Consider the following 56,580-nt stretch of genomic DNA (forward strand, 5'->3'; position numbering starts at 1 on the left):
CGGATTGCCAGATCAATAAAGGCGGGCACGGTGTGGATCAATTCTCACAATCGTCTCTTCGCTGAAGCAGAAACCGGTGGGTATAAGCAAAGTGGCATCGGCCGACTTCATGGGATGATGGGCCTCGATGTCTTCATGGAGACCAAGCATGTCTTTACAGAAGTGGGCTTCATTCCCGCAACGGCGTGCTGACGATGGCATCCAAGCCCAATATACTGTTCATCATGGCAGACCAGCTCCGCGCTGATTATCTTTCATGTTACGGCCATCCGACATTGAAGACGCCGAACCTTGACTGGCTGGCGTCGCGCGGAGTTCTCTTCAATCGTGCCTATGCGCAATCGGCGGTATGCGGGCCGGCGCGGATGAGCGTTTACACCGGCCGCTATGTTCTTTCTCATGGTGCGACCCTCAATGACACGCCTCTCCGACAGGATGAATGGACAATCGGGGATTATCTGCGTCCCATAGGCTATCGCACAGTGCTGGTCGGTAAGACGCACATGCGCGCCGATTTGGAAGGCATGGAGAAGCGCAAAATTGAACCCACATCCGGGTCTGGCTTGCTCGTTGCCGAAGCGGGATTCGAGACATATTCGCGTGAAGAAGGAATTTACCTCGACCATTGGCCGGCCGCAAAAAGGTTCGGTGCTGACTATAATCGTTATCTAAGAGACCGCGGCTATGGGGGTGACAACCCGTGGCATGATTGGGTAAATTCGGTGGAGATTGATGGCGAGGTCGTTTCTGGCTGGCTTCTTGAGACAGCACCTTATCCAGCTCGGGTACGTGAGGAAGACAGCGAGACGCCTTACCTGACCCGCCGTGCGATCGAATGCATCGATGCGATGGCTGATCATCCATGGTGCCTGCACTTAAGCTATATCAAGCCCCACTGGCCCTATATTGCTCCTGCACCCTACCACGCAATGTATTCGGCAGCCGACGTTATACCCGCGGTTCGGGCCGCCGAAGAACTCTCGACGCAAAATCCGGTGTTTGCTGGCTTCCAGCGGCGACGGGTGAGCCAGAGTTTTTCTGACGAAGGGGTCCGGGTTCCTGTGGTTGCTGCCTATATGGGCTTGGTTAAACAGCTTGATGATCAGCTTGGTGTTCTATTTTCTGCATTGAAGGACCGCGGTCTATTCGAAAGCACACTGATCATATTCACGTCGGATCATGGCGACTATCTTGGCGACCACTGGCTTGGCGAAAAAGAGTTTCTGCACGAAGCCTCCATTCGCGTACCCCTCATTGTTGTCGATCCCGGTAAACATGCGGACCAGACACGCGGGACCGTAAACGAGGATCTTGTTGAATCCATCGATCTATTGCCGACCTTTGTCGATTTGGCGGGTGGCGATGCCTGCCACCCCCGCCTCGAAGGCCGCTCGCTTCTGCCCCTTTTGGCTGGCGGGACGGGAGAGCGGAGCTACAGCTTTTGCGAATATGACTATGCAACCATGCGGTTTCGCAGGGAGCTGGCGCAGCCCATCAACAAGACAGGTATCGTTGCCGTTGTAGGCGCGCGTTGGAAATTGATCGCATGTCCGGGTTTTGAACCATTGTTGTTTGACCTCGAAAATGATCCTGGCGAACTGGAAGATCGCGCCTTGGATCCACATTGCGCATCTATCCGTGCCGAACTCGAAGCTGCCTTGTGCGAATGGGCCTTGCGCCCCCGTCGGGTGACCGAGAGTGAGGCCACTATCGAACGCCGAACCGACACTCAGGTGACGCGCGGTATCAAGCTGGGAATCCGGAATGCCGAAGAGCTTGCGGTTGCCCTTGCCGAAGAATCCGGAAAATGAAGAATATTTCTGCGTTTATTGGGGGTCAATTTGTTACCGGGCCGCGCACCTTTGTGAAGCGCTCTCCTGTGGATGGAAACCTTGTTGCGCTGGTGCATGAAGCGGATGAGTCCATAGTTGACTTGGCGGTTTGCGCTGCTCGGGAAGCAAAATGCGACTGGGAGAAATGGGACCGCAATGACCGCGCGGAGCTGTTAGAACGCCTAGCCGACGCAATCGCGGCGCGTGCTGACGACCTTGCAGACGCAGAAGTGGCGGATATAGGCCGCCCTAGGGAGCAGGTTCTCGCTGCTCATGTGGCACGAACTATTGAAACCTTCCGCTTATATGCGACCTTGTTGCGAACGGCAAAAGATGACGCTTGGCATGGCCGGGCCGTATCGCCGAACATTTCCCGCGAAAATGCGCCACAAACACTGGCCTATACAAGCCGTCATCCACTTGGCGTTGTAGCTATCATTGCTCCTTGGAATGTTCCTTTGCTCTTGCTGGCACTTAACCTTGCTCCCGCACTGGCAGCGGGGAACTGCGTGGTGGCTAAGCCATCGGAACACTCCCCATCGTCGGCTACATTGCTTGCAGAGATTTTTCATGACGCAGGGCTGCCTGCTGGTGTCTTCAATGTTGTTCATGGAATGGGGGCAAATTCCACCGGATCAATACTGGCGGCGCACCCTGGAATTGATGGCTTCGGCTTCACCGGTGAAGGGCGAAGCGCTACATCCATCATGAAGTCTGCTGCCGATGGATTGCGTCCGGTTCTTTTCGAGTTGGGCGGCAAGAATGCCGGGTTGGTGTTCGCTGACGCTGATCTCGATAAAGCTGCTCAGGCTTGCGCCATGGCGGCTTTTGCGAACAGTGGTCAAGTCTGTCTCTCAATAGAACGACTTTATGTGGAAAGAAGGGTTTTCGAGGCCTTTCTATCAAAGCTGACAGCGATTGCGGCAGGTCAGGTGCTTGGCCCTCTTATTTCCCAGGAACATAGGTCGCATGTACACGAGGCGGTCAAGCGCGCCATTGAGGTGGGAGCACGTTGCATCATTGGCGGAGCTTTACCCGAAGGTGAGGGTGCATTTTATCCCGCTACGATCCTGACTGGTTTGTCCGACGATGCCGAATTGTCGCGCAAGGAAACATTTGGTCCGGTTGTTCATATTGCCCCGTTCGACACGGAGGTCGAAGCCATCGCGCGCGCCAATGATACTGAGTTCGGGCTTGCAACTATGGTGTGGACCCGCGACCTGGCGCGCGCGCATCGGACAGCGGCGGGCCTGAAGGCTGGCATCAAATGGGTGAACTGCTGGCAAGTCCGCGATTTTTCCACTCCTCTCCAGGGACATGGGCGCTCTGGAATTGGCGCTCAAGGAGGTCGCGAGTCCCTTGAATTCTATTCTCAGATAACAACAACGGTGGTGAGCTTGTGAGAAACGACTATCAGAATCCCAGTCAGGAAACGCTGCTGTCCATGTATGAGCGGATGCTCGTCATTCGAGAGACCGAAGAATATCTTGGCGCTCAGTTTAGGGCTGGCGAACTGCCGGCAGGTGTTCACCTTTATATCGGGCAGGAAGCTTCGGGGGTCGGCATTTGCGCTCATCTCAGCGACGAAGACTGGATAACCAGCACCCACAGAGGACATGGACATTTCCTCGCCAAAGGAGGCGACCCTTATGCCATGATTGCAGAAATTCACGCCAAGGCAGACGGTGTCTGCGGCGGATTTGGAGGCACCATGCATGTTGCGGATTTATCGCGCGGCATATTGGGCGCAAATGGCATTGTTGGCGGCGGCCTAGGGATTGCGACTGGCGCTGCATTTGCTGCGAAGCTGGATGGAAAGGGAAAAGTAGCCGCATGCTTTTTTGGCGACGGCGCGGCCAACCAGGGCACATTGATGGAAGCGATGAACGTGGCTTCGCTCTGGAAGCTTCCCTTGTTGCTGGTCTGCGAGCATAATGGATGGTCCGAATTTACCCGATCGGAAGTAGTGACCAGCGGAAATATTCTCGATCGTGCCCAGCCTTTCGGAATTCCGGCGCAAGAAGTCGATGGTAATGATGTGGGCGCCGTCTGGCGAGCTGCCGGCGAAATGATCGAAGCTATGCGGAACGATGGCGGACCTGGCCTTCTGCTAACGCATACCTACCGAACACGTGGTCATGTCGAGGCCGAGATCAATTTCTTGTCGCAATCCTATCGAAGCGAGGAAGAGGTCGCGAGCTGGGTGGCACGTGACCCGCTGGACCGCGCTGCTGCACTTTTGGCTGAAACGGGGATGGCGACAGAAGAGATCGTGTTAGTTCGCGAGCGAGTCAGAAAGATAATAGACGCAGCGGCCGCACGCGCGCAAGCCGCACCGGATCCGGACCCTGCGTTAGTCAAGTCAATGATGTTTTCAGAAGTGGATGCATGGTAATGGCAAAGCGCAGGTTCATCCAAGCTATCAATGATGCCATGTTCGAGGAAATGGAGCGTGACCCCCGCATAATTCTTTTCGGCGAGGATGTCGAAATCTCGATGTTTGGCGACACCAAAGGGCTTAGAGATCATTTCGGACCTGATCGGGTGCGCGACACCCCAATTTGCGAAGCATTGCTAACCGGTATGGCGGTGGGAATGGCCGCAGCAGGATGGCGCCCTGTCCTTCACATGATGTTTTCTAACTTCATGTACACCGGCTTTGATGCAATCGCGAACCAAATGTCGAAATTGCATCTGATGACTGGTGGTCAAATGAAACTGCCAATTACGGTCATGGCAGGTTTCGGGGGAGGTAGGTCTACGGCAGCTCAGCATTCCGACTGCCCCTATCCGTTATTCATGAACCTGGGCGGTATCAACGTGGCTGTCCCTTCCAATGCAGGTGATGCAAAGGGCCTGTTTAAAACGGCCGTGCGTAGCAATGATCCAGCAATCTTTCTGGAGCCCGGTGGTCGGGGTGGAGAGCTAGGCGAAGTTCCCGATGGCGAACACCTTGTTTCTTTTGGCAAAGCCGCAATTCGTCGTGAAGGGCGCGATGTCACTATTGTAGCGATTGGGGCAATGGTTAAGCTTGCAGATCAAGCGGCTAAGACGTTGGCGGCTAACGGGGTTGAGGCGGAAATTATTGATCCTCGAACGCTTGTTCCGCTGGATGAGGAAACCATTCTCGCGTCCATTGCAAAAACACGACGGCTGGTCATTGTCGATGAAGCGCGCGACCGTTGCAGTGCGGCGAGCCAGATAGCTGCCGTTGCGGCCGATCGTGGCTTTGATTTTCTGAAAGCGCCCGTCAAACGGGTTACGGTTCCAAACGTTTGTATGCCTTACGCCCCTGCGCTGGAGCGCAGTGTTTACCCCAACTCGGAAAGGATTGTTTCTACAGTGCTGGCCTTAGTTTCAAATCAGGAGGCAATATGAAAATTCAGCTCAAACTGCCGCGTGTCGGCATGAATATGGAAGAAGCGACCATTGTTGCTTGGCACAAATCGGCTGGCGAAGTATTTGCAAGCGGCGATGCGCTTTACGACTTTGAAACTGAAAAGGTGACGCAATCGTTCGAGGCTAGCGCGGACGGCAAGCTGCTGGAAATTCATGTTGCAGAGGGTGAGGACGCGCAAGTTGGCGATGTCGTTTGCATCGTCGAGGTTGACCTATGACCATGAGCGGACGCCTTCAACATGTCGGCGTCAGCGTTGCCGACATGGATCGAGCGCTGGCATTTCTGTCGAAGCTTGGCTTTGAGACCCGCGCGCGATTTGCACCATTCGATTCCGCTGCCGTCGCCGGCATCACTGGCCTGACGGGCGCCAGAGTTCGAGAGATCGCCTATGTGGCGCGTGACGACTATACTTTCGAACTGCTCGAATATGCAGCACCTAAGCGCGACGAAGCAGTCCGCCGCGTCTGTGACGTCGGCTACTTCCATATGGCCCTTGAGGTGGACTGCCTCACTGAGGTTATGGCGGACCTCGGATCAGATGCACAGCCATACACCGTAGCCCAAGGTCCTGCCATGGGGCAACGCGCAGCATATATCTATGGGCCAGATGGATTGACTGTTGAACTAATCGAGCAGCCACGCCTGTGAATTTACTTTCGCAGACACGGTTCGATGATCCGAATGAGATACTGCAGTGGTAGCTCTATGGTGGGTTTCATGCGCCGTCGATCTGCTGGGAAGAACCAAGTTTTCGTTGAGGACATGATTATGTGTGAGCGAGATATAATATTGATAATTGGTTCCGGTCTCGGTCTCGGTCTCGGCAGGCCTAACCTTATGGGGATGCCGCTGCTTACCAGATGTGGTGCCCAGATCTTTATGCAAGTGTCCGAACTTGGCCAATACAAAACTGGAGGTGTAGCATGATCCGCGTATTTCTAATTGCTCTGGCATTTTTCGCGCAGCCGGTTCTGGCCCAGCCCGTCTTCGAACAAGCGCCTGAGCTCAAGGCCAACCCCAACCCGCGTGCGCCTTTGGCTGCAGTGCTGACTTTCAAGGCATCCGGACCCGTCACGACGGCAGTCAGCATAGACGATGGTTTGGCACAAAGAACCCTCAACTTCGGTCCACATCTTGATCCTACAAAGGGTCTGCCGATCGTTGACCTAGCTGCCGGTCGTCAGTTTAATGTGACTGTGCAGATTTCAGATAAATCTGGTACCACAACGTCATCCAAAGTCCTGTCGTTCAGGACGCCAGCATTACCTACGCCTGGGCTTGAATGGCCGACCCTGACGACGACCCTTGCCGATGGCGGGGTGCTCGAACCAGGCTTGCGTTTCATAAGTGTAAGGCGGCGGGCGCCTGGGCGGCAAAGCTTCCAGACAAAATCTCAGCAGGAATTTGCGCGGGGTTGGGGTTTGATATTGGCACTCGATGCCAAGGGGGACGTACGCTGGTATTATATCAGTCAGCGCCGTGTGGCAGGGATCAAGCCCTCACCGGATGGTACGCTGCTTTTTACAACTGAGGATCAGCGCGTCGTCAAAATTGATATGCTTGGTAACATTATTCGCCAATGGTATCCCGAAAAACGGCGGCTTGGACCGGTTGCTGGTGCAACGGAGATCACCGGGCTACAAACCCTGCACCACGAACCGTCAATCACACCGTGGGGTACATACATCTCTATGTCGGCGCACGGACGCGAGATTCTTGACTATCCATCGAGCGTTACCGATCCGCAGGCTCCACGCAAGCCGACTATGGTGATGGGCGACAAGATCGTCGAGTTTAACGCGGACGGAAAAGTGGTATGGGAGTGGGATGCGTTCGAACATCTTGATCCCTATCTGCTTCATTATCATACCTTCCAGCCATATTGGGCTGTCAGAGGCTATCCCGGCTATGCGGATTGGACGCACGGTAACGGGATAACGTTCGACGCAGAGCGCGATCTCGTCATCGCGTCGTTCAAGCATCTGGATGCGCTGGTAGCGATAGACCGTAAGACGAAAGACATCCGCTGGATATTCGGCGACCCTAAGGGTTGGCCGGAAAAATATCAGTCCCGGATCCTGAAGCCCATCGGCTTAACCCGCTATCCTTGGTCCCAACATCACCCCCATGTCACGCCGCAGGGAACCATCGTCTATTATGACAATGGCATGTTCCAAGCTCGGCCATTTGACGGCCAGGAGATCGTTCCCTTTCATCGTAGCTACAGTCGCGCTGTTGAGATCAAGGTCGATCCTAAAGCAATGACCGTCACCGAGTTATGGACGTCGGAGAAGGAACAGAAGCCAGACAGTTGCGTCCATTGGGCGATGGGTGATGCTCAGCGCATGCCATCCACCAGTAACATGATGGTCATTCGTAGCTTCTGTCCGCCGATCACCGACAAGCTCAATGATCAGGATGAATATGATCTGACCCGGCGCTTTGTCGATGATGTTCCATATGCGGGAAGAGTTGAAGAATTCTCGCGAACCGCGCCCGCGAAGTTGCTTTCGCAGACACGTTTCGATGACCCAAATGAGATACTGCAATGGCAGCTTTATGGTGGGTTTCATGCGCCGTCGATCTACTGGGCAAACGGGGCAGAAAAGCCGCGATGAGCGGTGTTCCACATTCTGACCGGTCGCGGGGTTCACCCGCATTAAGCGTAATATCCATTTATAGGTTTTTGATATGAGCGAGCGACGAAAAATTTTGATAGCCGGCGGCGGGATCGGCGGAATGACCGCTGCCGGCCTGCTCCTGCAAGCCGGGCATGACGTCGAGGTTTTCGAGCAGGCTCCCGCGCTTGGCGAGGTTGGCGCGGGCGTCCAAGTCAGCGCCAATGCCACACATGTTTTGCGCCATCTTGGCGTGCTTGACCAGCTTGCCACTATTTCGGTCCGGCCATTGCGCACCGAGTTCCGGCTCCACGACACAGCGGAGGTGGTGAGCCAGATTCTGCTGGGCGATACACATGAAGACCGATTTGGCGCGCCCTATCTCCACGTTTATCGTCCCGACATGCTGCGCATCTTGGAGGACCGTGTTCGACAACTGTCTGCGTCGGCGGTTCATCTTGGGAAGGCGTTGGAGCGCTACGAGGAAGATAAGCAAGGCGTAGCCCTGTACTTCACAGATGGCACCGAAGCGCGCGGTGACGTGCTCATTGGTGCCGACGGGATCAAATCGGTCGTGCGCGCGCAGATGCACGGTAAAGAGCCGGCCAATTATACTGGCAATGTCGCTTGGCGCGTCATGGTGCCAGCCGAAAAACTACCCTCCGATTTTCAACCCCCAATCTTCGTCAACTGGATGGGGCCAGACAAACATATGGTTGTCTATTGGGTTAATGGCGGCAGGTTTTTGAACTTCGTCGGTTGCGTCGAGAAGCCGGAATGGACACAAGAAGGGTGGGCTATCAAAGCCCCTTGGGCAGACATGAAGGCCGATTTCGTAGGGTTCCACCCCGATGTGCAGACTATGATTGACGCGGCTGATAAGGATAGCTGTTTCTGCTGGGCGCTTAACAACCGGCCGCGCCTTAACTTCTGGAGCACGGATCGCGTGACCCTGCTGGGAGACAGCGCGCATCCCACTTTACCTTATATGGCGCAAGGGGCTGTCATGGCCATTGAGGACGCGGCGGTGCTAATGCGCGTGTTTGATGAATTTGACGACACGGCAACGGCTCTTAAGGCCTATGAACAGGCGCGCATCGACCGCACGGCTCGGATCGTAAATGAAAGCTCTGAGCACGCCCGACTGTTCCATTTCCAGACGCATGAAGAGTTCCGCGAAGCTTTCGGGCGCAAGGATCCCTCTAAGGACCGAGGCTTATGGCTCTACAATTACAACCCGCTGTCGGTATCCCTGACCGCCCAGCCGTAACGACCTTCAGCGCAATCGGTTGAAATGCAGATTTAACAATTTTCGAGGAAATGATGACAGAATACACCTTCCAGCCGCACCCGCACATTACCGTTCCCGTAGCCGGATCGGCACAACAGTTCCCGGTTCGCCGGATCTTTTGCGTGGGCCGCAATTATGCCGAGCATGCGCGCGAGATGGGTTTTGATCCCAACCGCGAACCGCCCTTCTTCTTCACCAAGCCGGCCGATGCAGTTGTTCACGACGGCGCGACCATTCCCTATCCAACGCTCACCGAGAACTTCCACTACGAAGCGGAACTGGTCGTCGCGATTGGGAAAGAAGGTCGGAACCTGTCGGTTGAAGAGAGCCTATCCTACATTTGGGGCTATGCTGTGGGGAACGATCTGACGCGGCGGGATATTCAAATCCAGGCAAGAGAAAAAGGCCGCCCCTGGGATTGGGGCAAGGCATTTGACCGTTCGGCCGTTATCGGCCCCATTCACCCAGTCGCCGAAGTAGGGCATCCTGCAAAGGGATCAATCCGTCTCGCTGTCAATGATACCGTAAAGCAGGACGCGGATCTGTCTGAGCTGATCTGGTCCGTCCCTGAGATCATCTCGATACTATCGCATTCGATGACCATCAAACCAGGCGACCTGATCATGACTGGCACACCGGCTGGGGTCGGTCCGCTTGTGCCGGGCGACGTGTGCGTGGTCTCAATCGACGGGCTTGGCAATCTGACCACGAAGATCGGTCCACGCGAATGACGCTGCGCCTACACAACTTCTTCAGGTCATCCACTTCGACCCGGTTGCGCGCGGCACTCAATCTGAAGGGCCTGGATTACGAATATGTGGCTTATGCTCTGCGTAACGGCGAGAACCGCACAGCGGCCTATCTCGGGCTGAACCCAGCCGGACTTGTTCCCGCGCTTGAACTCGACGACGGCACGGTGCTGACCCAGTCGCTGGCGATCATCGAATGGCTTGACGAGACATATCCGAACCCGCCCTTGTTGCCGGCAGACACGGGCGGGCGGGCGCGCGTGCGGTCTTTGGCCTACATGATTGCGTGCGAGATTCATCCGCTCAATAACCTGCGTGTTCTGAACCGGCTGGGCGTGCAGTTTGGAGCGGGGGAAGATGCGGTCGCTGAGTGGTTTTCCCATTGGGTGACCGAAACTTTCGACGCGATAGAAGCCACGCTTGCGGGAAGTCTGCAAACCGGTCGCTTCTGCCACGGCGATGTCCCCTCCCTCGCTGATATCTGCCTTTACGCTCAAGTCTGGAACAATCGGCGCTTCTCGATCCCGCTAGAAAATTGGCCAACCATCGCGAAGATATTCGGCGAGCTGGACGGCATTGAAGCCTTCAAAAACGCCGCTCCCCCCAACCAGCCCGATGCGGAATAATTCGGTTTAAAGGAGACCTAATATGAGCGAAGAGCTCGATCGCACCTCAGTCGCCCATGCGATGCAGCCCGATGATACGCCCGAACTGCGCGAGCTCTACCGCGGGTTTGCAGAACAAAGCCTGCTGCCCCTGTGGACCCAGTTGGGCGACCTGATGCCGATCCACCCCAAGTCTAAGGCGCTGCCGTACGTCTGGAAGTGGGCCAAGCTGCTGCCTCTCGCCAAACGCTCCGGCGATCTCGTGCCCGTTGGACGCGGCGGCGAACGCCGCGCGATCGGGCTTGGCAATCCGGGACTCGCCCCACATGCCTATATCAGCCCGACGCTCTGGGCCGCGATCCAATATCTTGGTCCGCGCGAAGTGGCCCCCGAACATCGCCACAGCCAAAACGCCTTTCGGTTTGTAGTGGAAGGTGAAGGCGTTTGGACGGTGGTCAACGGCGATCCGGTAAGAATGAGCCGCGGCGATCTTCTGTTAACACCGGGGGGGAATTTCCACGGCCACCAGAATGTCACTGATCAGCCGATGACCTGGATCGACGGCCTCGATATTCCGTTCAGCCAGCAGATGGACGTCGGCTTTTTCGAATTCGGTTCCGACCAGCTCACCTGCCTTGAAACACCTGATTACAGCCGCGGCGAGCGGCTTTGGTGTCATCCTGGGCTGCGTCCCCTGGCGGGGTTGAAGGATACCGTGAGTTCCCCGATTGGCGCCTATCGCTGGAAGTATACCGACGCTGCGCTCAGCGAGCAGCTTACCCTCGAATCAGAAGGCTACCCGGCTACCGTTGCCCCCGGACATGCGGCGATCCGCTACGTCAATCCCACGACCGGCGGGGATGTCATGCCGACGATCCGTTTGGAGTTCCACCGTCTTCGCGCCGGCACCGAAACCGCTACGCGGCGGGATGTCGGCTCAACCGTGTTCCAAGTTTTCGAAGGCACGGGAGCGGTGGTCATGAACGGTGAAACCCATGTCCTGGAAAAGGGTGATATGTTTGTCGTCCCGTCCTGGATTCCTTGGTCCCTACAGGCAGAGACGCCGTTCGACCTGTTCCGCTTCTCTGATGCTCCAATTATGGAGAAGCTGAATTTTATGAGATCGGACGTAGAGCAATCTTGAAAATCAGGATTAACCATCATGACCCACTTGAGTCTTTTGGCGGTACGCAGCGGCATACAAAGTGTTCCAAACTATACCTGCCGCGACTCAGCAAACTGCGCGCGTCTGAGGCTGTATCGTGCGACGACGCTCCGATTGAAGCTAGGTTGCGGCGATGACTGCTGCCGCGTTCAGCTCTAACTTGTCCTTTTGCATCGGCCCAATGCTGTCTCCGTCGACGCCATTGAATCCGTTTACACCAATTTGGACAACTCCGTTTTTGAGTTTGACATCTAGTATACCAGAATAGATTTATTCGGTTGACTATGAAGATTTGTAACCATAAGAATAGATTTTGGTATACCATAAGGAGGGGTTTATGAAGGGCGTCCCAAAAAAAATCAGTTCATTAACTCGGCTAATGGCCGCGAGTGTGCTCGTGCTACCGCTCGCGTCACCGTCTTTCGCTCAGTCTGCGGAAGGCGAAGATGACGCACCGGCACTTGGCGAGATTGTTGTAACGGCGACAAAGCGTCCGGAGCGCTTGCAGGACGTGCCAATCTCGGTGCAGGCGGTTACGGGCGACCTCCTAAGGAGCGGCGCCGTTCAGAATTTCGAAGATGTGCAAGTGCCAGGGCTCCGTGTTTCTCGTGGAGGCATGGCCGACACAATCACCGTGCGCGGGATTGGGTCAGGGCAGAATCTTGGATTTGAACAATCCGCGCCAATGTATATCGATGGCATCTATTATGGTCGGGCACGCACCCAGCGCCTCGGATTTCTGGACATTGACCGTATCGAGTTTCTGAAGGGTCCGCAGCCGACATTTTTGGGCAAGAATGCGATCGCCGGTGCCATCAACGTTGCCACGCGACGCCCCGGAGATGAATTCGGAGGAGAAATTGAGTTCAGCTATGAGCCGGTCACCAATGAGAAAACGGCTTTTGGCGCTACCGACATCCCGATCGGGGACAATTGGGCAACCCGTTTCGCCCTTCGTTACCGGAAGTCGGAAGGGTATATCACCAATACGATAACTGGACGCAAAGAGCCTGAAATCGAGGATTTGCTCGGACGAGTTGTTGTGACTGGAGATCTGTCCGATCAGTTGAAGTTGACCGCCATCGGCTATTTCGGAAACAATAACGATCATGGACGGAATAACCAGCCAATCATTTGTCTGCCCAATTTCCGCCGGGATCTCTCAGATGCAACTCGCGAACCCTGCACTTTCGATAGCGCTAAGTCATCGCGCGGTCTGATCCCTGCGGCTGCTGAAACTGCGCGGCCCGATCTTTATACAGATGATGATGGCGGTTCATTCTACAACCGTTTGCGGTCGACTGGTGGAACCCTGCTTCTCGACTATGAGTTTGGAAACGGCATTACCCTGAGTTCGGTTTCTGGATTTTATCAGTATAAAAATTACCAGTTTATCGATACCGACCAAGCTATCGCTAATTATTCAACCGCGACCTTTACTGAACAGTATGATCAGTTCAGCCAGGAGATTCGTCTAATCTCCTCGAAAGATAGCGCATTCACTTGGTTCCTCGGGGCCTATGTCGACAAGAACAACAATGATGTTGTGAGCACTACAGACCAAGACGCTCGCAATCTTCTTCCACTTGTGGTTCCTGCACCCGCCGGTTCTACCCCGCGCACTGCCGCGTTCGTCAATACGCGCATTCTCGGGTCGATTACAGATTTCCGTGAGAATGCAGATTCGTGGGCGTTTTTCGGGGAAGCTAGCCAAAAACTGGGGCCAGTCACTTTGCGTGGTGGCTTACGCTATGAGGAAATCAACAAGGATGTTGATTTTCTGCGTTGCGACTCCACGCCTTATTCTGGTTGTTCGCCGCTTCCTCTCCGCACCGGCAGCCGCAAGGATAAAAAATTCCAGCCTGCGATTACGCTGGAAGCTCGTCCCGCTGAAGATGTGATGATTTACACGAGCTTCAAAAAGGGTTTCAAGTCAGGAGGGTTTTCGGGGACGGATGGCCTGCCTTTCAATCCTGAGAGCGCAAATGCATATGAGATTGGTCTAAAGAGCCGGTTCTTCGACAAGCGGGTCCTGCTCAATCTAACGGCATTCCGCAGCAATTATAAGGATCTCCAAGTCTCGTCTTTCGATCCAGCAACCGCACTCTTTCTTACCACGAATGCCGCATCCGCCCGCACGCAAGGATTGGAAGCTGAGCTCCAACTCGCGGTAACGCAAGACTTCAAGCTCTCGGGCAATGTCACATATCTCGATGCTACATATGAAGACTTCACCAAGTCGCAATGCTGGGCAGGGCAAACAGCGGCGCTTGGGTGCGTTACGGTCGGGTCAAGCAGCACCCAAGATTTGTCAGGTGTGACGACGCCTTATGCGCCGGAATGGTCGGGAAGCATTGCTGCTGACTGGTCGAAAGACATCGGCAGTGGCTTAACGCTAAAGGCGGGGAGCGATCTTTATTTTACCAGTCGTTTTGCTACCTTGACCGACATCCATCCGGACTCGTTCCAGGAAAAGTTTGCAAAACTTAACGCAAGAATCGGTCTATCAACTGAGAGCGGCTGGGATTTGTCGCTGGCGGTTCGTAATCTGACAGATAAAAGAACTGCAGCGTTTAAGAATACGATTCCAGGAGGATTCAATTCAATTGCAGCGTTCACTGAGCCTCCGCGTACATTCACGATCCAGGCGCGCTACAAGTTCTGATACGTCGGACGAGCAGAGTCGCGTTGGCCAAGTCAACGCGGCTCTGCCATTTCCTGAATTGGAAAGGCTGGAATGACCTACGCAGGACGGACGTCGTCCAAGCACCTTAAGGCCGCGGTTTGCATGGTGCTGTCCGGGATGGCTGCCCTTGTTTATCAGATCGTGTGGACCCATCAGATGGCGGTCGCAATCGGGACAGCTCAAAGCGCCGTTGCTATAATGCTGGCGGTCTTTCTAGGTGGACTTGCCCTTGGCGGCTGGGTTGCATCGCGTTGGCTCCGTTCCCATCTGGATGCTGGCAAACGCTATGCTTTTCTTGAGTTGTTTATTGTAGTTTGGGCTGTTTCATTACCCTTTCTTTTTCCCTCCCTACAGAAGCTACTGATAGGATTACTCGCCAGCGGTAATGCGTTGCCACCGGATGCAGGCTGGTCTCAATTTGGTGTGTATCTTTTTCTCGTGGTGACTGCCTTTGCCCCGCCCACCATCGCGATGGGAGCCACCTTGCCCATTTTGGTGCGTGCGGTTCGGGGGGCCGCATCCGATGTAGCCAGCTTGTACGCCCTGAATACAATGGGTGCAGCGGCGGGGGCGATGTTGGCTGGATTTGTTCTGGTTCCCGCAATCGGTTTAAGTGGAGCCAGTCAGCTTGCGGCTGTTGCTAATTTGGCAGCAGCGTTTTTGGCATGGAGATATCTTCGCGACAATGGCGGGCCTTTAGAGCAGACTCCAGAGACCGGTAATGTCTTCAAAACAAGAGTACTGATCGCAGCCGGTCTGACTGGCATTGCAACATTTGCACTTGAAGTATTCTGGACGCGGCTGTTGGCGATTCCCTTTGGTGGAACCACGCAGGGTTTTGCGTTCATGCTCGGCTTGTGGCTGGCCGGGTTGGCGTTTGGAGGCTGGGTAGCTGCCAAGAAAAGCGGGAGCGCGGCGACTGCGCTTTTCGCAGGCGCCATTCTCTCGGTTGCGGGTTACTTTGCCATACTGATCACGGGAGCGGCAACGAAGTTTGCAGTGCTCGCGCTCTTTCCGGGAGCGATTGCATTTGGAATGGCTTATCCACGTTTCGTTGATGCCGCCGGGGGAGATGTCGCAAAAAGCGCTGCTTTAGTTTATGCTGCGAATATCGTAGGTGCGATGTGCGGTGCCATCATTGCTGGCCACTATTTGCTGGAGTCATTTGGTTTCGGGGGGACCTTACTCTTCGCGGTCACGCTTTTAATGATCGCAGGCGCTGCGATCTGCGAACAAACGAAATTAAGAATCGGCCTAGCTGGAGGCGCTGCGGTGTTTTCCAGTCTCTTGGCTGTTGGCGTACCGGAACCATATTCGCTCCTAAAGGCAGGCGTGGTAGACCAAGACACGAGCGGGGACCTTGTCTCATTATCAGTCGGGCGTGTTGCCACCGTTGAAGTGCGGCAACGCGATGACGGGATTGCAATCCGCAGCGATGGATTGCCTGAAGCACTGGTGCAACGCACTGGTACACCGCCTCTTCTGAATGATCAGCATTGGCTAACAGCCTTGCCTGCGCTGGCCAGACCCGAAGCACGCTCCATGATGGTTATTGGTTTAGGTGGCGGGGTTAGCCTTGAGCCTGTTCCTACCTGGATACGAAGCATCGATGTTGTCGAAATCGAAGAGCGGATCATTGAGGCAAATCTAATGATCGCTGATCAACGAGAGGTGAATCCGCTTGCCGATCCTCGTGTCACGCTTGTTCATAACGATGCACGCAACGCTATGCTTCGCACGAGCAAACGTTACGACATTATCGTTTCCCAGCCGTCGCATCCATGGACTGCAGGTTCCGCGAATCTTTATACGGAAGAGTTTGTTGCACTCGCAAAGGATCGGCTCACCGAGGGGGGTATATTTGTCCAGTGGATGAATGCGTCCTTCGTAGAGCCGCGCTTACTGCGTTCTTTCTTGGCAACCCTGGCATCGGAATTCAGAAACGTCAGGGTGTATGAACCGGTTCCTTTTAATTTCATCGCAATAGCTTCGGATGGAACTATCTCGCCCGAGAGCGGGTATTTAAAGGCGAACGCGAACAACCGAATTCAGTTAGGGCGAGCGGGCATCCTTAATGAACTCGATTTCGCTTGGTCGCTCCTATTAGATGAAAAAGCGGTTCGTCGGGTTGCTGCGGGCATAGAACCGATAAGCGATAACCGGAATTCAATGGCATTCGAGACCGGCCCGGGGAAAGGAATACTGACCCGAAATGCTTTGGATGCAATTACGGGGCGTCCAGCAACATCTCGAATTCAGAATGCCTATTCGCGCCTACGTCTGGCGCAGGCAGGTTTACTTCCCTTTGAGCCCATTGCCGAGAGTACTCTTATTGCTTCGGGTCGTCAGAAAGGTATCGTTGGCGATTATACTGCGTTAGCAGCGATGGATCCGCAGTTGGCGTTATTGCCTTTTACAGATAGGGGCTACGCAGCGGCCAATCAATTGCGCGTAGCCTGGAGGTTAGAACGCATCGCTTCCTTAGGCCCTGATGGGCGAGCAGATTTGACGAGAGAAGCGCTTGCAATTGTTGATGCCGCGCTGCGCGTTGAAACCACAACCGATCTGCTGATGCAGCGCGCAACACTCGCGCAACTCGTCAGAAATGATGAAATGCTGATCGAGACAGCATTGGCCTTTGCCCAGATAGTAAGACAAAACCCCCAGAGTGATCTCGAAGCAAGGCGGGCCCAGGTGCTGATAGCGGCATTACGGGACCTTCCCTTGTCAACTATTCAGGAAAGGGCAATCGTCGCCCTCAATAGCACTTTCTGATCGGGGCAGTCAGTGAAAATACTCGTTTGGCCAATTGTCGCGGAACCTGCATCTTCTGACTTTGGCAATCATTTCTGTGCCGAGGTTTTTCCTATGACTTTTCTTTCTAGGTCCTGACCCTAGACCAATCGACAGGTGCGCGCCTATTGTATACCAAAAATAAATCTAAGGCTTAAAATTAGCCGTATTCCTGCTTTTTTTGAAAAAATCTGTTGCAATTGAACACCATTGGTATACCTAAATATTGAAAAAATTATGCGACGGAGGCGGGTAAATGGCAACTGGTGTGCAAACGAGTGGGACCGTTGTTGTTTCTGATGTGCTTGACAGCGCCCCCTTTTCTAGATTCCACTTCAGTCTCATTTTGCTGTGCACGCTTGTCGCCATAGTCGATGGCTTTGATACCACCTCATTGGCAGTGATTGCGCCAACTATAGCGCATGATTGGGGACTGAGTTTGCCGTCCTTTGCCCCTGCCTTGTCGGCATCTCTTGTGGGCATGGCCTTAGGAGGTGCGATTGGTGGCATGCTTGGTGATCGATTCGGACGCCGACCGATCATGATCCTAATGTTTTCTATAGTGACCCTTGGCACCCTCGCATCAGGCTTCGTGGAGAATATAATCCAACTCGAAGTGCTGCGGCTGCTTACTGGCTTTGGCATTGGAGGTACGATCCCGCTTGGCGCTGCGCTTGTTGCTGAATACATGCCAAAGAAGCTGCGTAGCTTTCTGCTGGTTGTCATGTTCAGCGGACATGCACTGGGCGGCACCCTGGCAGGCTTGGCGGCACCGGCTCTAATCAACAATTTTGGATGGCACAGTGTCTTCATCGTGGGTGGGATCGTGCCTGCGGCGCTGGTTGTCGCTCTTCTTTTTCTCCTTCCAGAATCTGCGCGCTACCTCACTACGCGAGGGGACCCCGCTGCTCGCGTACGCGCGATCGGCTTGCTCAAAAGGGCCAATCCAGCTGCAAGCATTGCCGGCAATGCCGAGATTGTGACAGGCGAGCAGGTAATCACGCGCGGTACCGTGCGCGATCTTTTTGCGGCCAATCGGGCATCGCAAACAATCTTTCTGTGGATCACATTCTTTGCAACACAGTTCGTCTTGTTTGGACTTGCCAGCTGGCTCACCAGCCTTCTGACGCAAGCCGGTCACAGTCAGGATGTTGGCGCCTATGCCCAGATGTTGCATAATCTAGGCGGCGTTTTCGGCAGCCTTGCATTTGGCCTGCTCAGCGACCGCCTTAGTGCGCGACCGGTTCTCATTGGTGTCAATGTGGGTGCCATTCTCTTCATTGCTGGTCTGGGAGCATTCGCAGCGTCGGAGTTTTCTCTTTGGATGGCCCTGTTCTCCGGTGTCTTTGTGCTGGCGGCGCAATTGTGCCTCAATGCCTATACGACAGGGCTTTATCCAACTGCCCTGCGCGCGACCGGGGTTGGCTGGGCGCTCAGCTTTGGCAGGCTTGGATCGATAACTAGCCCCTTAGTCGCCGGGGCGTTGATGGCGCGAGGCTGGACACCTAGCAGCTTATTCTATGCCATCGCGGCCGTGCCGCTCATCAGCATCGTTGCGCTAACGTTTATCAGAGGCGAACGCTACGAAACTGACGGTGTCAATTCGGCACATTGAACACCGCCACTGTTTCGTGCCTCAGGTGTCAATCGATCCGGCCGCGAGCTTAGCCCATCGCCTTGTCTATTTTTGCCAAGATATCAGTTCGGTTTAGGTAGCCTTGCGAAAACTTTGTCAAACCGCGCTAAAGCTTCTGTAATATCTTCGCCTGACATTGTTCCGGAAATATAGATACGGCTCCCCGCGCCGATCGAAAGCCCCTCATCCATGCAGATCAATCTGAAGGCACCCCGGCGTGCGGCATCGGCGGCATTAAGTTCCGCTGGAGAATAGGCGACGTCTGCCTTCAGAAAATCCACATATATTTGTCCTCGAGGCCCTTGCAGGAAAAGGTCGTCATGACCATGCGAGATAGCCATGTCGCGCAAGGCCTGTCTGAAATGCGCTTGGATGCGGTCGACTTCGCGAAACCATGCTCCATTGTCTTCAGCCAGGAGGTCAAACGTAGCAACTGCTGCAGCCATACCCAATGGGAAGCAATTGAATGTCCCTGCTCCAACTACGCGTCGATCGCTAAGCAGTTCCATTATATCAGCGCGGCCTGCCACCGCTGCAAAGGGGAGACCTGCTGCGATAGCCTTGCCGTATGTGGCCAAGTCTGGAGTAACTCCGAAAACCTCTTGTGCGCCGCCAAGCGCGACGCGAAATCCTGTTATTACCTCATCAAAACATAGCACGATGCCATAGCGATCGCACAATTCGCGGACTGTCTCGAGATATCCAGGCCTTGGAGGGCAGCCACCGAAGTTGCACATGATCGGCTCCATGTGGATCAGCGCAATTTTGTCGCCATATTTTTCCAGCACGTCTTGTAGTGCTTCTGCATCATTCCATTCGATCTTATACTGGTCCAGTAACGCGACGGGTGAGCGACCGGCTGTCGATGTGTTGAAGCCGCCAGCTGCGCCAGGACTGTCAATTGGATGTGGTGGCAGGTGCCGGTCTTGGTTAATCGATCCACCAAGCACATTATCCATCCATCCGTGATAATGGCCATCAAATCGCAGAATATATGGCCGGTTGGTGAAAGCGCGCGCAAGGCGGAAAACTAACTGCACGACCTCCGAACCCGAAAGGCCATATTTGACGCGCTCCGCACATGGTATTGCACTAACCATCCGTTCGCCGAGTTCAACCTCCAGTGGCGAGTAGAATTGGCCGGGAAGCGGTGATGGCAGCCGATCCAGTTGCGCTTCGACGGCCGAAATCCAACGCGGATGCCCATGCCCGAAGATCAAAGGGCCCATAGTGAGCGCGAGATCGATATAGTCGCGCCCTTCGACATCGAAGATGCGATGGCCGGATGCCCGCTCAGCAAAAATCGGGGGAAAGGGTAGAGGTGGCGCTAAATTACTCTGAGGTCCGGTCAAAACCTTTGCGGCTCGTGAAGCCAAATTTGCGTTTGTATAGCCCACGCCACATTCTCCTTTAGTATACCAAATATTTCATACATCGCGCAAAAAATCAAATTGATTCCATAATTAGGCGATAATTCTAATATAGGTATACTTAAAGATATGTTTGGCTTTTTGGCCACAGGACAGCGTCATGCTTTGCGCATGGGTGAAAAACATTTTTTACGCGATTAGGGAAGAGTTATAAACTCTCTCAAGCCCGGTCTTAAGAGCATGTTTTTTCAGACTCTTGTTCCTGAGCTGTTTTTGCCGGCCCCCGGATCACTCACTCAACCACGCGCCGTCGCTGCGCGGATCAGCCGCGCCCACCCAGCCCACGGCCGTCCGCCCCGCCGCATTGGCTTTGGAAGGGGTAATCTGAGTGACCCGCACCCCATGGCCGAACTGTGCTAAGGCGTCTGCCTGCAGCTCCAGGGGCGTCCCTTGTTCTAATAGTAAAGCGTTGCCGTCAAAATAGATGTTGGGGGCAGCAAGTGCCGCCTGTGCATTCATTCCCCAATCGAGATGGGCAATAAGCGACTTGGCCACTTGCATGATTATGCGCTTGCCACCTGCGGCACCAACCGCAAAAATGGGCTTGCCGTCCGGGCCATAGACAATCGTCGGTGACATAGATGACAAAGGCCGTTTACCGGACTGCGGTCGATTTGCGACGGGAGCACCATCTTTCATCGGAGCAAGGCTGAAGTCTGATAGTTCATTGTTCAAAATCATCCCGGCGGCCACCAACTGACTGCCAAACGGCCCTTGAACCGTTGAGGTCATGTTCGCGATATTGCCAAAGCGGTCCACCGCCACAAAATGAGTGGTGCCCGTCACCTCGCCAGACAAAGCCGTAGAGCGCGGCTCTGCACCGGGCGGTATCCCTGCCGGATAAGAGGATCGGGCGCTTGTTTCTGAAATCATGGCCGATCGACTGGCTATATAAGCTTTGTCGAGAAGCCCTGAGACGGGCACGGGCACATAGTCTGGGTCAGCCAGATATGTTTCACGATCAGCATAGGCCAACTGCATTGCCTCCGCGATTAGGTGCCACGCTTTCGAACTTTCTGGTCCAAGTGCCTTCATGTCAAACCGCTCCACCATGCCCAGAATCTGAAACACGGTGGTTGCGCCAGATGAGGGTGGCCCCATGCCGCACAGACGATATGCCCGATAAAAGACGCACACTGGCGACCGTTCTTTCGCTTCATAGGCAGCAAGATCATCTGGCGTCATTGGCGCGGCATTGAGCGGAGCATTGGAAACAGCAGACGCAATTTCCTTTGCAATCGGGCCGGTGTAGAATGCGCGCGGACCTTTTTGGGCTATCTTACGAAGCGTTTTCGCAAGAGCGGGGTTACGGACAACCTCCCCCGCCGCCTTAGGTCGGCCATCTTGGAAATAAATGGTCTTTGTCGCATCAAAGCCGTCCCAGCGCGGTGCCATTCGGGCGATGGTCCCTGCCAGTCTTGGGGTTACAACATAGCCCTCTTCGGCTAGAATAATTGCAGGCTGAAAGAGTTTTGCCCAGGGCAGCTTGCCCCATCTAGCATGCGCCTTAGCCATAAGCGCGATGTTGCCGGGTACGCCGACCGAATACCCGCCTATGACCCCCTCGGGGAAAGCTTTGACCTGGCCATCTGGTGCAAGAAAGCGATCTTCACTTAGCGCAGCCGGCGCCGTTTCACGGCCATCAATTGTGGCCACATCCCCGACTTTGCTGTCGTGATACATAAAAAATCCGCCGCCGCCGATTCCGGAGGAAGCCGGCTCCACTACAGTCAGCGCCAGCATCATGGCCAGCGCTGCATCTGCCGCGCTACCCCCCTGACGCAGTATTTCTTGTCCCGCTGCGGCTGCACGCGGATCGGCAGCGGAGACCACCCCTTTTTCTGCAAAGCCAGCCGTCGGCAGGCTGAACAAAAGAAAGACATAAAAGAAGAGCTTTTTCATGACCACAATTTAACATTATCCCGCCGGCTAGCAACCCCTCAGAAAGGTCTACCGCAGCAGCACTCCCTCTACTCATGTTCACAACGGAGAGCGCATTGCCAAAAAGCTCGCAGGAGAGATTGTGGTTCCTGATCGCCTAACTCCAAGCCGTTAGCCGTAGGGAAATATGGAAGCACAGAAATGTTTTTTGTTTCAGGGCGCGACCTTTGGTAGCGATAGTGCCAAATGTTCTGACGACGGACAGTGGGGCGGATATATCGCCAGATAAGCAAACGCATATTCTTGACGGAAATTTTAAGTGTCTGACCCGAAATTAAGTTGAGTAGTGTCAGCGAGTTAGCTTGACGCTTTTCCACATCATTGATTCAGCGGTTTTGCAACAACCCGAAGGATTTCAACGATGTGGACCGACACCACTCGCGCGCATCATGCACGCAACGGATTGGCTTTGCCAAGTGATTTAACTGATGAGGAGTGGGCGGTTCTGGAACCGTTTTTTCCGCTGCCGTCCTTTGTCGGCCGTCCGCGCAAATGGCCGATGCGGCGGATAGTAGAAGCGATGCTGTATCTGCTACGCGGTGGCCTGCCATGGCGGATGCTGCCGCCGGGCTTTCCACCTTCCTCGACGGTGCAGCGTTGGTTTTACGCTTGGCGCGATGATGGCACATGGCAACGGATCAACCATTATCTGATCCAGGATGCCCGGGTGGCGCAGGGTAGCGAGGCTTCACCCAGCGCCGGAGTGATTGACAGCCAGTCTGTCAAAACGACGGAAAGCGGCGGCATACGCGGCTATGACGCGGGCAAGAAAGTGAAGGGGCGCAAGCGCCATATCATCACCGATACGAACGGCTTTCTGGTACACGCCATTATTCACAGCGCCGATATACAGGACCGCGACGGCGCGCCGATCGTGCTCTCCGACATCCGTTATAGCTTCCCTTGGCTGCGCCATGTCTTTGCCGATGGCGGCTATGCCGGTGACAAGCTCAAAACCGCGCTGACCAAGATCGGCGACTGGACCATCGAAATCATAAAGCGTTCTGACCGGGCAAATGGCTTTATTGTTCTACCGCGCCGCTGGGTCGTCGAGCGAACGTTCGCATGGCTAAACCGCAACCGGCGCCTTGCCAAAGACTTCGAGCGCAGCATCGCTTCCGCAACGGCATGGCTGTTCATGGCCTCCGTCCAGTTCCTCGCTAGACGAATCGCAAAACTATGATATTAAACATGATAATTATGAGTCAGACTCTAATAAAAAAGGCATGGCTACCGGCGCGCATAATCCTAATTCACCGAATATCAGGATTGACCAGACGTCGATTAAACAAGATCCTTCTGGCAATGGGGTATTTACTGCCAAGGTTGAAATCAAGGACGCCAATGGTAACTTTGTGCCAAAGGGGAATTCGTCGAAAGATATCGGCGGACCGCCCTATTCGACATTTTTCCCGACAAGCTGGAGTCCAGCCAAGATTTTGACCGAGATTAACATTGTTGCGGCAAAGGTGCCAAATGACGGAAAACCGCACACTTTTCCATCGCCAAGCGGCGTTTTCATAACTATCACAAAAGACAAGTCAGGTAAAATTGTTCAAGCATTTCCTGCGTCGCCGCAGAAGAGGGTATCGAAATGAATTATCGAGTCATAATGTATTGGGATCAACCAGAACCTCCATCGTATGAGCCCATGGTAAACATTGTTAGCGATTATGGATCACCACTCAATCAATTGCTTGGTATATGCTTCGAAACAGGTCCCTACCGCCGTATCAATAATGATTGGGAATTCTGTCCGAACGTCTTTCCACTTTTCACCACACATATTCCGGGAACGGAGACTTTCGATTGCGATAATCCGATTAATCATATCTCGAATATCCCGCAAAATTACGAACACCAATTTGTTTCAGAAGGATATGAATTAGAAATCATCGACGGCATCATGTCGATCAATTTTATCTTTGAGGAAGAAACGAAAGTGCGGATAAGCATTGAGGAGTTCAAAAAGTTCCACAATGCATATTGCCATGTCAAGGTTACGCATGAGCCTATGGAATTTGATATAGAGTTACTGTGACAGGCCATGACCTGATCCCTTCAAATTGGTCCATTTTTTGTGAGAAAAATCTCGGTTAGGTTTGGCATTTGTCAGCCAGGAGATTTTGGCATGAAGAAGAGTAGGTTCAGTGAGCAGCAGATGGCGTTCATATTGAAGCAGGCAGAGGATGGAACGACGGTTGAGGAGGTATGTCGCAAGGCTGGCATATCGATCCAGACCTATTATCGATGGCGAAGCAAATATGGTGGGTTGATGCCGTCTGAGATGAAGCGGCTAAAGCAGCTTGAGGAAGAGAATGTTCGCCTCAAACGATTGGTGGCGAATCTCAGTCTGGACAAGGAGATGCTGCAGGATGTCATCAAACGAAAGCTTTAAGGCCTGATCGGGCCCGTGAACTGGTTTGGCTATTTGCAGGCCAGTTACGGGGTCAGTGAGCGACGGGCTTGTGATGCGTTCCCTTCAAGCAGGGCGACCATCCGTTAGTAGTCCCGCCGTCCCGATCAGGCCAGTCTTCAACTGCGGATCAAGGAGTTGGCGGCAACGCGGGTACGCTATGGCTATCGGCGTATCCATGTGTTGCTGCAGCGGGAGGGTTGGCAGATCAATCACAAGCGCACCCGGCGGATATACCGGGAGTTGGGCCTGCAACTTCGCAACAAGACGCCGAAGCGGAAAGTGAAAGCGAAACTGCGCGAAGATCGGGTGCAGGCAGCAGCACCCAATGAATGCTGGTCAATGGACTTTCTGTCCGATCAGCTGTTCGATGGCCGCAAGATCCGAGTTTTATCCATTGTTGATAACTTCACCCAGCTATCGCCTGCACTGGATGTCCGGCACAGTTACAAGGGGAGTGATGTTGTCAATACGCTGGAGCGTATTGCTGGGCAATATGGCCGCCCACAGCGGATCAGAGTGGACAATGGTCCCGAGTTCATATCGAAGAACCTTGATCTGTGGGCCTATCAGCATGATGTCGTGTTGGACTTCAGCCGCCCTGGCAAACCCACGGACAATGCGTTCGTTGAGAGCTATAATGGCCGTGTCCGGGCGGAATGCCTGAATGCAAACTGGTTCTTGAGCTTGGCCGACGCACAGGCTAAATGTGAGGCGTGGCGGCCCTGTCATTAATTTCGTGTGTGGGCGGGCATAATGGGTAAGAAGGAGACCTACTATGTCACGACGCAAAGAGCCTGTGATCCCGGCTGAGTTATTGGATCGTCTTTTGGCTGGCACGGATGCTGCTTCTGCATTGGATCAGGGCGGATTGCTTGATTCTTTGAAGAAGGCGTTGGCCGAACGTGCGCTGGGTGCTGAGATGGATTATCATCTGGGCAGCGACGATCAGGCAGGCAACAGCCGCAATGGCTATGGCCGCAAGACCGTGATTACCGATACCGGCAAGATCGATATCGACGTGCCGCGGGACCGTTCCGGCAGCTTCGATCCGCAGCTGATCGCCAAGTATCAGCGCCGCTTTCCCGGCTTTGACGATAAGATTATCTCAATGTATGCGCGCGGCATGAGCACGCGCGAGATCACCGGGCATCTGCGCGAGCTTTATGCCATAGACGTATCGCCTGACCTGATATCGACCGTCACCGACGCGATATTGGATGAGGTTGCCGCCTGGCAGCAGCGCCCGCTTGATCCGGCCTATCCGCTGGTGTTCTTCGACGCCATCCGTGTCAAAATCCGCGACGAAGGCATGGTCCGCAGCAAGGCGATCCACATTGCCCTTGGCGTCCGCGCTGACGGTCGCAAGGAGGTTCTGGGGCTGTGGATCGAGCAGAATGAAGGGGCCAAGTTCTGGCTTCGCGTCATGAACGAACTCAAGAACCGGGGCGTCGATGATATCATGCTGGCCGTGGTCGACGGCCTCAAAGGCTTCCCCGACGCCATCACCGCCGTGTTCCCCGAAGCTGTGGTTCAGACCTGTATCGTGCATCTGCTGCGCAACTCTATGGACTTTGTGTCCTGGAAAGACCGAAAGCCGCTGGCAACCGCACTGAAGAGCATTTACCGCGCCGTCGATGCCAAAGCCGCCGAAGAGGCACTCACCGCCTTCGAGACCAGCGAATGGGGCATGCGTTACCCCGCCATCGGCCAAAGTTGGCGGCGGGCATGGGCTGAGGTCATTCCGTTCTTCGCCTTCCCCGAGGAAGTGCGCCGGATCATCTACACCACCAATGCCATCGAAGCGCTGAACTCAAAGCTGCGGCGGGCGGTCAGAGCCAGAGGGCACTTCCCCAGCGACGAGGCTGCAACCAAACTGCTTTATCTGATCTTGAACCGATCGGAAAAAGAGTGGAAGATGCCACCACGTGAGTGGACCATGGCAAAGGCCCAGTTCGCCGTAATATTCGGCGAACGGTTCATCAAAGCCATGGCGGCATAATGTTCAACCGCCCGCCCACACACGAAATTAATGACAGGGCCGGCGTGGCGGAGAGACTATAATGAGGTCCGACCACACAGCTCCCTTGGTAACCAAACCCCAATGGAGCGCGCTTTTGCATCAGGGCAGGCATGCCTGCCCTGATGCAAAAAGAACCGGTCTTTCTCATAAAGGTCGGACCAAAAAAGGGGCTAGGCTCAACCCGACACCGTCATCAATTCTTAGTTTTTGCCCTTGATGCCTCCTACCATGCTCCACTCGGCGCCACTTATTTGCTCCGTTCCAGCGCAACGACGATATGCTGAGCAAGGCGGTGTGCCGTCTGCGAGAGCCCGGGGGCTTCGATCAATGCAATTTCGGTATCGTAAAGTGGAGGCATGTCGGGGTCGTCACTTATCGAGGTTAAGTGGGCTGGGACCATTGCACGCGGCAGAGCAGTAATCCCAAGTCCTGCTGTAACGGCAGATTGACTGCCAGCAAGGCTTGTTGATGTATAGGAAATCCGCCATTTTCGGCCAATGGCGTTCAAAGCGGCAATGGCGCGTTTACGGTAAACACATGGCTCTGGTGAAACCACGAGAGGAATAACATCCAGTCCGGTTGCAGCACGTTGATCTCGCGCGACCCAAACAAGGGGCTCGCGCCAAACGCGGACACCTTCTAGCTGCGCCGAGGGCTCTCGCTTAACTAGAACAAGGTCGAAAGCGCCCGCATGAAACCGATCTAAGAGGTTAAGGGTTAGGTCGCAGGTAACTTCAAGCTCTACCAACGGATGAGCCGATGCAAAGGCTTCCAAGACCGCTGGTAGATGGGCAGTGGCAAAATCTTCGGGTACGCCAACCCGCACATGGCCCTGCATATCTGGCTCAAATAAGTCAGCAAGAGCGGCATCGTTCAAGCGCAGCAACTGTCGTGCTGGACCGAGAAGACGTTCCCCATCTGCCGTCAAACGCAAAGAACGAGGGGTCCGCGCAAAGACAGCTCGCCCAATTTGTTCTTCAAGGCGCTTAATCTGGAGGCTGATCGTAGATTGCGTTCTTCCCAGCCGCTCCCCGGCGCGGGTGAAGCTTTCTGTTTCAGCGATGGTCACGAAACAGCGCAGTAGATCAAGATCAAGATTCTGGGTGCTATGCATTTATCTAACCATTTATAAATGCAATATATGCTATTTTGATAACTCATTTTGTCAATCATGTTCTTAACACTAGATCGGCCCCGTTCACGCAAAACGGAGGTCAATATGAACGACTTAAACACCCTTGTTTCGCCGCCAAAGATGGATGCTGTCGCGGCGCATACCCCAGTGCCTATCACAGTGGCGCATGGGGACGGCATTGGGCCTGAAATCATGCGCACGAGTTTGCGCGTTCTCGAAGCTGCGGGGGCTGCGATCGCACCCGAAACGATTGAAATTGGAGAGCAGGTCTATTTGGCAGGCAATAGCGCTGGGATTTCACCAGAGGCTTGGGAAAGCCTGCGGCGGACCAAAGTTTTCTATAAAGCACCCATCACAACGCCCCAAGGCGGAGGTTACAAAAGCCTGAACGTCACCGTTCGCAAATCGCTCGGACTATTCGCGAATATTCGGCCATGCGTATCCTATGCGCCCTTTGTCGCCACAAAGCACCCCAAGATGGATTTGGTTATCATTCGAGAAAATGAGGAAGATCTTTATGCAGGGATTGAGCACCGCCAGACCGATGACGTTTATCAGTGCCTGAAGCTGATCACGCGCCCGGGCTGCGAAAAGATCAATCGCTACGCTTTTGAATATGCCCGCGCTTTTGGTCGGCAGAAGGTCTCTTGCTTCACCAAAGATAACATTATGAAGCTCACCGACGGGTTGTTCCATAAGATTTTTGATGAAGTCGGCAAAGAGTATGCTGAAATTGAAAAAGAGCATTGGATCATCGACATTGGTGCCGCCAAGCTGGCCGATACGCCAGAGGCCTTTGATGTGCTTGTTATGCCTAACCTTTATGGCGATGTGTTGAGTGATGTGGCCGCACAAATCGCCGGGTCTGTCGGTTTGGCGCCTTCGGCAAACATTGGCGAACATTGCGCCATGTTCGAAGCCATTCATGGTTCTGCACCACGGCGCGCTGGCCATGACAGCGCCAATCCATCTGGCCTTTTGCTCGCAGGCGTAATGATGTTGGTCCATATCGGGCAACCTGACATTGCCGAGAAGGTTCATAATGCGTGGTTGAAAACCATTGAGGACGGCATCCACACCAATGACATCTATGTTGAAGGCGTTTCACGTCAAATGGTTGGGACACAGGCCTTTGCAGATGCCGTGATTGCGCGACTCGGACAGGAGCCGCGCCAGTTAAGCCCGGTTCGGTATAACGCCAGTGGTGACGCTTTTGCCGTGCCGGTAGCCAGCGAACGAAAGCCCGCGCGAAAAGAGATGGTTGGTATCGATGTTTTTGTGCATCAAACCGGACCAGTCGACGACTTGGCAGCCTGCCTTAAGAAATCTGTTGCAGGGTCATATGACTTGTCGATGATCACCAATCGCGGGGTCAAGGTGTGGCCAAATGGCCTTCCCGAAACCTTCTGCACGGATCATTGGCGCTGCCGGTTCCTAGTACGGGAAGGAGCGCAATTCAATAAAGCCATGGTGGTCGATCTGCTAAGGAAACTCTCTCAGCTGGGCGTCGACTTTATCAAAACCGAGCATTTGTACACTTTTGACGGAGAGCCAGGCTTTTCACTTGGCCAAGGCCAATAAACCACCAAAAGACGCCTGCGCAGTGGTAAGGCTGCGCGGACGTCTTGTATTGCGAAAGCGCGCTCTTCCTTGCCTGCGATCCGGCTCATTTAACTCGATTTATCAAACGAGAGCTAACGCCTTCACTAACTAGTGTCCCGGGGTCCAACAACAGGCGGCAGGAGGATCAACGCATACGTGATTTACACGTTGAAAAGATATCAGCCACGGATCCGTTTGAATTTGTTGTATAGTAAAAACTATACAATAATCGAGAAAGCTTGACCGGATGTAAGTTATTTAAATGTATGATTTAAAATGGTGCCGCCTATAGGATTCGAACCTACGACCCCCGCATTACGAATGCGATGCTCTACCAACTGAGCTAAGGCGGCAACTGGCGCTTGGGCCATGGCTTCGCATAGCCAAGAGCGCTGTTGAGTTCAAGTGGCCTTTATGCAGAATACCCCGACGGCCCGCATGAGGGCCATCGGGGTATTGCATGCTCCGACGGGGCTTTCGGAGCGTGCGTTGTTACGCCTTCATCTTAACGCAACAGGTTCAAAACGCCCTGCTGGCTTTGGTTTGCTTGCGCCAGCATCGCGGTCGAGGCCTGGGCAAGGATCTGTGACGACGCGAGTTTCGTCGATTCTGCCGAGAAGTCTGCGTCTTCAATGCGCGATTTTGCTTCCGTCAAATTCATGGCTGTCGATGTCAGATTGTTGACGGTAGCCTCAAGGCGGCTTTGAACGGCACCGACATCCGCACGAGCAGTGGCAACCGTGTCAATAGCATCATCAAGTATTGTGAGTGAATCTGTAGCTTTATCCGCTGTCGTCATGTCAACAGCTGTAGCTGACGTCAAAAGCACGACAGAATTCAAATCGCCGAGTTCCAAGTCAACGGTGTCGTCAGCATCAACACCGGTCTGAATATTAATCGTATTTGATGCGGTGTCCAAAAGCTTTATTCCATTGAAATCCGTCCGGTTTGCGATGTCATCAATCTGGGCAATAAGGGCAGTAGATTCAGTCGCGATGACGGCGCGATCTTCATCATCAGTAAGGGTGCCGTTGGCAGCCTGAACAGCCAATTCGCGCAGTCGTACGAGGATGTTCGAAATCTCTCCCATCGCGCCTTCGGCGGTCTGCGTGAGCGAAATGCCATCATTGGCGTTGCGGATGGCCTGGTTCAGGCCGCGCACTTTTGCGTCCATGCGGGTGGCAATCGCCAGGCCAGCCGCATCGTCTTTCGCGCCATTGATCCGCTTGCCGGTCGAAAGGCGTTCCATTGCTTCCCCAAGCGCGTTGCTTGCCATACGTGAAGCATTTTGAGCGCGCAGCGCGCTGACATTGGTATTGATGACTGTCATGATAAATCCTTTTGCTGTTCCTCGTGATGGGCGGCCCGACAGGGGTGAGCAGCCTCGGCATCAAGAAACGGCGTGCCGGCCCATGGCTTTAATGACCAGCGTCGGAAATTTGGCGAGAGCAGCTTCAGACCAGGCCTTATGCCTTAGAAGACTGCGCCTTTCGGCAAATTGGCACATCATTTGCTAAAGTCTGCCCAAAGGCAATTCCGCCTGCGGACCCAAATATATGGCGACCATCGACCAGAGCCGACTTTTACAGATGCGCTCGTCCATCTTGAACCAGAATGACGCGTTGCGGCGGGCGGCTGGTCGTGATGTGCCGGCCGAAGCGGTGGCATCAACGACACCCTTTGCACAGACGATGACGGACGCGTTGCAAGTCGTGAGCGCGCAGCAGGGCAAGGCCAGTGCGTTGTCGGCATCCTATGAACGAGGCGAGACCAATGACATCGTCTCGGTCATGGTCGAACGGCAAAAGGCCTCAATTGGTTTTGAAGCAACGCTTCAGGTCCGCAACAAGCTGTTGTCCGCCTATCGCGACATCATGAACATGCCGGTATAACGCATGGCCGAACAACAAATACTCGCCCCCGACGCGTCGATCAACAACGGCCAATTGGCGCGCAATGTCACGCCGGGCGCTAATTTCGGGTTTGACGGCCTGCGCGGAATGACGCGTCAGCCCGCCGTGCGTCAGGCGCTTCCTGCGCTTGCATTAACAGGTGCGCTGGGGCTGGCGGCACTGACCTATTTCGCGCTGAGCACGCCTGCACAAGCGCCCTTGTTCCAAGGCCTTGCCGAAGCAGACAAGGCAGCCGTTGCCGATGCGTTGCAGTCATCGGGTATCAGCTACAGCCTTGACCCCGGCACGGGCGCCATTTCCGTAGACGCAGGCAAATTGCACGAGGCGCGGATGTTACTTGCCGGTCAAGGGCTGCCCAAAGCGCAGCCGACGGGCGACGCCATGATGGCTTCATTGCCCATGGGGTCAAGCCGCGCGGTCGAAGGTGAAACGTTGCGCGGTGCGCGCGAAGCCGACCTTGCCCGCACGATCGAAGCGATTGACGCGGTAAAAACCGCCCGCGTCCATCTGGCAACGCCAGAGGCAAGCGTATTTGTGCGCGAAAGCAAAGAACCCGCCGCGTCGGTCATGCTGACGCTTCAGCAAGGACGAAGCCTGTCGGCGGCACAAGTGCGCGCTGTCCGCCATCTGGTCGCATCGTCCGTTCCCAACATGTCCGCCGAGGATGTGTCCATCATAGACCAAAGCGGCGCGTTGCTTTCATCTGATCAGACCAGTGCTGACGACCGGATGTTCCAACTGCAAATGCAGATGGAACAACGCTATCGTGAGGCGGTCATCGCGTTGCTGACGCCCATTGCGGGGCCCGGCAATTTCTCGGTTGAAGTACATGCCGATGTCGATGCCAGCGAAAGCCAGTCCACCCGCGAAACCTACCCCGAAAATGACCGTGCGTTGCGCAGCGAAGAAGGAAATAAGTCCGTTAGCGGCGCAGCAGAAGAAGCAGGCGGCATACCCGGCGCGATGGCCAACCAGCCGCCGCCTGCAAATGCGGTCGTCAATCAACCTCCGGAAGCCAATGCCGCCGGCACCAGTCCCGGCCAAAGCGAGGAAACCTACAACCGTAGTTTTGATGTTGGCCGCGAGATTGCGGTCACACATAACCCGCAAGGCGCGTTACGCCGCCTGTCGGTCGCGGTCGCCCTGCGCGATGGCAAAGGTGCGCAGAAGCGCTCGCCTGCGGAGATTGCGTCACTGGAAAATCTGGTAAAGGGCGCCGTCGGCTTTAAGGCCGAACGCGGCGATGTCGTCGCCATTTCCGCGCGTCCCTTCGTCGAAGAAGCCGAAGTCGTCGTCAATTTCTGGGACGAGCCATGGTTCTTCCCATTGGTGCAGCAAGTCGGCGCGGTGCTGGGCGCATTGCTTGCCTTTTTCATCATTGGCCGCCCTTTGGTGAAAGCGGTCAAAGCCCGCATGGCAGCGTCAAAGGAACTGGCAGAGACAGAGCAAAAATTGATGCAGGCGGCGGCCAGGCAACAGGCCTCACGGCCCGCCAATGGAACCGTAACCATCGATATGATTGAATCGGCGCCAAGTTATGAAGCGCGCGCCAAGCTTGTGCGCGCTTTCGTACGCCAGGACCCGCAACGCGCCGCGCTCGTCGTCCGTCAAATGTTGGGGAAACCATCCAATGGATGAAGATCTCGATGAAATGACGCCACCAGAGCCAGCAACGCCGCTTGATGGCGGGCTATCTGCGGCAATATTGTTGATGTTGCTGGAAGACGGCGACAGTTCCGCGGTCTTGCAGCATTTGGACCCTGCGGAAGTCAAATCCCTGGCCAAGGGAATGTTTGAAGCATCATGTGCGACCGAAACCGATGTGGAAAGCGCATTAGAGGTTTTTGTCAGCAACAACCGCGACCTGTCACAACTTGCCGTTGGCGCGCGCGGGCGCATCCGCGGCATGATGAATATGGCGTTGGGGGATAGCACTGCGAACCGCATCTGGACTCAGATAGCGCCAGCACAGGCCGCACCGCCATCATTAGAAGCGTTGCAATGGCTGGACACCGCCACGGTTTCGAGCCTGGTCGCCAATGAACATCCACAGCTTGCCGCCATCATCCTGTCGGCACTGCCAGCCGAAGTTGCGGCAGACGCGGTCGCAGGGCTTGATGAAGCTGTCCAAGCCGATCTGCTGTTTCGCACCGCCACCTTGGGCCCCGTCCCCGCTGCGGCAATATCAGATATTGAGGCCATTCTTGCAAATTATGCCGAAACCAGTGCCAGCAACCCGCTCATCAACATGGGCGGGCATGGAGACGTCGCAAAAATCGTCAACAACCTGTCCCGTCCGCAAGCCGAAAAGCTTTTGAAGACTATCCGCAAAAAGGACAAAATTTTGGCCGATGCGATTGAAGAGGGCATGTTCATTTTTGCCGACCTTGCCCAGCTCGACACCAAATCGCTTGGCGCAGTCATGCGCAATGTCGAGGCCGACCGTCTGGCGCTGGCCATTAAGGGCGCTGACGCCGCCTTGGGCGAGAAGATCCTGAGCACATTGTCCTCACGCGCGGCACAAACCATCAGCGACGAAATCGCCGAAATGGGCCCGGTCAGCCGCGCCGATGTCGAAGAAGCACAAAAAGCCGTGGTCGCCATTGCCAGGGGCATGGCTGCGTCTGGCGAAATAATGTTGGGAAAGCAGAGCAATGACTATGTCTGAAACCGTCAAACTGTCCCTCACAAAATATTTTGGCGAACGCCGGGATTTTCGTCCACACAATTTGCAGTTTCCATTTCCGGCACCCGCAGATGAAGCCGATGACCCCTATGTGCGTGGTCTGGCGGATGGGCAGGAAATGGCGCAGGCGGTGTTTACGATTGAACGCAAACAGCTTCACGACTTGCTGCTTGCCGCAAATGCGCTGCGGCCGGAGGATAATGCCGAAATCGGCTTCATGCTCGACAATATCATCCGCAGCGTCGTCACGAAAATCATTGGTGACCTGCCGATTGACAGCGCTTTTCTAACGCAACAGATCGCCGCCGCCACGGCCGTTTTAACGGATGCCGACCAGAGCCGCAATTTGCACATGCACCCGGATGACCTTGCGTTATTGTCCGACGCCGAATTGCCCCTGCCATTTACGGCGGACCCACAATTGCCACGTGGTGCGTTGCGTATTGAATGCTCCGATGGATGGGTTGAACATGGCCCCGCCTTTGTGCTTGAACGACTAAAGCAAACGCTCGGCGATGGCGGACGCGTCGCATGACCACGCGGTTGGAAGCGATCATTTCGGCGCGAGATGGTGTTGCCGCTCTGTGCGATGCGGACCCGCGCCGCGTTGGCCGTCTGGCGGCATTGACCGGGCAATATTGTGAAGTCAGCGGATTTCCTTATCCGCTTGGCACAGGCACAAGGATGCAGGCAGAAAATGGGGACTTTGCCGAGGGCGAAGTTGTAGGCTTTCAAGGGCAGCGCGCTATCATTCAACCGCTTGGTGACGTCGGTAACATCGCCAGCGGCGCCGCCGTCTATCCCAATGGTCGGCATGACATGATTGAGGTTGGCGAAGAGCTGCTTGGCCGTGTGATTGATGCAAAAGGCCGTCCACTGGATGGGGGTCTTATGCCGTCATGCAGTGGCCGACAAAAAATTGCCGGTGAAGACAGCAACCCGCTCGACCGGGGTCGCGTCGTGCGGGCGATGGATACCGGCGTCCGCGCCATAAACGCTTTGCTCACCATTGGCGAAGGGCAGCGTGTGGCGATTGTCGCGGGCTCTGGCGTGGGCAAATCGGTGCTGATGGGACAAATATTGCAGGGCATTGATGCCGACATCATCGTCATTGGCCTGATCGGCGAACGTGCGCGCGAAGTATCGGATTTCGTTGAGGGCAAGCTTAACCGGGATATCCGCCACAAATCGGTTGTTGTGGCCGTGACAGCGGATCAGGTGCCTCTGTTGCGCTTGCGTGCGGCCATGCGTGCAACGGCCATTGCCGAACATTTTGCGCATCAAGGCAAGCGGGTCTTGTTAATGATCGACAGCCTCACGCGCATTGCGCATGCGCAGCGCGAAATCGGTCTCGCCATTGGGGAGCCGCCAACGATGAAAGGCTACACCCCCTCCTCGCTCGCGCTAATCCCACAACTTGTCGAGCGCGCGGGTGTTGATCGCCGGTCGGGTGGTTCGATCACGGCCATATATACAGTATTGGCGGACGGTGGGGACTTAGACGACCCGGTTGTCGACGCAGCGCGCGCCATTGTCGACGGCCACATCATCTTGTCGCGCACACTTGCCGAAAGCAGCATATTTCCAGCGATTGATGTCGGCCGGTCGTTGTCCCGGTTGATGCCCGACATTGTTGATCAGGCGCATTTGGCGGCGGCGGCGCGGTTCCGGCAATTATGGTCAAGCTATGAACAAAATAGCGATCTGGTGATGTTGGGCGCATATGCGCAAGGTAGCGATGCCGTGCTGGACCAGGCGATTGCACAGCGGCCCGCGATGCTGAATTTCATCACGCAACCCATGCAATCTATCGTCACATTTGATCATGCCCGTGCCGAACTTGTCGAAGAGATGGGCGCATGACGGCCAATGCGCAACGCTGGCAACGCATATTGAAAGTGCGTGCTGTTCAACGGCAATTGGCGGAGCTGCAATTGCACCGATGCGAAAAAGAGGTGCGCAATCTCGTCGATCTGGGGCACCGCATTTCCGCCATTCGCGCGGCCGCCCAACCGTTGGTCGGCGCACAAAGTGGCATGATGCTGCGCTCGCTATGCGAACTATCATCGCGTCTCGACACCGCGCAGCGCGCACTTGCCACACCAAGCCGTAATGCACAAGAAGCACGCAATCGTCAGCGGCACGCCGTTGTTGCCGCACGGCAGCGCGAAACAGCGATCGAGAAGCTTGCGGCCAACGTCGCCGCGCAAGATGCCAAACATGCCTTGGATCGCCAAAACCGCGCTGCGATTTTTCGGAAAGCCGCCAAGAGCGAGGGAATGTCATGAACCCGCTGAGCGCGCCCATGCCGTCTGCCATTATGCCCATGATGACCGGCCAAACGCCGACAACAGGGGTGTTCGAGGATATGTTGAACATTTCAGCCACTCTGGTCGATGCGCCACCCACTGTGTCGGTCGATGTCGTGACACCCGCCACATCGTCGTTCTGCGCACCTGCCATCACGCTTGCCCAGCCCCCCTTGGCCGAAGTGCAGAGCTGGGCCGCGACAGAGGTCTTGCCGCAACCAACTGCCCCCGATGCGTTGAACCGGGCCATGACGGTTGTCTTACCACCACCCGCTGCGCCCGAAAACAGTATCGAAGACGCAGGCACTGTTGCGGCGGAAAAGGCAGAAGCATCCTCACCACCCATAGATTTAACGCTTGTGCCGGCACCTACGGTCCACATGCGTCCGCCCGTCAGTGCACCCGCCCATATCCCTGTTACGCCACTTGCGCCCCAAGTCTGCAAGTTTACTAATAGGGCCGAAACGCCAAAGCCATTGAACGCAACGCCGACCCAAACGCTGGCTCCATTGCTACCAAACGCGCCTCAAAAGCCAGTAAAGCGGGCGGACGCGATGCCGACTGTGCGACCGGATACACTTCCGGCACCGCTGCTAACCAAAGAGAATAAGCCGCAACTGCCCGGCCCCTTGCCTGCGCACAATCTGGGCTTGGTCGATAACCCACTTTTCAGCTTTGAACCGCAATCTGGCATCCGTGCGGCACAGCCTTCGGTCGCACCCACGGCTCCGCGCACGGACACACCGATCGCGGAGCTTAGGCAGCTTGTGATCACAGCAGATGGCGAATGGATCGACGCGCTCGCGCGGGACATTGTCAGCCATGCGGCAAGCGACAACCAACTGACGTTCACGCTGGTCCCTGAACATTTGGGTCAACTGGATGTCGCTGTGACCACAGACAATGGCAAGGTCGATATCCTTCTTGAGACCAGTACACAAGCGGCTGCGCAAGCCATATCGGCAGAGCAGGCCCGGCTGATCGAAGATTTGCGCCATGCGGGTCTGAAACTTGGCCAGTTTGATATGTCCAACCGGCAAAACGGCAACGGTCAGCAACAGGCCCCACGGCCCGATAGCCAACACACAGACAATAACTCCACCCCAGCGCAGGCTTCGGCTTCTTCCAAAGCCCAAGGCCGCTTCGCCTGATTGAAAGACAAGACATGAGCAAGCAAAAACCCTCAGACCCCGAATCAAAGCCCAAGAAGGGAAAAAAGAAGCTCATCATAGCAGTGGTTGTTGCGCTCGTGCTGGTTGGGGCGGGTGCTGCGACCGGGGTCTATATGGCCGGTGGCATTACCGGACACGCCGAAAAGGTCGACCCGCGCCGTCCCAAGCTTGTCGAGCGGAGCGAAGAACCCGAAGAGCCAGCGGCAGAAGGCGCAGGTGAAGCACCTGCTCTGAAAGAGGGTACAATCGACGTGAAGAATGACCGCGTGCCTGTGGACCCGCGCAAATATGAGGTGACCTATGTGAACCTCGACCAAAGTTTCACCGCCAATCTGGCCGACGGCGCAGGCTTTGTGCAATTGGGCCTGAGCCTATCGACATATTATGACGGCAAAGTCGTCCAGAATATCCAACGCCAAAGCGTTCCGATCCGTTCGACCATTTTGATGGTCTTATCGCAACAGGATGCGCAAGCCCTTTCGACACCGCAGGGTAAGAAGATGCTGCAACGTGACCTGACCGCCGCCATCAATGACGTATTGCGGGAAAAAGAGAACTTTGGCGGCGTTGATAATGTCTATTTTTCGAATCTGGTTATCCAATGAGCGCATCGCTTCTCTTACGGCCACGAACCGCGGTAGCGGACGATTTTGGTTGGTTGCAAAAGCTTTGCGAAAATCTGGGCGAAGCGATGTGCGACTTTTTGGCGAGTCACCAGAAGGTTGAAGCCAAGGTCCAATCGGTGGCCGAGGCACGCTATTCCGAATGGTATCCGTCACAGCCTGCGTTCAGCCTGCTGATGCCCTTCGAGCTTGGCACGGATGCAGGCGAGCTGGTGGTGGTGGTCCCCGGTCAGCTCATCAGCCAGATCCTTGATGTGCAATATGGCGGGTTAGGCAAAGTCCCTGAGCGGCAAGGTTTCAGCACGTCCGAGATGCGGCTTGCGATGCGGCTGAACGCACATTTGCTCTCTTATGTGAATGACGCGCTGCTGGGTGCCATCCCCGAAGCTGTAACTGCGCAGCCCGTCCAGACGGATTTGCAGGTATTTGATTTGCCGCAATATCGCGACAGTATAGTGTTAGCCAAAATTGACGTGGAATGTTCTGCCCTTGGTTCCAATGCAATCCACGCGTTCATTGGTTACGCCCAGGCCAAGAAAATTGCCATGCGCTTTGCCGACGCTAACCCCAATGGACTGCCCGCTGACCCCGAATGGAAAGACAAAATGCAGAGCGCGACCTTGCGCGTTGCTCTGCCGGCGCGCGCCATTTTGACCCAAACCGAAGTGCCGGTGTCACGGCTCTTGTCGCTTCGGCCGGGAGACATCTTGCCCGTCATGCTGCCCGCCGATGTGCCGCTGTTGGTCGCAGGCCACCTTTTTGCACGCGGAACAATTGGCGAGGCCAATGGCCGCAGTGCGCTGAAAATCGAAAATATGGAAGGTTCTGACCATGAGTGATATGACTGAAGCCCCAAACACAAGGCCAGCCGACCGGGCGATCAAATTAGACATGTTGGCCGATATAACCGTACGCGTTACGGTCGAGGTTGGCTCTGCATCCCTGACGCTCGCGTCCTTGCTCGAATTGAGCGAAGGCAGCGTGCTTGAGCTTGACCGGCAAGTGAATGACCCGCTCGACCTCTTCGTCAACGGCACTTTGGTCGCCCGCGGTGAAATTGTCGAGACCAATGGCCGCTTTGGCATTCGCGTGCTTGACGTCGCCCCGGACGGGGAACGGCTTGGCGGCATGGAGGCGCGGCCGTGATCCTGGAATATTTCGGACGCCTTTTGCTTATCCTGCCGTTGATTGGCGGCATGGCGTGGGGTTCCTTATGGCTTTGGAAAAAGCTGCAGATCGGCCTGCCATTGACCGCGCAATCTGCACGCGCCGTGCGCGTGGTCGATGCCGTGTCCTTGGGCGGCAATGGCCGGCTACTGGTCGTGGAATTTGGCCAGAATACCCTTTTGCTGGGCGCATCGCGCAACGGGATTAGCCTATTGGCATCGACCGATCAGGGCGTCCATGATGCTTAGGTTTTTAAGCATTTGCGTCTGCCTTTGTGTGCTGCTCGCCAGCCAATCAGCCTTTGCCGCGCCAAGCGCGATGGGTATGGAAAAGGCGCTTGGCGCGGTAGCCGGAGACGGGCGGCCTTTGTCGCTATCGCTGCAAATTCTCCTGCTGATGGGATTGCTCACGGTATTGCCGTCTTTAGTCCTGATGATGACCAGTTTCACCCGGATCATCATTGTCCTGTCGATTTTGCGTCAGGCACTTGGGCTGCAACAAACCCCCCCAAACCAGGTGCTGGTTGGGCTGGCGCTGTTCCTCAGCATTTTTGTGATGCAGCCGGTGTTGAGCACCATCAACACGCAAGCGCTTGAACCTTATGGCCGCGATGAAGTCAGTTTTGAACAGGCATTGTCGACGTCGGCCACAGCGATGCATGGCTTCATGATTAAACAGACGCGCAAAACCGATATTGCCTTGTTCAGCGAGATTGCCAGAGCGGGCAAATTTGCAAAGCCCGCCGACGTGCCCTTTTCGATTCTGCTACCGGCCTTTGTCACCAGCGAGTTGAAAACTGCGTTCCAAATCGGGTTCATGATCTTCCTGCCATTCCTGATCATTGACTTGATCGTGGCGTCTGCATTGATGTCGCTGGGCATGGTGATGCTGTCGCCAACGATTATTTCGATGCCGTTTAAGCTGTTATTATTCGTGCTTGTGGACGGTTGGGCATTGACCATGGGGTCATTGGCCAGCTCATTTGTGGTGTAGCCTGTGGATCAGGATTTTTTCATCGACGTGGCGCAACGCGCGCTTTGGATATTGGCGCTTGGGGCGGCCCCCATCCTTATCCCCGCGCTAATCGCTGGCGTAGTTTTGGGTATGGTCCAGGCCGCGACATCGATTAATGAGCAGACTTTAAGTTTCGTGCCAAAGCTCATCATTGTCGCGATTGCGCTGGCGGTTTGCGGGTCAAGCATCATGATCCTGCTGGCCGATTTTACCCGCGATATATTCGCGCAAATCCCCATGTTGGTGCGATGATACCCGCCGGACTGCAAAATGTGGAAGGACAATTGCTGGTCTGGATGGTGGCCATGATCCGTCCGGGCGCAGCTTTTGTTGCGGCCCCCATGTTTGGGGCGCAAGCCGTGCCCGTGCAGCTTCGCCTCGTGCTGGCACTGGCTATCGGCATTCCGTCGGCGTCGATGGCCAATATGACATTACCTGCGGCCGGGATTATCTCGGTCCCCGGCTTTTTCATGATCGCCGCAGAGGTGATGGCGGGTCTGGCGATGGGATTTGTCATCCAGATCGCCTTTGCCGCATCCTTAGTGGCGGGTGAGGCGATTAGCAACGCCATGGGCCTTGGCTTTGCCTCAATGGCGGACCCGGCAAGTGGCCAATCAAGCCCTGCCGTCGGGCAGTTTCTGTCCATGCTCGCCATGTTTCTGTTCCTTGCCGCAGACGGCCATTTGGCGTTGATTGCGATTATCGCCGAAAGTTACCGCACGCTGCCTCCGGGGCAAGCATGGCTATCCTTTTCCGCCATAGGCAGCGTTGTTGAATTTGGCCGCCTGGCCTTTTCCGCTGGCCTGTCGATTGCCCTGCCTGTGGGATTTGCCCTGGTGCTGGTGCAATTGATCATGGCCATGATTGCGCGATCTGCGCCGACATTAAACCTGTTTGCCGTCGGTATGCCTGCCGCATTGCTTGCGGGTATAGTATTATTGGGCGTTTCTCTGCCTGTGATGGCCGATATGCTCAGCAATGCACTTCGCCTTGGGCTCGATCAGGCGCAGAGCCTTGGCGGTGGCCGTGGCTGACGCACCCGATAAAGACCAGCAAACCGAAGCGCCAACCCAAAAGCGCAAGGACGATGCGGTCAAAGAAGGCGATGTGCTTGCGTCACGGGAACTGGCCACTGCGTTGATGATGATCGCGGGTGCAGCGTGGGTGATGGGCCTTGGCAAGTGGTTTTTCAGCGCGAGCAAGACTTTGTTGAAAGGCGGCCTAACGCTTGACCTTTCTGACCCCGACCATTTCGAGCCGCTTGATGCATTAAGTGTCGCCGTGGCGCAAATTGCAGTCCCATTTGCCGCGTTGCTGTTGCTGACGCTCATCGCTGCCTTTGCCGCGCCTGCGATGCTGGGGTCGCTTGGCATGCGGGGCAAGGCGATGGCACCAAAGGCCAGCCGCATTAACCCGCTGGCGGGGCTCAAGCGTATGTTCGGAACGCAGGGGCTTATTGAATTGTTCAAGGCAACCGCCAAAGTGTGCGTCCTTGGATATGCCGGATATTGGATCATTTCGGGCGAGATCGCATCCCTGCCCGGCCTTGCCGCCGCCGATCCGGCTGTGGCGGTCGGCATCATCGGGCAAAAGATGCTATTCACCATAGCGATTCTGGCCGCTGGCCTGACGCTGATTGCCTTAGTCGACGTCCCGATCCAATGGTTCCAGCGCAACCGCAAGCTGCGCATGACAAAGCAGCAGTTGAAGGAAGAAATGCGCCAAAGCGACGGCGCGCCTGAACTGAAGCAAGCGATACGCTTACGCCAGCAAGAGGTGATGATGTCATCGGCGCGTAAGGGCATGGCTGACGCCAATGTCGTCCTGACCAACCCGACACATTTTGCGGTTGCCCTGCGTTACCGACCGGGTTCAGATGCCGCGCCCATATTGGTCGCGCGGGGGCGCGGGGATGTGGCGCTGGCGATCAGAGCCATGGCAGCGGAAAAGAATGTGCCAACGCTCGAATATCCCCAATTGGCCCGCGCAATCTATTTCACCACGCGCACGGGCAAAGCCATATCCGAAGATTTATATGCAGCGGTCGCCGCCATATTGGCCTTCGTCTTCCGGCTGGATTCCAGTTTCGGTCAGCAGATTCCCAAGCCGTCTGTTGCGGTGCCAGTGACAATGCATTTCGATCAGGACGGACGCCGGGCCGCCTAAATCCTGCGGCAGCATGGCCGTATAAGGCAGCAAGGAAATTCATATGGTCACGTCAATTGCAAACAGCCTGGGTTTTGGCTCCGGCATTGATACCGCCGCGTTGGTCGCGGATCTTGCGGCTGCATCGCGCGCGCCGAAGGCGGCACGTTTGGATGCATTATCGCGGGCCAATCAAGCAAAAGTCAGCACGCTTGCACAAGCACGCAGCGATCTGGACAGTTTTGCCAATTCACTGGAATCACTCGCTTCGGGCGGGACCTTGCGCAGCCAGCCTGTCACGTCGGACCCGACAGCATTATCCATCATCGCCCAATCCGGGAACCGGCTGGGCAGCTTTAGCGGACAGTTGGTCATTCAAACGCTTGCCAAGGCGCAAAGCAGCTTTTCGGAAAATGTCGCCTCGCGCACGGCATCGGTTGGCCAAGGCGATATGACACTTACCGTTGGGACCAATAGCTATGTCATTGCCATTGATGGCGCAAATGACAGCCTCGACGGACTGGCCACCGCTATCAACGCGGCCGGCAGCGGCGTCACCGCAAGCGTCATCAACGATGCAGGCGCATATCGCCTCGTGCTCAAGGGCCAGAGTGGCGCTGCCAATGCGTTTACGTTAACCGCTGACGCTGGAGCGCCGACAAGCCTACAACAGTTTACGACCGAAGCCATGACCACGGGCCAATCGGCCAGCGATGCCGCATTCACCATTGATGGCGTTGCCTATCGCCGCACGTCCAACACTATTGATGACGTGGTTACAGGCATGAGCCTGATTCTGAAAAAAGCAGACCCGCTCGTCTCCATTGCGATCAGCGCGGCACGCCCATCCGAAACAATCAAACAAACGCTGGCTGATTTCGTCACTGTGTTCAATGGCTTGAAAAAAGACATGGAGGCGGCGCGTAAAGCCAATAATGGCAGCCCTGCGCTGCGGGCTTTTGAACGGCAATTGGCCGGATTTGCCGCAAAGCCGCTGACATCGCATGCTAGCATCAACCGTTTGTCTGACATTGGCATTTCCACAACGCGTGACGGTACGCTTACGCTGAACATGGCACGCCTCGATGCTGTGTTGCGGGATAATCCCGATGCTGTTGAAGCGATGTTCAACCCGCCGCGCGATGCAGGGCAGTCAGACAGCACTGACCCCGGCATAGCCTTTGCGCTCGATAGCCTGCGTGATGCCGCCGTTGCGACCAATGGGCCGTTGGAACTGTTGCAAACCGCCTTAAAACGCGATGCCGACACGATTGCGCAAAACCGCAACAGAATGGAAGCACGCGAACTTGCCTATCGCAGCCGCCTTGAAAAACAATTCGCCGGTATGGACGCACGCATCGGCGCGCTAAAAGCAACGCAGAGCTATCTGGAACAGCAGATTAAGCTTTGGAACAATGGAAACGATTAAACCATATGCTTGCTCGTACACATCCAGCCTTTGCCAACCAGCATTACCGGGACATGGAACTGCAAAGCCGCGTTACCAGCGCAAGCCCGCACGGCCTTGTCAGCCTGCTATATGAAGAATTGCTGCGCGCGCTGGATCTATTGACGGCCACCGTAAAACGGGGCTCGGCCATTTCCGGAAACCCCCATCACGTCAAAGCGCTGTCGATTATCATTGCGCTGGATTCGAGCATCGACCTTGCCAATGGTGGTGACCTTGCAGGCGTGCTGCAGCGGATATACCGATCTGCCGTGCACAGGTTGAACGAGGCCGCGCGGACAAATGATATTGCAGGTATAACAGAAATAAGGGACGCCATGAGCGAAATCGCTTATGCTTGGGCTGCACTCGCCAATTAGGCGGGGTTTAAAGGCAGGACCTAGTCACCCGAACGCACCCAGCCGACTACGGCGTCCTTGGCCGCCAATGGAACGTCAAGCCGTGCCTCGCTAAAATCGACCTTTGCGCCCGGTGCCAGCGTCCTTGCCTTTGCTTTCATTTTCCAACTGTAGACCGGTCTGCCGCTCGCATCCTTTAGCGTTACCAGCATTTCGGGCACATTTTGCTTCACCCCGGTCGGGTTCACAATGCTGCCGCTGGCGATAAAATAGGGCGTGCCGTCGTCACGTTCATTCAGTTGCAGATTTTCGTTGACCACGATTGTCAGGGCAGAGTCTTCCGCCGCGCTGGACAGGCCGATATCGGGCATCCCAAAATAAGAGATAGCCGTTCCCATAACGGTGACCGTCAGCGCAAAGATGATGGCCGCCAAAGTCCAAATTTTCGTGCGGCTACGGCGTTGATTGAACGGTGGCTCATGCGCAAAGCGGCTTTGCGTTGGTTCCTTCTCCGCCCAGTTGCCAGCGCTTAACGACGGATCGACATCCACCGGCGCCGGACCGGGCGCGGCCGCGCGCTCAGTGGCAAATCGTGGGAAGGCCGACCGCGCGTCATCCGCATCCGTTTCTGCGACCATCAATCGTGGAACGGGGTCAGGGGAAAGCAAGGGAGTGGTCGCAGGCGTTGGGGCACCTCCTGAAGGCTCCTCATACTCGGACGGCGTCTGCGCAGCAGACATTGGCCGGGCGGCCTCTGGCGGGGTTATCCCGGGCGCGGGGCCGCTCTGTTCGGCGGGCGCTGCAATGGAGGGGTCTGCGAGTAAGGGTGCTGGCGTTGTCAGGGGAACTGCTCCCTCTTGAAACCATCCATGCTTGCAATTGGCGCACCGCACTTGGCGGCCATCAACACCAATGGCATTGTCAGGAACAATATAGCGTGTGCGGCAGGAGGGGCAGACAAGCAGCATGGCAAAGGTTAAACAGCAGCATCTTGTGACTTGCAACCCTACTGTTATAAAATGCTGTGGACGGCGGCTTTTCGGGCCGCGACTTGACTAGGGTCAGGACCACTTAACTCCACCATCGCGGCGTCAAGACGTCCTTCGGATTTGACCCATATTGTCCATTGCCACGTTGGCAAGCTTGGACTTAGAACCACTAAGCCCTGCACTTGCCGCCTTGCACTGAACAGTATGGCCTCAAACCGCGAAGATGGATTTAAGTGGCCCTGACCCGAGGGTCCTGACCCTAGGAATAGCCTTTGCCCCGTCATGCCGTTTGTGCCATTTGTCATTGCAATGCAGATCCTATTGGAATTCGACAAGCTGGGGCTTCGGCCACGTCGCGACGCAGCAGCCATAACAGGCGTTACGCCCCATGACGGATCTGTGGCCGCTATGCCTGCTTTGCTCTCCGGCGATGGCGTATCGGTTTCGGGCCGGGTCAACTGCGGACGCATTCCGCTTGCCGTGACGGCGCTTGCTATGCTTATGGCGCGCTTCACAGTGATTTCTGCGTTAAAGAAGATGTTATGATCAGTCGCTTCCTCGCTTTCATATTGTTGCTCTGGATGCTGGGCTTTGCTTGGTTTGCGTTGCTGTTGCCACAGCCGGCGCCCATATCGCCAACCGATGGCGTTGTTGTGCTGACCGGTGGGGCAAACAGAATTGATCGCGGGCTTGAGATATTGGAATCGGGCAAGTCCAAAAAATTGCTGATTTCCGGTGTGGACCGCGATGTGAAGCCGCCCGAGCTTCAAGCGCAATATCCAAAATCTGCCCAATATTTCCAATGCTGTATCGCGTTGGGTTTCCAATCGGTAGATACGCGATCCAATGCGTTGGAAACGGCAGCATGGGCAAAGCGGAACAATATGCGCAGTCTTCGACTTGTCACGCATGATTGGCACATGCGACGCGCGCGCTTTGAACTTGATCGGGCCTTGCCCAATGGTATCACCGTCACCAATGACGCGGTGTCGACCCAACCGTCGCTTGGCGGTTTATTCAAGGAATATAACAAATATTGGTTGCGCGCGGTCGCGTCGCTTCTCGGGCTTTAAGCCATGATCGCAGTCATCCGGTCTGCAGCATATATCGTGATATTTTACACTGGGTCAGTGTTTTTCGTCGTCACCGCATTTTTGGCGCAATGGTTCTCCATCCCGCTCATGCAATGGGCCGTGCGCAGCTGGTCGCGCTGGCAATATGCCTGCTACCGCCGGATACTGGGCATCAACATCAAGATTGAGGGCGAATTGCCCCAAAAACCGGTGCTTTACGCCATCAAACATGAAAGCATGTTTGAAACCATCGACATGCCCCGCATGTTTCCCAAACCTGCGGTGGTGACGAAGAAAGAGCTGTTCGATATCCCCTTATGGGGACCGGCCGCGCGGGCCTATGGCATGATCCCTGTTGACCGCAATGGCGGCGCGGCGGCGCTTCGGGCCATGCTGGTTTTGGCCAAAAAAATGATCGCCGACGGACGGCCAATCGTGATCTTCCCCGAAGGTACGCGCGTTGCACCCGGCAGTCAGCCGCCATTGCAATCGGGCTTTGCGGGCCTGTATAAGCTCATCAACCTCCCCGTTGTACCGATTGCGGTGGACAGCGGCACTTTGAGCCCGCGCAAAGCGGGTATTTGGAAATCAGGGACGATTACGTACAAGGTCGGGGAAGAGCTTCCGACTGGCCTACCACGCGCGGAAATTGAGGCGCGCGTGCATGCCGCCATTAATGCGCTGAACGTTTAAGGCAGGGCCCTAATGCTTGCGCCCGAAATCGGGTGCGTCATCGTCCTGGCCCTGTTCAACAATCGACCGCCGGATATTGCGGGTGCGGGCAAACAATGCCTCCAAATCGTCGCCTTTGTCGTATCGGATCGCACGTTGCAGCACGCTTAAGTCTTCGGAAAAACGTTGAAGCATTTCAAGGACGGCGTCCTTGTTGGACAAAAACACATCGCGCCACATGACAGGGTCAGATGCGGCGATACGGGTGAAATCGCGAAAACCGCCGGCCGAATATTTGATAACCTCGCTTTGCGTCACGCCTTCCAAATCATCAGCCGTGCCAACGATGGTATAGGCAATCAAGTGCGGCAAATGGCTGGTGACGGCAAGGACCATGTCATGATGCCGCGCATCCATAATCTCGACATCCGCGCCAAGCTGCTGCCAAAAAATGCGCAAGCGTTCAACGGCTACCTCAGGCGCATTTTCAGGCGGCGTTAATATGCACCAGCGACCCTTGAACAAGGTCGCAAAACCAGCGTCTGGCCCGCTTTTTTCGGTACCAGCCACCGGATGGGCAGGAATAATGATCGCGTCGGGAAGCACCGCAGAAAGCGCCTCTGCGACGCTTTGCTTGCACGAACCCACATCGCTGACAATCGCATCGCAAGGCAAATCAGCAGCGAATTCCGCCGCCACCGCGCCCATCGCGCCAACGGGCACACACAGGATGACAAGGTCGGCATCCATTACCGCCGCGCCAACCGTGTCGGTCACATCATCGCAGATACCAAGCGCAACCGTGCGTTCACGCACAGCCTGGTCGGCGTCATGCCCGGTTATGCGCACTAAGGGCATTTGCGCCCTTACCGCGCGCGCGACCGATGAACCGATGAGACCCAGGCCAATGATCGTCAGGCGCGCGAAGGGCAACATTAAGCGTTGACGTCCAGAATCTTGCGCAAGGCCGACATAATGCCCCGATTTTCGTCTTCGGTGCCGATGGTAATCCGCAGGCCATTGCCAAGCCCCTGCCCCGGCAACCAGCGGACGATATAGCCTTCGGCCATCAACGCATGATAAGCGGTTTCTGCGCTGCATGTGCCTTCAAACAAGACCATCAGGAAGTTGCCCCAGGATGGAATGACCTTCAATCCATGGTTGGACAATGACGCAAACTCGCCTGCCATCCAGTCGCGCCATTCGGCATTATGTTGACGGCTGCGCGTCACGAAATCTGTATCCGCAAGCGCAGCGATGGCCGCCGCCTGTCCTGCAGCCGTAACATTGAACGGTGCGCGCACACGGTTAAGCGTCGCGATAAGGCCTGCATGGCCATAGCCCCAACCAATGCGTTCTGCCGCGAGGCCGTAAATTTTAGAGAAAGTCCGCGTGATCAGGACATTGTCATGGCGGCGCGCCAGTTCCAATGCGGCGGGACCGTCATCCTCAAGATATTCGCCATAAGCTTGGTCCAGCACAAGCACACAATTTCCGGGCAAGCCCGCATGCAGCCGGGCAATTTCCCCGTCGCCAGTATATGTGCCCGTCGGATTATTGGGGTTCGCCACAAACACTACCCTAGTCTTGTCGGTCACGAGCGCCAGCAAAGCATCGACATCAGTGCCATAATCCTTGTCCGGCGCGACAATCACATTGGCCGCCGCTTTGCGCGCCGCAATGTCATAGACCGAGAAACCATAGCGTACGTAAATGATGTCATCGCCTGCGCCAGCATAGCCCATGGCGATAAGGTTCAGCAGCTCATCCGAACCCGTGCCGCAGACTATCTGGTCGCTGTCAACGTCATACGCCGCGCCCAATGCTTCGCGCAAAGCGGTGCAAGCCGGGTCAGGATAGCGGGCCAAAGAAGCGCCTTTGTCCACCAATGCCGCCGAAGCGTCCGGACTGCACCCCAAAGGATTTTCGTTCGCGGATAGTTTAATCAGCACGCGGCCATCATCCGACTTTGCCTTGCCGGGTGTGTAGGCGCTGATAGCTTCAATCCATGGTTTGGCTATAGGTGTGTTCATGCCCGCGGCCATAGCGTCGGCAGCGACGAAGCGCAACGTGTCGCCAGCGCAATAGAGTCAGGACCTAGGGTCAGGACCACTTAAATCCACCTTCGCGGTTTGAGGTCATACTGTTCAGTGCCAGGCGGCAAGCGCAGGACTTAGTGGTTCTAAGTCCAAGCCTGCCAACGTGGCAATCGACAGCATGGGTCAAATCCGAAGGACGCCAAAATGGCTTTGATCTCGAAACAAAATGCCCTTGAAGGCAGAATGACTGCCTGCGGCGGACATTTTGCTTCGATATCTTTGCCATTTTGACGCCGCGAAGGTGGATTTAAGTGGTCCTGGCCCTGGCACTTCTTTTGCGAGTTTGGGTTGTTTCGCACGAAACCGCTGATATGGCGGTCGATATGCATAAGGATACGCGTTTCGGTCTGGATAAAAAGACACAGTTGCTTGGGCCAGTGCAGCTCGACAGCGGTGTGGAGTTTGCGCCTGTTGAATTTGCCTATGAAACCTATGGTGAATTGAACGCCGACAAATCCAACGCCATCCTGATTTGCCACGCGCTAACCGGCGACCAATATGTGGCGTCGAACCACCCCGTGACGGGCAAGGCAGGCTGGTGGACGCGGATGGTTGGCCCCGGCAAGCCAATTGACCCCTCGCGCCATTGCATCATCAGCATCAACGTGATGGGCAGTTGCATGGGATCATCTGGCCCCGCCAGCATCGATCCGACGACGGGCGCGCCTTATGCCATGGCTTTTCCGGTCATCACCATCGCCGACATGGTACGTGCGCAGGCCCTATTGCTGAACCATCTGGGTATCGAAATATTGGAAGCCGTAGTCGGCGGGTCGATGGGCGGGATGCAGGCATTAAGCTGGGCCGCCTTATACCCCGACCGCGTGCGCTCTGCGGTTATCATTGCATCGACCGCGCGGCATTCGGCGCAGAATATCGCCTTTCACGAGGTTGGGCGTCAGGCGATTATGGCTGACCCAAGCTGGAATAATGGCGCTTATTATGGGCATGAGGCGCCGACGGCTGGCCTTGCCGTCGCCCGCATGGCGGCGCACATCACCTATCTGTCCGAAGCGGGTCTTACCGAAAAATTCGGTCGTCGTTTGCAAAATCGCGATGCCAAAAGCTTTGGCTTTGACGCCGATTTTCAAGTCGAAAGCTATTTGCGCCATCAGGGCCTGAGCTTTGTCGAACGGTTTGATGCCAACAGCTATCTCTACATCACCCGCGCGATGGACTATTTCGACTTGGCCGAGCCGCATGACGGCGTGCTGGCGAAAACTTTTGCGGGCACCAAAACCCGTTTCTGCCTGATCAGTTTTGACAGCGACTGGTTATATCCAACGGCGGAATCGCGGCGCATTGTGCATGCCCTGAACGCAGCGGGCGCGGCGGCCAGTTTTGTTGAACTATCGAGCCCCTTTGGCCATGACGCTTTCTTGTTGGAGGCACCCGAAATGAACCGCATCGTCGATGGCTTTTTGCGCGCAGGCGAAAGTCGGTGACAGCACTGCGTCCCGACCTTGCGATTATCGCCCGCGAAGTAAGCGCCAACGCGCGTATCTTGGATGTTGGCTGCGGCGATGGCCTGTTGCTGGCGGCATTGCGCGACACCAAAGATGCCGACGCACGCGGAATGGAGCTGGATGCCCGCGATGTTGCCACGGCGGTCGCGCGCGGGCTCTCGGTGGTTCAGGGCGACGCAGATACCGACTTGGCCGATTACCCCGATGGTAGCTTTGACTATGCGATTTTAAGCCAGACGTTGCAGACCACCAAAAGGCCTGATCTGGTGTTGGACCATCTGGTGCGGATCGGACGGCAGGCCTTTGTCTCCTTCCCCAATTTCGCGCAATGGCGCATTCGTTTTGCCCATATGTTTGGCGGACGCATGCCCGTGACGGAGCAGCTTCCCCACCGCTGGTATGACACGCCCAACATCCACCATGTGACCATCGACGACTTTCGCAGTTTCCTCGACGAACGGAATATCAGGATAGAAGGCCAATGGTTTTTGTCGGGCGATAAACCGCGCGATGAACGACTTGCCAATCTATTGGCGGAACATGCAGTATTCCTGCTGCGACGCGATTAGGCGGCGTCGGAATTTTGACATACGCCTGTCAGGCAAATGTCGGTTTGTTATAATATACTGATTTCATGTAATTCTTCAAAAACTGGCACAGCAATTGCAAAACCCCTTTCGTTCGCGCCCCCAGGCGTGATGCAACGACGAAAGGAACGGCCATGCCGGCTTTGGATAACATATTCGGAATTCATGCCACCGCGCTGAAGCTGCGCGAGCAACGCATGTCTATTCTCGGCTCGAACATCGCCAACGCATCGACGCCGGGATATAAAGCGCGCGACATCGAGTTTTCCTCGGCGCTAAAGCTCGCCGAAAATGGTCAGTCGACCGAAAGCGCGATGCGCTATCGTGTGCCGCTTCAGGCATCGCTGGATGGCAACACCGTTGAAATGGCAACAGAGCAAACCGCCTTTGCCGAAAACGCGCTGGCCTATCGTTCAAGCCTGTCGTTTCTGCAGGGCCGTATCGGCACCCTTACCCGCGCGCTGAAAGGGGAATGAAGATGGCCGACAATCTTTCCATTTTTGACATTAGTGGCCGCGCCATGGCGGCGCAGCTTATCCGCCTGAACACGTCGGCCACCAATCTTGCCAATGCCGGCACGGTATCGGGCAGCGAAGACAAGGCCTTTCGCGCGATGAAGCCTGTTTTCCGCACTGTCATGGGGGAGGCAGGTCAGGCGACCGTTCAGGTTGACCGCATCGACACCAGCAAGGCGACGCCCGTCAAGCGCAACGACCCTAATCATCCGCTCGCCGACCAAGATGGCAACATCTGGGAAGCCGCCGTCGATAGCACCGCCGAAATGGTCGAGATGCTGGAGATATCGCGTCAATATCAAAACAATGTGCAGGTCCTTGCCACGGCAAAAGGCCTGATCAGCGAAACCTTACGCCTCGGCCAATGAAAGGCATGAATGATGACAAGCATAACCCCTGTTAACTCCAAAAACCTACCCGTCCTGTCAAAGGACATGGCCGAAAAGAAATTGGGCCAAACCGATTTCCTGCGGCTAATGACGACGCAGTTGAAGGAGCAAGACCCTTTCAACCCCGTCGATAACCAAGCGATGGTTGCGCAAATGGCGCAATTTTCAAGCGTTGCAGGCATTTCGGAAATGAACGCCTCGATGAAATCCATGACCGAGCAAATGGGTAGGCAGACCGCATTGCTTGCGGACATCAAAGTTGCATCGACACGTACAGCTGTGGGAGCATAAATATGTCATTTTACACCTCTTTGTCGGGCCTTAAAGGCGCTCAAACCGATTTGTCGGTCATCTCCAACAACCTGGCCAATGTCGGTTCAGCGGGCTTCAAAAAAAGCCGCGCGCAATTCAGCGACGTGTTTGCAGGATCGCCTACGCAAAGCTCCAAAACACAAGCAGGGCAAGGCACCCGGCTGAACGCTGTGGTACAGCAATTTACCCAAGGCACGCTGGAGGCAACGGACAAGACGCTTGATCTTGCCATTGCCGGCGAAGGATTTTTTGTAACACGCGGTGATCCGCCGCGCGAAGCTATCACCTACACACGTAATGGCGCGTTTCAGGTCAATGCCAATCGCCAGGTCGTCGACACGATTGGGGCAACGCTGCAATTGCTGCCTGTGGATGCGAGTGGAAATGTAACCTCGGCGACACTTGACGATGCAACCGATTTCGTTCTGCCTTCCGTTTCGCCTACCGACCCCAGCGTTTCCCTGATCAACGTGTCCATCGGCATTGATGGACTTGTCACCGCAACCTATGCCGATGGCTCCGACGAGATGCTTGGCAAGGTTGCCATGGCAAGCTTCACCGCGCAAGAGGGGCTTCGCCCTGTTGGCGATGCCCACTGGCAATCCACGGGCGAAAGCGGCGAGCCCGCGATTGAATCTGCCACCAATGGGCCCTTGGGCTCCGTCCGTTCCGGCGCGCTGGAACGCGCCAATGTCGACGTGACAGAGGAATTGGTCGCGCTGATTTCCGCGCAACGCAATTTTCAGGCCAATGCAAAGGCCATCGAAACCGCGTCGAACATGACTCAAGCCATTGTGTCTATTCGTTAAGGGCTGACCGATGGACCGTCTGATATATACCAGCCTGACCGCCATGCGCGGTTCAATGGCCCGTCAGACGGCCATTGCCAACAATCTGGCCAATGCCAACACTCCGGGGTTCCGCGCCGATCTGGCAGAGGCGCAAACCGTGTGGCTCGAAAGCCAGCAACTCAATACCCGCGCCTTTTCATCCGAAGAGGTGCAGGCAGCCGATATGAAAGCGGGCACAATGGTTGCCACGGGCCGCGATTTGGACATCGCGCTGTCGGGTGACAGCATGCTGGCGGTGCAAGCCGAAAATGGCGAGATTGGGTATACGCGGCGTGGTGACCTGTTGCTGTCCTCCACGGGATTGCTGACCACGGGCGATGGTCGTCCGGTGCAGGGTGCGCAAGGTCCGCTGACCTTGCCGCCGTCGGACGCCATCAATATTGACGATCAAGGCCGCGTCTGGATTGTGCCCTTAGGTGGCGATGCAACACAGCCGCAGCAATTGGATCAATTATTGCTGGTCAGCCCGGCTGGTTCCGACGTGGTCAAGGGCGTCGACGGGCTATTTCGCGTGCGTGGCGGCGGCACTTTGCCTGCCGACCCCGATGCGCGTGTCATCACGCGAAGCCTTGAAAGTTCAAACGTCAGTGCGACCGAAGCTTTGGTCGAAATGATTGAGGCCAGCCGGTCGTGGGACACGCAATTGAAAATGCTGAACGACGCACGCGACATGGATGCGGCGACCGCCGACCTCATGTCGCTTACACAATAAACCTGCCAAAAAGGATGAAGTCTGATGTCTAATGGAGCACTCCACGTCGCCCGCACTGGCCTTGATGCGCAGAATATGCGGATGCAGGTCATCGCCAACAATCTGGCCAACGTGAACACCGTTGGTTTCAAGCGCGACCGCGCGAGTTTTGAAACCTTGGCCTATCAGGCCATGACAGTGGCGGGTGCCGCGTCTTCGGCGGAAAACAAATATGCCATTGGCACCAATCTTGGCACCGGCGTTCAAATTAACGGCACCGCACGTATCGATACGCAAGGGACGCTGACCAATACGGGCAACAGCCTTGATCTCGCGATCGAAGGCGCTGGCTATTTTCAGGTGCAAATGCCCGATGGCCGAAACGCGTTTACCCGGGCCGGGGACTTTAACCTGTCCGCGGAAGGCACATTGGTCACCAGTGACGGTATGCCTGTACAGCCGCAAATCCAAATCCCACAAGACGCAACCGCCATATCGGTTGGCACCGATGGCACCATTTCAGTGCAAGTGGCGGGTCAGTCAGAGCAGACCCAAGTCGGACGGCTTGAACTTGCGCGGTTCGCAAATGCGGCAGGGCTGCAATCTGTTGGCAACAATCTGTTGCTCGAAACCCCTGCGTCAGGTGCACCACAAATTGGCGCAGCCGGCGAAGAGGGTCGCGGTGGCCTGCGTTCTGGCGCGCTGGAATCCAGCAACGTCAATGTCGTCGAAGAATTGGTCGACATGATCGAAACCCAGCGCGCCTATGAGGTCAATTCCAAGATGATCCAAGCGACAGATGAGATGATGCGCAATGCCACGCAGACTCTATAAACTTATCCTGCTGTCCTTGCTTGCGTTCCCCGTCGGCGCGCAAGCCAAAAAGGACAAGTCCAGCCATTCGGATTACGGCCCGAGTTTGCCCATCGCGCCACCGCCTGCGCCCGCCAATGGTGCGATATTCCAGATCGGGCATTATAGCCCGCTCACATCCGGCGCACGGGCCGCCCGCGTGGGCGACATCATCACAATCAATTTGGTCGAGCGCACCAGCGCCTCAAAAAGCACCAGCGCGACCACTGGCCGCAATGGCAGTTTCGGCCTTAGCCCGCCCGTAAGCGGCCCATTGAACCTCATCAGTGCAGGCGATGTAAACATGAGCGGCGATCAGTCGTTTACCGGAAAGGGCGAAACTGCCCAGTCCAATGCCCTGTCCGGAGAATTGAGCGTGACCGTCGCGGTCGTCTATCCCAATGGCAATATGCTCGTGAAAGGCGAAAAGGCTTTGACGCTCAACCGGGGCGATGAAAAAGTCCAGTTCACCGGAATCGTGCGCTCCGCCGATATCAGCGTCGACAACCGCGTGCTCTCCACACGCGTTGCCGCTGCACGCATAGTTTACACCGGTAAGGGAGAGATTGCCCGTGCGAGCCAGCAAGGATGGCTGCAACGTTTCTTCAGCAGGGTAAGCCCCTTCTGATGCGCGCGATCTTGCTTTGCCTTGCCTTGCTGTTCGCGCCCCCTGCTTATGCGGAGCGCATAAAGGATATTGGCCAGTTCCAGGGACTGCGCGCCAACCAGTTGACGGGCTATGGTGTCGTCGTTGGCCTTGCAGGTACCGGCGACGACAGCCTTGATTACGCCACCCAAGGGGTCAAAGGCGCCGTATCGCGCTTCGGCATCAGCCTTCCGGCTGGCATTAACCCCGCGCTTAAAAATGCAGCCGCCGTGATGATCACGGCAGAGCTTCCGCCCTTCGCTAAACCCGGGCAGCGGCTGGATATCACCGTGTCCGCCTTGGGTAAGGCCAAATCCTTGCGCGGTGGGACGCTTATCATGGCCCCGCTCTATGGCGCGGATGGCGAGATTTACGCCATGGCGCAAGGCAATCTAGTCGTCGGCGGGCTTGGCGTCGATGCGGCGGACGGTTCAAAGCTGTCGGTCAACATCCCGTCGGCTGGTCGGATCAGCGGCGGTGCGTCAGTGGAACGCGCCGTCGACACCGGCTTTGCGCAGTCCGAAAGCCTCACCTTCAATCTAACGCAATATGACATCAGCAATTCCGGTTTGGTCGCGGATGCGATCAACAAAAAATTGGGTGCAGGTGTGGCAGCAGCCATCGATGGCGCATCAATCCGTATCAACACGCCAGTGGGCGGCGAAGCGCGCATCCGTTTGATGGGCTTGATCGAAAATATAGAGATCAATCGTGCAGCGCCGCCTGCCCGCGTTATCGTCAATGCGCGAACTGGCACCGTTGTCATCAACGGTGCCGTTCGTGTTGGCCCTGCCGCCGTCAGCCATGGCAAATTGACTGTCCGTGTCGACGAAAACCCGATGGTGGTGCAACCCGCGCCGTTCAGCGCTGGCCAAACCACTGTTGAGCAAGCGAGCGACATTAGCGTCGAAGAAACCCGAAATCCCGCATTCCTATGGGACAAGGGTGCGTCGCTTTCCGAAATCGTCAAAGCCATCAACCGGTTGAATGTTTCACCTGGCGATCTGGTCGCGATATTGGAGGCCTTGTCGCAGGCAGGTGCGTTGAGCGCGGAGCTGGTGGTCATATGATAACGCTTAAACCGATAAGCGCACCGGCCACCGCCGCGCCAAAGCCTGACCCAGAATTGCGCAAGGCTGCCGAAGCTTTCGAGGCCGTCATGCTGCGGCAGATGATGGCAAGCATGCGCAAGGCAAAGCTTGGCGACGACATCATGGGTTCAAGCGCCACCGACAATTTCCGTGAAATGGCCGACGCACGCGTGGCCGACAGCATATCCGC

At 55.7% G+C, this 56,580-nt stretch carries 59 protein-coding genes, 1 tRNA gene and 2 pseudogenes (2 of these 62 only partly in view); 53 read left to right on the forward strand and 9 right to left on the reverse strand.

The window, feature by feature from the left end:
• The 15 genes from HEQ18_RS07450 to HEQ18_RS07520 all read left to right on the forward strand — a co-directional run.
• Positions 1–192, forward strand: the end of a protein-coding gene (locus HEQ18_RS07450) for an aldehyde dehydrogenase family protein (RefSeq protein WP_432814227.1). The gene continues 1,290 nt to the left of window position 1, outside the view; 192 of the gene's 1,482 nt are visible here — the last part of the coding sequence; its start codon lies off the left edge, out of view; the stop codon is at positions 190–192.
• Positions 193–194: 2 nt separating this feature from the next.
• Positions 195–1,811, forward strand: coding sequence for a sulfatase-like hydrolase/transferase (locus HEQ18_RS07455; RefSeq protein WP_432814228.1), 1,617 nt, complete (start codon positions 195–197; stop codon positions 1,809–1,811).
• A complete protein-coding gene (locus tag HEQ18_RS07460; RefSeq protein WP_432814229.1) occupies positions 1,808–3,235 on the forward strand; it encodes an aldehyde dehydrogenase family protein in 1,428 nt (475 codons plus the stop codon). The genes HEQ18_RS07455 and HEQ18_RS07460 overlap by 4 nt, the downstream gene beginning before the upstream one ends.
• Positions 3,232–4,227 carry a thiamine pyrophosphate-dependent dehydrogenase E1 component subunit alpha gene (locus HEQ18_RS07465; RefSeq protein ID WP_432814230.1) on the forward strand — a complete coding sequence of 332 codons (996 nt, stop codon included), beginning with the start codon at positions 3,232–3,234 and terminating at the stop codon, positions 4,225–4,227. Before HEQ18_RS07460 ends, HEQ18_RS07465 begins: the two co-directional genes overlap by 4 nt.
• Positions 4,221–5,210: an alpha-ketoacid dehydrogenase subunit beta gene (locus tag HEQ18_RS07470; RefSeq protein ID WP_432814231.1), complete on the forward strand. Its 990-nt coding sequence runs from the start codon at positions 4,221–4,223 to the stop codon at positions 5,208–5,210. The genes HEQ18_RS07465 and HEQ18_RS07470 overlap by 7 nt, the downstream gene beginning before the upstream one ends.
• On the forward strand, positions 5,207–5,449 hold the full coding sequence (locus HEQ18_RS07475) for a biotin/lipoyl-containing protein (protein WP_397606080.1): 243 nt from the start codon (positions 5,207–5,209) through the stop codon (positions 5,447–5,449). The genes HEQ18_RS07470 and HEQ18_RS07475 overlap by 4 nt, the downstream gene beginning before the upstream one ends.
• A gap of 2 nt (positions 5,450–5,451) precedes the next feature.
• Positions 5,452–5,880: a VOC family protein gene (locus HEQ18_RS07480; RefSeq protein WP_397606079.1), complete on the forward strand. Its 429-nt coding sequence runs from the start codon at positions 5,452–5,454 to the stop codon at positions 5,878–5,880.
• Positions 5,881–6,155: 275 nt separating this feature from the next.
• Positions 6,156–7,850: an aryl-sulfate sulfotransferase gene (locus HEQ18_RS07485; RefSeq protein ID WP_432814232.1), complete on the forward strand. Its 1,695-nt coding sequence runs from the start codon at positions 6,156–6,158 to the stop codon at positions 7,848–7,850.
• A 73-nt stretch (positions 7,851–7,923) separates the two neighbouring features.
• A complete protein-coding gene (locus HEQ18_RS07490) occupies positions 7,924–9,120 on the forward strand; it encodes an FAD-dependent monooxygenase (RefSeq protein WP_397606077.1) in 1,197 nt (398 codons plus the stop codon).
• A gap of 53 nt (positions 9,121–9,173) precedes the next feature.
• Positions 9,174–9,872, forward strand: a complete 699-nt coding sequence (locus tag HEQ18_RS07495) for a fumarylacetoacetate hydrolase family protein (protein ID WP_397606092.1) — start codon at positions 9,174–9,176, stop codon at positions 9,870–9,872.
• Positions 9,869–10,516: a maleylacetoacetate isomerase gene (gene maiA / locus HEQ18_RS07500; RefSeq protein WP_432814233.1), complete on the forward strand. Its 648-nt coding sequence runs from the start codon at positions 9,869–9,871 to the stop codon at positions 10,514–10,516. Before HEQ18_RS07495 ends, maiA begins: the two co-directional genes overlap by 4 nt.
• A gap of 22 nt (positions 10,517–10,538) precedes the next feature.
• Positions 10,539–11,639: a cupin domain-containing protein gene (locus HEQ18_RS07505; protein ID WP_432814234.1), complete on the forward strand. Its 1,101-nt coding sequence runs from the start codon at positions 10,539–10,541 to the stop codon at positions 11,637–11,639.
• 358 nt (positions 11,640–11,997) lie between these two features.
• Complete coding sequence (locus HEQ18_RS07510; protein WP_432814235.1) at positions 11,998–14,325, forward strand: TonB-dependent receptor; 2,328 nt, start codon at positions 11,998–12,000, stop codon at positions 14,323–14,325.
• Positions 14,326–14,397: 72 nt separating this feature from the next.
• Positions 14,398–17,121: a fused MFS/spermidine synthase gene (locus HEQ18_RS07515; RefSeq protein WP_432814236.1), complete on the forward strand. Its 2,724-nt coding sequence runs from the start codon at positions 14,398–14,400 to the stop codon at positions 17,119–17,121.
• 274 nt (positions 17,122–17,395) lie between these two features.
• Entirely contained in the window at positions 17,396–18,754 is a 1,359-nt protein-coding gene (locus HEQ18_RS07520; protein WP_397606072.1) for an MFS transporter, read from the forward strand.
• An 83-nt stretch (positions 18,755–18,837) separates the two neighbouring features.
• Here the strand turns inward: HEQ18_RS07520 and HEQ18_RS07525 are convergent, their stop codons facing one another.
• Positions 18,838–20,172, reverse strand: coding sequence for an aspartate aminotransferase family protein (locus HEQ18_RS07525; RefSeq protein ID WP_432814237.1), 1,335 nt, complete (start codon positions 20,170–20,172; stop codon positions 18,838–18,840).
• Positions 20,173–20,433: 261 nt separating this feature from the next.
• Entirely contained in the window at positions 20,434–22,107 is a 1,674-nt protein-coding gene (gene ggt, locus HEQ18_RS07530) for a gamma-glutamyltransferase (RefSeq protein ID WP_432814238.1), read from the reverse strand.
• Between the two features lie 400 nt (positions 22,108–22,507).
• Between ggt and HEQ18_RS07535 the strand changes: the two genes are divergently transcribed.
• The 6 genes and pseudogenes from HEQ18_RS07535 to HEQ18_RS07560 all read left to right on the forward strand — a co-directional run bounded on the left by HEQ18_RS07535 (position 22,508) and on the right by HEQ18_RS07560 (position 26,708).
• A complete protein-coding gene (locus tag HEQ18_RS07535; RefSeq protein WP_432814158.1) occupies positions 22,508–23,329 on the forward strand; it encodes an IS5 family transposase in 822 nt (273 codons plus the stop codon).
• Positions 23,235–23,744 carry an EndoU domain-containing protein gene (locus HEQ18_RS07540; RefSeq protein ID WP_432814239.1) on the forward strand — a complete coding sequence of 170 codons (510 nt, stop codon included), beginning with the start codon at positions 23,235–23,237 and terminating at the stop codon, positions 23,742–23,744. The genes HEQ18_RS07535 and HEQ18_RS07540 overlap by 95 nt, the downstream gene beginning before the upstream one ends.
• A gap of 53 nt (positions 23,745–23,797) precedes the next feature.
• Positions 23,798–24,187 carry a hypothetical protein gene (locus HEQ18_RS07545; protein WP_432814240.1) on the forward strand — a complete coding sequence of 130 codons (390 nt, stop codon included), beginning with the start codon at positions 23,798–23,800 and terminating at the stop codon, positions 24,185–24,187.
• Positions 24,188–24,277: 90 nt separating this feature from the next.
• Positions 24,278–25,285, forward strand: a pseudogene (locus tag HEQ18_RS07550) (IS3 family transposase); the annotation flags it as partial.
• A 55-nt stretch (positions 25,286–25,340) separates the two neighbouring features.
• Positions 25,341–26,564 (forward strand): IS256 family transposase, encoded by a 1,224-nt coding sequence (locus HEQ18_RS07555; RefSeq protein WP_432814241.1) that lies wholly within the window; start codon positions 25,341–25,343, stop codon positions 26,562–26,564.
• Between the two features lie 30 nt (positions 26,565–26,594).
• Complete coding sequence (locus tag HEQ18_RS07560) at positions 26,595–26,708, forward strand: integrase core domain-containing protein (RefSeq protein WP_432814242.1); 114 nt, start codon at positions 26,595–26,597, stop codon at positions 26,706–26,708.
• 124 nt (positions 26,709–26,832) lie between these two features.
• Here HEQ18_RS07560 and HEQ18_RS07565 read toward each other — a convergent pair whose 3' ends face one another.
• The gene (locus HEQ18_RS07565) at positions 26,833–27,654 is read right to left on the reverse strand and encodes a LysR substrate-binding domain-containing protein (protein ID WP_432814243.1); all 822 of its coding nucleotides are present in this window, start codon (positions 27,652–27,654) and stop codon (positions 26,833–26,835) included.
• Positions 27,655–27,804: 150 nt separating this feature from the next.
• On the opposite strand from HEQ18_RS07565, the gene HEQ18_RS07570 reads away from it, so the two are divergent.
• Positions 27,805–29,301: an NADP-dependent isocitrate dehydrogenase gene (locus tag HEQ18_RS07570; protein WP_432814244.1), complete on the forward strand. Its 1,497-nt coding sequence runs from the start codon at positions 27,805–27,807 to the stop codon at positions 29,299–29,301.
• Positions 29,302–29,599: 298 nt separating this feature from the next.
• Here the strand turns inward: HEQ18_RS07570 and HEQ18_RS07575 are convergent.
• Positions 29,600–29,675: transfer RNA gene (locus HEQ18_RS07575), tRNA-Thr, on the reverse strand.
• A 152-nt stretch (positions 29,676–29,827) separates the two neighbouring features.
• Positions 29,828–30,652, reverse strand: coding sequence for a flagellin (locus tag HEQ18_RS07580; protein ID WP_397603890.1), 825 nt, complete (start codon positions 30,650–30,652; stop codon positions 29,828–29,830).
• 226 nt (positions 30,653–30,878) lie between these two features.
• Between HEQ18_RS07580 and HEQ18_RS07585 the strand changes: the two genes are divergently transcribed.
• From HEQ18_RS07585 to fliS, 17 genes are read left to right on the forward strand one after another with little or no spacing between them, the layout of a single operon-like run.
• Entirely contained in the window at positions 30,879–31,214 is a 336-nt protein-coding gene (locus HEQ18_RS07585; RefSeq protein WP_397606176.1) for a flagellar hook-basal body complex protein FliE, read from the forward strand.
• 3 nt (positions 31,215–31,217) lie between these two features.
• Complete coding sequence (gene fliF, locus HEQ18_RS07590) at positions 31,218–32,873, forward strand: flagellar basal-body MS-ring/collar protein FliF (protein WP_432814245.1); 1,656 nt, start codon at positions 31,218–31,220, stop codon at positions 32,871–32,873.
• Positions 32,866–33,903, forward strand: coding sequence for a flagellar motor switch protein FliG (locus tag HEQ18_RS07595; RefSeq protein WP_397606178.1), 1,038 nt, complete (start codon positions 32,866–32,868; stop codon positions 33,901–33,903). The genes fliF and HEQ18_RS07595 overlap by 8 nt, the downstream gene beginning before the upstream one ends.
• Positions 33,896–34,456, forward strand: coding sequence for a flagellar biosynthetic protein (locus HEQ18_RS07600; protein WP_397606179.1), 561 nt, complete (start codon positions 33,896–33,898; stop codon positions 34,454–34,456). The genes HEQ18_RS07595 and HEQ18_RS07600 overlap by 8 nt, the downstream gene beginning before the upstream one ends.
• The gene (locus HEQ18_RS07605; RefSeq protein ID WP_397606180.1) at positions 34,453–35,784 is read left to right on the forward strand and encodes a FliI/YscN family ATPase; all 1,332 of its coding nucleotides are present in this window, start codon (positions 34,453–34,455) and stop codon (positions 35,782–35,784) included. The genes HEQ18_RS07600 and HEQ18_RS07605 overlap by 4 nt, the downstream gene beginning before the upstream one ends.
• The gene (locus HEQ18_RS07610; RefSeq protein WP_432814246.1) at positions 35,781–36,209 is read left to right on the forward strand and encodes a hypothetical protein; all 429 of its coding nucleotides are present in this window, start codon (positions 35,781–35,783) and stop codon (positions 36,207–36,209) included. Before HEQ18_RS07605 ends, HEQ18_RS07610 begins: the two co-directional genes overlap by 4 nt.
• Positions 36,206–37,381 carry a flagellar hook-length control protein FliK gene (locus tag HEQ18_RS07615; RefSeq protein ID WP_432814247.1) on the forward strand — a complete coding sequence of 392 codons (1,176 nt, stop codon included), beginning with the start codon at positions 36,206–36,208 and terminating at the stop codon, positions 37,379–37,381. Before HEQ18_RS07610 ends, HEQ18_RS07615 begins: the two co-directional genes overlap by 4 nt.
• A gap of 14 nt (positions 37,382–37,395) precedes the next feature.
• Positions 37,396–38,007, forward strand: coding sequence for a flagellar basal body-associated FliL family protein (locus HEQ18_RS07620; protein WP_432814248.1), 612 nt, complete (start codon positions 37,396–37,398; stop codon positions 38,005–38,007).
• Complete coding sequence (locus HEQ18_RS07625; RefSeq protein ID WP_432814249.1) at positions 38,004–38,864, forward strand: FliM/FliN family flagellar motor switch protein; 861 nt, start codon at positions 38,004–38,006, stop codon at positions 38,862–38,864. Before HEQ18_RS07620 ends, HEQ18_RS07625 begins: the two co-directional genes overlap by 4 nt.
• Positions 38,857–39,171, forward strand: coding sequence for a flagellar motor switch protein FliN (gene fliN, locus HEQ18_RS07630; RefSeq protein WP_397606185.1), 315 nt, complete (start codon positions 38,857–38,859; stop codon positions 39,169–39,171). Before HEQ18_RS07625 ends, fliN begins: the two co-directional genes overlap by 8 nt.
• Positions 39,168–39,440 (forward strand): flagellar biosynthetic protein FliO, encoded by a 273-nt coding sequence (locus HEQ18_RS07635; protein WP_432814250.1) that lies wholly within the window; start codon positions 39,168–39,170, stop codon positions 39,438–39,440. The genes fliN and HEQ18_RS07635 overlap by 4 nt, the downstream gene beginning before the upstream one ends.
• A complete protein-coding gene (fliP, locus tag HEQ18_RS07640; protein WP_432815973.1) occupies positions 39,433–40,185 on the forward strand; it encodes a flagellar type III secretion system pore protein FliP in 753 nt (250 codons plus the stop codon). Before HEQ18_RS07635 ends, fliP begins: the two co-directional genes overlap by 8 nt.
• 3 nt (positions 40,186–40,188) lie before the next feature.
• Positions 40,189–40,458 carry a flagellar biosynthesis protein FliQ gene (fliQ, locus tag HEQ18_RS07645; RefSeq protein ID WP_296198263.1) on the forward strand — a complete coding sequence of 90 codons (270 nt, stop codon included), beginning with the start codon at positions 40,189–40,191 and terminating at the stop codon, positions 40,456–40,458.
• Positions 40,455–41,240, forward strand: a complete 786-nt coding sequence (gene fliR / locus HEQ18_RS07650) for a flagellar biosynthetic protein FliR (protein WP_432814251.1) — start codon at positions 40,455–40,457, stop codon at positions 41,238–41,240. Before fliQ ends, fliR begins: the two co-directional genes overlap by 4 nt.
• Entirely contained in the window at positions 41,233–42,372 is a 1,140-nt protein-coding gene (locus HEQ18_RS07655) for an EscU/YscU/HrcU family type III secretion system export apparatus switch protein (protein ID WP_432814252.1), read from the forward strand. The genes fliR and HEQ18_RS07655 overlap by 8 nt, the downstream gene beginning before the upstream one ends.
• 43 nt (positions 42,373–42,415) lie before the next feature.
• On the forward strand, positions 42,416–43,780 hold the full coding sequence (gene fliD / locus HEQ18_RS07660) for a flagellar filament capping protein FliD (RefSeq protein ID WP_432814253.1): 1,365 nt from the start codon (positions 42,416–42,418) through the stop codon (positions 43,778–43,780).
• 5 nt (positions 43,781–43,785) lie between these two features.
• A complete protein-coding gene (fliS, locus tag HEQ18_RS07665; RefSeq protein ID WP_397606190.1) occupies positions 43,786–44,178 on the forward strand; it encodes a flagellar export chaperone FliS in 393 nt (130 codons plus the stop codon).
• A 20-nt stretch (positions 44,179–44,198) separates the two neighbouring features.
• Here the strand turns inward: fliS and HEQ18_RS07670 are convergent, their stop codons facing one another.
• Positions 44,199–44,897, reverse strand: coding sequence for a hypothetical protein (locus HEQ18_RS07670; RefSeq protein WP_432816027.1), 699 nt, complete (start codon positions 44,895–44,897; stop codon positions 44,199–44,201).
• A 171-nt stretch (positions 44,898–45,068) separates the two neighbouring features.
• Positions 45,069–45,125 (reverse strand): annotated as a pseudogene (locus tag HEQ18_RS07675) (MJ0042-type zinc finger domain-containing protein); the annotation flags it as partial.
• A gap of 342 nt (positions 45,126–45,467) precedes the next feature.
• Between HEQ18_RS07675 and HEQ18_RS07680 the strand changes: the two are divergent.
• The 3 genes from HEQ18_RS07680 to HEQ18_RS07690 are packed head-to-tail and all read left to right on the forward strand — an operon-like array spanning position 45,468 to position 46,912.
• A complete protein-coding gene (locus HEQ18_RS07680) occupies positions 45,468–45,692 on the forward strand; it encodes a hypothetical protein (RefSeq protein ID WP_432814254.1) in 225 nt (74 codons plus the stop codon).
• Positions 45,689–46,219 carry a YdcF family protein gene (locus tag HEQ18_RS07685; protein WP_397606524.1) on the forward strand — a complete coding sequence of 177 codons (531 nt, stop codon included), beginning with the start codon at positions 45,689–45,691 and terminating at the stop codon, positions 46,217–46,219. The genes HEQ18_RS07680 and HEQ18_RS07685 overlap by 4 nt, the downstream gene beginning before the upstream one ends.
• A gap of 3 nt (positions 46,220–46,222) precedes the next feature.
• A complete protein-coding gene (locus HEQ18_RS07690; RefSeq protein ID WP_432814255.1) occupies positions 46,223–46,912 on the forward strand; it encodes a lysophospholipid acyltransferase family protein in 690 nt (229 codons plus the stop codon).
• A gap of 9 nt (positions 46,913–46,921) precedes the next feature.
• On the opposite strand, the gene HEQ18_RS07695 is transcribed toward HEQ18_RS07690, so the two are convergent.
• Both HEQ18_RS07695 and hisC read right to left on the reverse strand, forming a co-directional pair.
• Entirely contained in the window at positions 46,922–47,827 is a 906-nt protein-coding gene (locus HEQ18_RS07695) for a prephenate/arogenate dehydrogenase family protein (RefSeq protein ID WP_432814256.1), read from the reverse strand.
• Complete coding sequence (gene hisC / locus HEQ18_RS07700) at positions 47,827–48,924, reverse strand: histidinol-phosphate transaminase (RefSeq protein WP_432814257.1); 1,098 nt, start codon at positions 48,922–48,924, stop codon at positions 47,827–47,829. The genes HEQ18_RS07695 and hisC overlap by 1 nt, the downstream gene beginning before the upstream one ends.
• Positions 48,925–49,313: 389 nt before the next feature.
• On the opposite strand from hisC, the gene metX reads away from it, so the two are divergent.
• The 11 genes from metX to HEQ18_RS07755 form a co-directional block, all read left to right on the forward strand.
• Positions 49,314–50,435, forward strand: coding sequence for a homoserine O-acetyltransferase MetX (gene metX / locus HEQ18_RS07705; protein WP_432814258.1), 1,122 nt, complete (start codon positions 49,314–49,316; stop codon positions 50,433–50,435).
• Positions 50,432–51,025, forward strand: coding sequence for a methionine biosynthesis protein MetW (metW, locus tag HEQ18_RS07710; protein WP_432814259.1), 594 nt, complete (start codon positions 50,432–50,434; stop codon positions 51,023–51,025). Before metX ends, metW begins: the two co-directional genes overlap by 4 nt.
• Positions 51,026–51,177: 152 nt before the next feature.
• Positions 51,178–51,519, forward strand: a complete 342-nt coding sequence (locus tag HEQ18_RS07715) for a flagellar basal body rod protein FlgB (protein ID WP_296198293.1) — start codon at positions 51,178–51,180, stop codon at positions 51,517–51,519.
• A 2-nt stretch (positions 51,520–51,521) separates the two neighbouring features.
• The gene (gene flgC / locus HEQ18_RS07720; protein WP_432814260.1) at positions 51,522–51,926 is read left to right on the forward strand and encodes a flagellar basal body rod protein FlgC; all 405 of its coding nucleotides are present in this window, start codon (positions 51,522–51,524) and stop codon (positions 51,924–51,926) included.
• A 9-nt stretch (positions 51,927–51,935) separates the two neighbouring features.
• A complete protein-coding gene (locus HEQ18_RS07725) occupies positions 51,936–52,238 on the forward strand; it encodes a flagellar hook assembly protein FlgD (protein WP_432814261.1) in 303 nt (100 codons plus the stop codon).
• Between the two features lie 2 nt (positions 52,239–52,240).
• On the forward strand, positions 52,241–53,068 hold the full coding sequence (locus tag HEQ18_RS07730) for a flagellar hook-basal body complex protein (RefSeq protein WP_432814262.1): 828 nt from the start codon (positions 52,241–52,243) through the stop codon (positions 53,066–53,068).
• A gap of 10 nt (positions 53,069–53,078) precedes the next feature.
• Positions 53,079–53,822, forward strand: a complete 744-nt coding sequence (locus tag HEQ18_RS07735; RefSeq protein ID WP_432814263.1) for a flagellar basal body rod protein FlgF — start codon at positions 53,079–53,081, stop codon at positions 53,820–53,822.
• A gap of 24 nt (positions 53,823–53,846) precedes the next feature.
• Positions 53,847–54,635, forward strand: coding sequence for a flagellar basal-body rod protein FlgG (gene flgG, locus HEQ18_RS07740; RefSeq protein ID WP_397606329.1), 789 nt, complete (start codon positions 53,847–53,849; stop codon positions 54,633–54,635).
• A complete protein-coding gene (locus HEQ18_RS07745) occupies positions 54,616–55,281 on the forward strand; it encodes a flagellar basal body L-ring protein FlgH (RefSeq protein ID WP_397606328.1) in 666 nt (221 codons plus the stop codon). The genes flgG and HEQ18_RS07745 overlap by 20 nt, the downstream gene beginning before the upstream one ends.
• On the forward strand, positions 55,242–56,369 hold the full coding sequence (locus HEQ18_RS07750) for a flagellar basal body P-ring protein FlgI (RefSeq protein WP_432814264.1): 1,128 nt from the start codon (positions 55,242–55,244) through the stop codon (positions 56,367–56,369). The genes HEQ18_RS07745 and HEQ18_RS07750 overlap by 40 nt, the downstream gene beginning before the upstream one ends.
• A protein-coding gene (locus HEQ18_RS07755; protein ID WP_397606326.1) for a rod-binding protein crosses the window boundary here: on the forward strand, positions 56,366–56,580 show its 5' portion. The gene runs 58 nt beyond the window's last position; 215 of the gene's 273 nt are visible here — the first part of the coding sequence; its start codon is at positions 56,366–56,368; its stop codon lies off the right edge, out of view. Before HEQ18_RS07750 ends, HEQ18_RS07755 begins: the two co-directional genes overlap by 4 nt.

Origin of the sequence: Sphingorhabdus sp. (assembly GCF_050921905.1) — a bacterium.
Taxonomy (GTDB): Bacteria; Pseudomonadota; Alphaproteobacteria; order Sphingomonadales; family Sphingomonadaceae; genus Sphingorhabdus_B.

Bases quoted from the DNA above. Each gene is read 5' to 3' on its own strand.
- maiA (WP_432814233.1), top strand. From the start codon at position 9,869: ATGACGCTGCGCCTACACAACTTCTTCAGGTCATCCACTTCGACCCGG.
- HEQ18_RS07685 (WP_397606524.1), top strand. From the start codon at position 45,689: ATGATCAGTCGCTTCCTCGCTTTCATATTGTTGCTCTGGATGCTGGGC.
- fliF (WP_432814245.1), top strand. From the start codon at position 31,218: ATGGCCGAACAACAAATACTCGCCCCCGACGCGTCGATCAACAACGGC.
- flgC (WP_432814260.1), top strand. From the start codon at position 51,522: ATGGCCGACAATCTTTCCATTTTTGACATTAGTGGCCGCGCCATGGCG.
- HEQ18_RS07670 (WP_432816027.1), bottom strand. From the start codon at position 44,897: ATGTCTGCTGCGCAGACGCCGTCCGAGTATGAGGAGCCTTCAGGAGGT.
- ggt (WP_432814238.1), bottom strand. From the start codon at position 22,107: ATGAAAAAGCTCTTCTTTTATGTCTTTCTTTTGTTCAGCCTGCCGACG.
- HEQ18_RS07560 (WP_432814242.1), top strand. From the start codon at position 26,595: ATGACAGGGCCGGCGTGGCGGAGAGACTATAATGAGGTCCGACCACAC.
- HEQ18_RS07690 (WP_432814255.1), top strand. From the start codon at position 46,223: ATGATCGCAGTCATCCGGTCTGCAGCATATATCGTGATATTTTACACT.
- HEQ18_RS07730 (WP_432814262.1), top strand. From the start codon at position 52,241: ATGTCATTTTACACCTCTTTGTCGGGCCTTAAAGGCGCTCAAACCGAT.
- fliN (WP_397606185.1), top strand. From the start codon at position 38,857: ATGAGTGATATGACTGAAGCCCCAAACACAAGGCCAGCCGACCGGGCG.
- HEQ18_RS07695 (WP_432814256.1), bottom strand. From the start codon at position 47,827: ATGTTGCCCTTCGCGCGCCTGACGATCATTGGCCTGGGTCTCATCGGT.
- HEQ18_RS07615 (WP_432814247.1), top strand. From the start codon at position 36,206: ATGAACCCGCTGAGCGCGCCCATGCCGTCTGCCATTATGCCCATGATG.
- HEQ18_RS07585 (WP_397606176.1), top strand. From the start codon at position 30,879: ATGGCGACCATCGACCAGAGCCGACTTTTACAGATGCGCTCGTCCATC.
- HEQ18_RS07750 (WP_432814264.1), top strand. From the start codon at position 55,242: ATGGCTGCAACGTTTCTTCAGCAGGGTAAGCCCCTTCTGATGCGCGCG.
- HEQ18_RS07485 (WP_432814232.1), top strand. From the start codon at position 6,156: ATGATCCGCGTATTTCTAATTGCTCTGGCATTTTTCGCGCAGCCGGTT.
- hisC (WP_432814257.1), bottom strand. From the start codon at position 48,924: ATGAACACACCTATAGCCAAACCATGGATTGAAGCTATCAGCGCCTAC.
- fliP (WP_432815973.1), top strand. From the start codon at position 39,433: ATGCTTAGGTTTTTAAGCATTTGCGTCTGCCTTTGTGTGCTGCTCGCC.
- fliS (WP_397606190.1), top strand. From the start codon at position 43,786: ATGCTTGCTCGTACACATCCAGCCTTTGCCAACCAGCATTACCGGGAC.
- flgG (WP_397606329.1), top strand. From the start codon at position 53,847: ATGTCTAATGGAGCACTCCACGTCGCCCGCACTGGCCTTGATGCGCAG.
- HEQ18_RS07620 (WP_432814248.1), top strand. From the start codon at position 37,396: ATGAGCAAGCAAAAACCCTCAGACCCCGAATCAAAGCCCAAGAAGGGA.
- HEQ18_RS07580 (WP_397603890.1), bottom strand. From the start codon at position 30,652: ATGACAGTCATCAATACCAATGTCAGCGCGCTGCGCGCTCAAAATGCT.
- HEQ18_RS07515 (WP_432814236.1), top strand. From the start codon at position 14,398: ATGACCTACGCAGGACGGACGTCGTCCAAGCACCTTAAGGCCGCGGTT.
- HEQ18_RS07745 (WP_397606328.1), top strand. From the start codon at position 54,616: ATGCCACGCAGACTCTATAAACTTATCCTGCTGTCCTTGCTTGCGTTC.
- HEQ18_RS07475 (WP_397606080.1), top strand. From the start codon at position 5,207: ATGAAAATTCAGCTCAAACTGCCGCGTGTCGGCATGAATATGGAAGAA.
- HEQ18_RS07600 (WP_397606179.1), top strand. From the start codon at position 33,896: ATGTCTGAAACCGTCAAACTGTCCCTCACAAAATATTTTGGCGAACGC.
- HEQ18_RS07495 (WP_397606092.1), top strand. From the start codon at position 9,174: ATGACAGAATACACCTTCCAGCCGCACCCGCACATTACCGTTCCCGTA.
- HEQ18_RS07480 (WP_397606079.1), top strand. From the start codon at position 5,452: ATGAGCGGACGCCTTCAACATGTCGGCGTCAGCGTTGCCGACATGGAT.
- HEQ18_RS07535 (WP_432814158.1), top strand. From the start codon at position 22,508: ATGTGGACCGACACCACTCGCGCGCATCATGCACGCAACGGATTGGCT.
- HEQ18_RS07625 (WP_432814249.1), top strand. From the start codon at position 38,004: ATGAGCGCATCGCTTCTCTTACGGCCACGAACCGCGGTAGCGGACGAT.
- HEQ18_RS07595 (WP_397606178.1), top strand. From the start codon at position 32,866: ATGGATGAAGATCTCGATGAAATGACGCCACCAGAGCCAGCAACGCCG.
- fliD (WP_432814253.1), top strand. From the start codon at position 42,416: ATGGTCACGTCAATTGCAAACAGCCTGGGTTTTGGCTCCGGCATTGAT.
- HEQ18_RS07520 (WP_397606072.1), top strand. From the start codon at position 17,396: ATGGCAACTGGTGTGCAAACGAGTGGGACCGTTGTTGTTTCTGATGTG.
- HEQ18_RS07715 (WP_296198293.1), top strand. From the start codon at position 51,178: ATGCCGGCTTTGGATAACATATTCGGAATTCATGCCACCGCGCTGAAG.
- metX (WP_432814258.1), top strand. From the start codon at position 49,314: ATGCATAAGGATACGCGTTTCGGTCTGGATAAAAAGACACAGTTGCTT.
- fliR (WP_432814251.1), top strand. From the start codon at position 40,455: ATGATACCCGCCGGACTGCAAAATGTGGAAGGACAATTGCTGGTCTGG.
- HEQ18_RS07735 (WP_432814263.1), top strand. From the start codon at position 53,079: ATGGACCGTCTGATATATACCAGCCTGACCGCCATGCGCGGTTCAATG.
- HEQ18_RS07605 (WP_397606180.1), top strand. From the start codon at position 34,453: ATGACCACGCGGTTGGAAGCGATCATTTCGGCGCGAGATGGTGTTGCC.
- HEQ18_RS07460 (WP_432814229.1), top strand. From the start codon at position 1,808: ATGAAGAATATTTCTGCGTTTATTGGGGGTCAATTTGTTACCGGGCCG.
- HEQ18_RS07490 (WP_397606077.1), top strand. From the start codon at position 7,924: ATGAGCGAGCGACGAAAAATTTTGATAGCCGGCGGCGGGATCGGCGGA.
- HEQ18_RS07725 (WP_432814261.1), top strand. From the start codon at position 51,936: ATGATGACAAGCATAACCCCTGTTAACTCCAAAAACCTACCCGTCCTG.
- HEQ18_RS07555 (WP_432814241.1), top strand. From the start codon at position 25,341: ATGTCACGACGCAAAGAGCCTGTGATCCCGGCTGAGTTATTGGATCGT.
- HEQ18_RS07455 (WP_432814228.1), top strand. From the start codon at position 195: ATGGCATCCAAGCCCAATATACTGTTCATCATGGCAGACCAGCTCCGC.
- HEQ18_RS07545 (WP_432814240.1), top strand. From the start codon at position 23,798: ATGGTAAACATTGTTAGCGATTATGGATCACCACTCAATCAATTGCTT.
- HEQ18_RS07570 (WP_432814244.1), top strand. From the start codon at position 27,805: ATGAACGACTTAAACACCCTTGTTTCGCCGCCAAAGATGGATGCTGTC.
- HEQ18_RS07505 (WP_432814234.1), top strand. From the start codon at position 10,539: ATGAGCGAAGAGCTCGATCGCACCTCAGTCGCCCATGCGATGCAGCCC.
- HEQ18_RS07610 (WP_432814246.1), top strand. From the start codon at position 35,781: ATGACGGCCAATGCGCAACGCTGGCAACGCATATTGAAAGTGCGTGCT.
- HEQ18_RS07510 (WP_432814235.1), top strand. From the start codon at position 11,998: ATGAAGGGCGTCCCAAAAAAAATCAGTTCATTAACTCGGCTAATGGCC.
- HEQ18_RS07470 (WP_432814231.1), top strand. From the start codon at position 4,221: ATGGTAATGGCAAAGCGCAGGTTCATCCAAGCTATCAATGATGCCATG.